This is a genomic window from Cupriavidus oxalaticus (assembly GCF_004768545.1).
Taxonomy (GTDB): domain Bacteria; phylum Pseudomonadota; class Gammaproteobacteria; order Burkholderiales; family Burkholderiaceae; genus Cupriavidus; species Cupriavidus oxalaticus_A.
The window spans coordinates 170,326-227,996 of record NZ_CP038639.1 but is presented as its reverse complement, the minus strand read 5'-3'; the positions used below and the strand labels follow the sequence as shown (position 1 = coordinate 227,996).

The following is a 57,671-nucleotide window of genomic DNA, read 5'->3' as shown; positions in this document are numbered from 1 at the left end:
CCGGGACATTCCATGCGACGGTCCAACCGGCCCGATTCGCCCAGTTCTGAAGCTGCTGTTGCAGCGCCTCCCCTTTCACAAGCCGGAACACAACACCAGCCGCCGGCGCGACGCTCGGCACTGCCGGCGTGCTCGCCTTGGTCGGTGCCGCGGCCATGGAGGGAGAATTCGCGGCCAGCATGGTCGGGTTGACGGCAGCCTTGGGGGCACGGAGCGGCTGCAGGTGCTGCCAGCCGTCGTTCGACAGCTGCGACGCGTGCGCCGCTGGCATGATCAGGCCGCTCAGCAACGACGCTGCGGCGACGGCAATGCGGGTGGTTCGGTTGAGTTGGCACATAGCTATGCGTTCGATTGAGGTGAAGGAACTACCGCAAGGCGGCGCGCTGCAGCGCCTGCCACCGCGCATGAATCTGATTGGCGTAGCGCAACTGCTTGTCGGGTGAGGAGGCGTTGTAAGCCCCGACTGCTTTCCACGTCGGCCCAAAACGCTGGATGTTCTCGCGCAGAATCCACGCGCCGACGTAGGCATTGATGCATCCATCAAACAGGTGGGCGCGTGTGATGCCGTACCGGCCCAGCCTCGGCAGGTGGAGGGAGTTGATCTGCATGAGGCCGATATCTTCGGAGCCATTGGTATTGCGGTTCGTGACCCAAGAACGCATGCCGGACTCCTGCATGGCGATGCTCCGTAGCAGAGGCGGGCTGACGCCGTGAAACATCGCGGCATCATCCAGGCAGTCGGCATGGGCGGCGCCGGTCAGCAAGACCGTGCAGACGACCGCAATCGCACCGATCCTCACAGCGCCACCTTTCCAGGCTGCTCTTTGAACCGGACCTGCGGCACGCGATCCACGTAGACCACACTCCCATCCGCGATCACGGTCAGGCGGGCGGCGATACCGTTGAACTTGTAATACCGGTCCTTGAGTTCACCGTTGCGCTGGTGCTCATCGCCGAACACCGACACGCTCACCAGCGACTTGGCAAAACTGAGGTACGTGGCGCCGTCCTTTTCGAAGACCATTTCCAGACCTGCGCCGTTCTGGTTCGGGAACTCATAGTCGATCTCCGGGGTGCGCATCACGTCGACAGACTTGCCATCCGCCGTCGCCGTGAATCGATCGACCGTGGCGAAGGACAGTACGCGCTGGGCCTCATCCCACTTCGTCCAGATCTTGCTGTCGGATGCGTCGCGCAAGACCAGGTCCTTGGGCTCCTGCTCGAACCGAATCTCAATGCGGCCCTGCTTGGTGTCGCGGATCGCCATGGCACCGAATGCCGAGCCCAGCGTCGGGCCCTCAGGCACCGGTGTTCCGGCTACCGGCGTTACCGCATCGGCAGGGGCAGCAGGCAACGTGGCCGGCGAAGCTCGCGCCGTGTCAGCTGTCGGCGCAGCGGCCTGAAGCTTCCCGTCAGCGGTTGCAGCTGCGACGCCACCCTCGACCACGGCGAAGCTCTTCGGTGGGCCAGCGCGCAGCGCGATGTTGCGGCGGCTGAAATCCACTTCGCCGTAGAGGTTGCGCTGCTCAAGCACGCGGCCGAGCGCCTGCAGCCAGTTTTCTCCGCCGCGCGTTTCGAGGGTCACCTCTTCGGACAAAGGGATGTCCTTCTGCGCGGTGCCGCTCCATCCTGCGGGCGCGATCGACTTGACCAGCTGCGCGAGCGGCAGGTTGGAGCGGCCGGCGCGCACCAAAGGCTGGCTGGCATAGCTGCCGATCAGTGCGAGGCGCCCAGAGATTGCGGCGGGGCTACGGGCCGTTTCGCCCACTGGATTAGCCGGCTCCGACGTGAAGCCGTTTGCACGCTTCCAGCGCGCGACCACACTCTGGCCGTTCACGATGTAGCGAACCACGTCGGGAACGCCCTCTATCACCCAGTAAGGGCCACTCTGGATCGCGCCCTCCGCCTGCACGGCCTGGCCATGTCGCGGCTGGATGTAGGTCGACAGCCCATCGTTGAACACCATGGCGGGGCGATCGGCAGCGCGCGCGACGACCTGATAGTCGAAGTCCAGCGGGTCGGTGTCGGCCGCCATGGCGTTCGTCGCCATCAGAGCAAGTGCGGAGAGGATAAGCGGCCTGATCATTGGAATTGGGCGACGTGTTTCATGAATCGGGAGAAGTACGGCCCACCGCGCTCTGGGTTCGCGCTGTGGTACCACGCTACCGCCGTCATGGCGGAGCCACTGCGTTGCAGGTTCTCGGTCAGAATGTCTTCTGCCACGCGGATGTTTGTCGCCGGCGCGAGGGCCTCCCACGGCGAAGCGAACCGCTTGCCGTGGTAGCACCAGTTCACCTGCATCAGCCCGACATCGAAATCGCAGCGTTGGTTGGCGAGCAACCGGTTGATGGCCGCGTACGCCTCCTCGCGCGTCGAGAAGAACATGCCGCGTCCCGCCACATTGAGCGTCCACGGCCAGGGGCGGCCGCGGTAGGACGACTCGTTCATGGCAATGCCCGCCGTGATCTTGGGGTCCACCCGGCTTCCCATCTGGGCGAACGGTTCCGTCTTGGGGGCGCACGCCCAGCCGCCGCGCCGCTCGGCCAGCGCTTCCTGTGCGACATCGCTCAGTGCGGGCGGGCGCAGCCAACCCTCGCGCACGAGCAATGCGGCGATCGGTACGGTTTTTCCGGCAAGCGTAACGACTGGGCCAGTCTCCGCACCGGGATCGATCTGCGCACCGAGCAGACGCGCCGACCACCCGAGGAAGGCTTCCAGTCCGCAATACAGGACCGGCTTGCCTTCGAGGGTGTGCACACGCGCCTGGCCGTCCACCTTCACCACGATGGCGTTCGGGCTAATGACCGCGTCGATCGTTGCAGCTTGCGCGGCAAGCGATGCGATCGCGCAGACAACGAATGCTGCGAGCCGCTTAGTCACGATAGGCCTCCAGCACGATGTCATGCTTGACCTGGACCATCATCTTCTGCCCCGGCTCGGTCGTGATGGTCGGACGGATATTCTGGTTGCGGTTCAGGATCGTCTGCGCCGTCTGCGTGGCAATTTGCCCCGCAGCGTTTCCATACGCGACCAGACCGGCCGGCCCGACGGTCGTCGTCGTCGGGTTATCGTTGAAACGAAGCGAGAGCGCACCGATCACCAGCGCACCGCTGAAGATCCTCAAGAAGTGGTTGTTGACGTCGCCGCTATTCCCAGCGGTCCCATCCGGATCGGCACCCTGCATCCCCAAGAGCGGCACGGTTTTGCCGTTGGGCAGTTGCATCCGCACGAACGCCGTGAGAATGCGCTCCTGCCCGATGGCGATGTCGGCGCTATACATGCCGACCAGCGTGCTGCCGGCAGGGATCACTTTGCAAGTACCCTGCACGGTGTCGTAGATGTCCTGGGACACGGTGGCGCGGAACTCGCCCGGCTTGTCCGAGTTGAGGCCGCCGGCAAACACTGCCGGGATGACAAAGCCTCGACTGACCGTGCATTTCGGCAACTTGCCATCGAAGCCGGTTCGCAACGTGCTCATGCTCCCGGCGTCACGCAGGAACTGCCGGTCACCCGAGACTTGCTGTGGCGTCGCGTTGTCCTGTGCGAGCGCGGCTGCATTCGCAGCGCCTTGGCGAGCCGCCACCGCTTGCTGGATCGCGCGCATTTGCGCAGGGTCCGAGACATCCGCCATCCCGGCAGGCACTCGCCCTTGATTCAGTTGAGACTTGCGCACGCCAGACTTGAACACCGGTGCCGTGTAGAGGTCATCCTCCTCGTTCTTCTTGGCATCCACCGCTGGCGTAGCCTTGCCACCGCCGTTCAGATCGGCAGCGGTCAGTACCGGCTTTTTGGTGTCCGGCACAATGGCTTCCTTGCGCTGCTTGTCGGCTTCCTCGCGGGCCTTGTCCGCCTGTGCGCGAATCGCCGCCTCAAGGCTTTGCCCATTGTCAGCATTGCCCGCGCGCTGCTTGATCTGATCCGCCCGTGCCTGATCGGCCTTCGCTTCAAGCTGTTCGTCCGTGACGGTCTGGAAGTAGTAGCCCAGAACGCCCACGATCAACGCCGAAATGCCGCCGAGTGCGAACATCACGTTGCGGGGAAGCTTCCCTTTCACCGTACGGACTTGCGCATCGCTCACGGAAGCTGCGTTTGGATCCATCTTCGAGGCGCGCATCAGAAAATCCCCAGGACGCGACGGCGCCCACGCTCGATCTTGATCTCATCGTCACCGGAGCGCAGGACGATGGTATCGGCGAGCCGCTGCACCACCAGATAGCCGCCGCGACGAAGCTGATTGACCACAACAAAGTCGCTGCCGTCCTTCACCAGCGCGACCGGCCAGCTCTGCAACGCAGCGGCAGGCAGTCGTAGCCAGAGCGCCTTGCCATCATCGAACGCGGTCTCGGGCTTGAAGCTGGCGGTGCCGGAAATGGAATACTCGAAGTTCAACTGGTCCGGCGACACTGCGACGGCGTCAGGGTTGCGCGCATCGGCCCCGGCTGACCTGGCATCCTCCCCTTGCTCGCCGCGCGCATCGTTGCGCGCCTTTAGCTTGGCCGAGATGGAGGTCGGAATGCGGAAGCGCACTTTCTGGTAAAAGATGCCGCCCAGCGGCGAGGACACCAGCGTGAACTCGTAGCTGCGCTTATTCGTGTTCACCGACAGGGTATTGACGAGACCCGCCGCCTGCGGCTTCACGTAGAGATGGTTGGCGCCATCCGTGTCGTAGTCCCAGCGCACGTTCTCGCCCCAGGCCGGGTCGCCAACGATCTGCTCATCGTCCGGGAACTCGATCGTTGTGACTTTCAGTGGCGCGCTCAGCACGCGGAAGATCTGGTCGCGGCTGTAAGTGAATACGACCAGGCGTGAATCACCCGGCAACGCGATAGGGTCGACACCGCTATTGAACGGGTTGCCCGGGTTCATGGCGTCGCTCAGGTCACCGATACCAAGACCGGCGACGCCTGCGCCGAGGCGGCGCCCATTCTTTTCCGCCGCGTTGCCATCGGGGATGGAGACCAACAGTGCCAGGCCGAGGGCGATGGCCAGCGGGAGAAGTCGGGAGGGGGTGCGCGCTTCCATGGGCATTTGCACGGCTCAGGCCGCAGATTTCTGGATGGAGAAGAAGATGGGGAAGACACCAAAGGGGTTCGTCCCGAGCATGGCTTCCTTGTCCGCTGGCTTGACCTGATAGCGGAACGTGATCGCGTACCGCTGCTTGCGCGGCTTGTACCCATCCTCGGTGGTCGTGGTCACGAATTCCACAACCACGGTGCTATCGGGCAGGCTGGCAATATTGGTGAACTTCGGTTCCCGGGTGAGCGTCGGCGCGGACATCACCTGCCGGAACGGCTCGTCTTCATCGACCCATGCCTTGAACTGCTCCTTGGCCGATCCCAGCATCTGCTCTCGCACCGAACGCAGATTCGCCGCCATGCGCGACGACTCGATCTGAGGCGTCAGAATGGGCTCGATCGTGAACCACCGCTGCACGAGGTCCTTGAGCGCGGCCTGCACCTGTCGTTCATCCGGATGGAATGCGTCCAGTTCACGCGTGATCGCCTTGCCGGTCGCATCCGCCGAAACGCCAACGACCTTCACCACCGACGGCGGCGGCTCGCGGGTCAGAATCGCCGCGAGGGCGACGCACGCGGCGCCGACCGTTGCGAGCTTCCAGTGATTGCGGTCCACGGTGATGCGCGTGGTCCGATCGAAAATGACTTGCTCTGGACGCTCTTCGCCATACATACCTGGCGCAACGGTCAGGGGCTTGGCTTTGTCGGTGGATCTGCGTATGAATCGCATGATGCGGCGGGCTCTTGGGATGCCGCTAATTGAATCAGCGAAATGGCATGCACCTGCCCTCGAAAGCTGTGCCAATTTGCAGAGCTTTCCAATTTTCCTCTCTCTTCACCTCAATTTTATGGCCCCATAGCCGTCGGGATGGCTCGCAGAATGGCAACGTCTATGCCGCTACCCCGCATCCTCCGGCAAAGAGCTTGAGCAGCTTGATCAGAAGTTTTGTGTTCTTGCGCAAAGGCATCATTCACGGGCTGCGCCGGCGTGCGCCAATACATAGATGAAGTGAATGAAAAATAGTTACGAAATCAGAAGTTTGCGTGGCTATTGGCGTCATCCGCTGACGGGAGGGAGCAATTTCGCACTCCCGATGTCGCGCGCCGCACCGTGGCTTATGCCGTGTATCGAGCTACGACCTGAAGGACGACTTGGAGAGGCAAAAGCAACTGCTTCAGCTTTACTGCGCCCGTCGGGGCTGTACGGGCGTCTACCCTTCGAAAGCTCAGGATTTGACCGCGTCATTCGCAGTCTTTAGGAGGAACATGTTCCTCGTCACGCGGGGGGACCGGGCTGGCGCCACACGACTTCGTCGAAAGCTCTTGAAAATCGCCTAGCTTTCAGTCGACTACAGGACCCTCTGCCCGCCAACAATAGCGGGCATGGAATCAGCGTCCACCAACCACCCTCTTCTGCAGCTCACGCAGCTGGCCGACAGCGCGGTTTCGATGTTCTTCGAATCCCTGGCGCCGTTGCACGATGTCATCCACGCGGATGACGTCGCAGAAGTCATGATCAATCGCCACAACAGCATTTGGGTCGAGCGACGTGGGATGATGACCCGACTCGAGGTCGAACTCGATCCGTTCAAGGTCGAGGGGGCCATCCGCTCATTGGCGTCCTCAGTCGAGAAGTCCGCGGTGCGTGGCACGGCCCAAGGGATCATCAACGCAGGTCACAAAGGCCTGCGGATCGCCGCCGTGATGCAGCCAACGTCGATCGACGGCCACGCTCTGAGCATCCGGCGGCACCGCGAGAAGAACATGCGCCTCTCGGACTATGTGAAGGCCGGCGCGTTCTCATCCCGGCATGCGCGCACGGAAACCGAGACGCCCATCTTCTGCGGCCCTGTCGAGGACGACGCACTCGCCCAGGCGCTCGGCGAGCTAGTCCGCCAGCGCAAGAACATCCTGGTGGCAGGCGGTACGTCTTCAGGCAAGACCACACTACTCAATGCCATGGTCGGAGAGATTCCGGCGGAGGAGCGGGTCATCACCATCGAGGACACGACGGAGCTCAAGCCCAGCGTGCCGAACGTCGTGCGGCTGCTTTCCAACGCCGACAAGGGCGTGACCACACAGCATCTCGTCGCGCTCTCTCTGCGCTTCCGGCCAGACCGGATTCTTGTTGGCGAAGTCCGGGGCGGCGAGGCATACGACATGCTCCAGGCCTTCAACACCGGCCACGACGGAGGCATGGGATCGCTACATGCACCGAGTCCCCGCATGGCCTTGTCTCGTCTTGAAAGCATGGCGCTGCTCGGCGTCCCGCCCGGCTCCGGCTGGAAGGTCGAAGATATGCGTCGCTTCATTGCCGACTGCATTCACTACGTCGTGCACATGAAGCGTTCAGGCGACATGCGCGTGCTCTCCGAGATCATCGAGATCAAGGGCATTCGCAACAACGACTATGAGTTTCAACGCGTTTTCTAAACCTCAGGAGTCCTTCCGCATGACCTCCCAGTTCTCCCAGCGCGCCCGCGCCACGGCTCGCAAGTATGCCCCATCCGCCTTGCTACTAATCGGCATGATGGCCGTTGCCACCTCCGCCGTCGCAGCGGACGATTCCTTCCTCGGCAATCTTGGCAACTTCATCTGCGGCATCGCCACCTTCATCAACACGAAGTATCTGTTCGTCATCGGCCTGATCGTCATTGTCCTGGGCGCCTATGCCTATGCCAATGCAGAGTCGAGCCTGTCCAAGTTCATCTCGGGGGCGTGCGTTGGCGTCGGCCTGGCCGCGGCGGCGCCGTCGATCCTGAAAACCCTGAACATCGTGGCCGCCTGCACCGGGTTCTGAAATGAGAAAGCACCATGTGAGCATCGGTCTGTCGATGCCGCGCCTGATCGCAGGCGCGGTGCGGGCTCTCGCCATCGCGAACGGCACCATCGTCGCGCTGCTGATCTATGTCACCTACCGCAGCGGCTGGGAGATCCCGTTGTCGATCCTCGTCATCGGTCTTTGCACCCATGCGTTGCTGGCGTGGCTGACGAGTCGAGATCCGTGGTGGAACCAGATCCTCAACGTCTACAACATGTACGGCGACCTGTACGAGTCGGTGCCTTGGCACGGCAAGTCCGACGCAGTGTTCCGCCGCCCGTACGGCTTTGACAGTAACTTGCCATGCTGAAACTCAAACGCCGGCCGCTGGCAGAGATCGTGCCGTGGCTCACGTCCCTCACCCCTGAGCTGATCCTGAACAAGGACGGCTCCCTTCTTGCGACCTACGAGTTCCGCGGCGTCGATGCGGACAGCGCCGACGCCAGTGACATTACCTCGGCCCGTGACCAGCTCGACCAGGCGTGCCGATCCTTCGACAACCGGATCACAGCCTGGTGGCGTCTCTCCCATCGCCGTACTACCGATTTCATCGACGGAGAGTTCAGCAACCCCACCGATACCCGGCTGAACGCGCTGAACCGCGCGCACATGACCACTGGGCGGTACTTCCGCAACACGCATGCGCTCAGCATTGCCTATACCCCCGAATCCGGCATTGCCAAGTTCTTCGAAAAGATTGGCTACCACATGACCGTCGGGGGGCGGTCCGTCTACGGTGCGATCGTAGAAGCCGCCAAGGATACCGTGCTGTCTCGCAGCGCGTTTGCGTTCGATGTGGAGAAGATGCAGGCCGATACCCGACGCTTCGAGGCCATGCTTGACGCGTTTGCCGGCGGCATCCCGCGCATCAAGCCGACCCGGCTCACGATGCAAGACAGCTATGCGGCGCTGCACCAGGTTGCCAACCCCAGCGTGCCGCCGCGTCGCATCCGGTATCCGGTCACGTTGCTCGACACGCACCTGACGGAATCCGAAGTGACGGTCGGTGCCGAGCGACTCTTGTTCGAATCCGCCCACGGCAAGCGCTATGCGGCGGTGGTCGCCGTGAAGGAATGGATGAGCTTTCAGGAAGCGGCACTAGACAGTCTCCTGCAGGTGGATGCCGAGCTGGACATCTGCATCATGTACCGGTTTCTGGACACCGCGCGCGCCACCGCCTACATCGAGAAGGTTCGCCGCTTCTACAAGATGGCCGCGGTGAACCTGCGCTCCATGATGAAGCAGTACGTCTCGAAGGAGGAAAACGAGAACGACGAAGGCCGTGAAGCGCTCGCCAAGGAAGCGGGTCACGCCCTCAAACGGCTCACCGCCGAGGGCGTGCAGCACGGCTTCGCCAACATTTCGGTGATTATCTACGCGGATTCGGAAAGTGAATGCGAGGACGCCGTCAGCGAGGTGGTCGGCGCATTGACCAACGCCGGCTTCGGGGCGATCCGCGAGAAGGCCAATCTGATGCCTGCCTGGAACAGCACCCTGCCCGGTCGCTGGGACAAGCAACGGCGACTGCAGTTCGTCGAAACGCCTGCCGTGTCCGACATCGCGCCCGTCCGTTCTGTCCTGGAAGGTCCTACATTCAACGCATGGCTGAGCGAGAAGACCGGCGCCGAGGTTCCCCCGCTCACCTGCCTGCCAACCCGCCACCGAACCATCCAGCGCGTCGACATGCACCAGCGGGGTGGCAATGGTCATTTGTTCGTGATCGGTCCAATTGGTGCTGGCAAATCCGTGTTCCTGAACTTCCTGGTGTCGCAGGGCGACAGGCACAAGGCGCGTCGGATTCGCTTCGACAAGGATAGGTCTACCCGCATTCCCACGCTGCTCAGTGGCGGCACGTTCATCGACGTGACGGGCAAGTTCCAGACCAGCACGCCGGTCAATCCCTTGTCGCTGCTGGCCGATCCCGCGAACTTCACCTACATCACCGAATGGCTGACGCTCGCCCTCGAAGACGATGACTTCACGCTTTCGCCGCAGCAGGTCCAGGACCTCTTCGAGGCCGTGAAGCTAGTCGCGGGATACCCCCGCGAACGCTGGACCCTCAGCTCGCTCTCCACGATGCTGCATGCCGACCTGCGCACGCGGCTTCAGATCTGGCTCAAGGGCGGTCAGTACGGTCACTTCTTCGATCACGCCGAGGACGCATTCGCCGTCAGTGACAACCTGTGCATCGAGATGGGCGAGCTGTTCCAGAAGTATGAACGCGCAGCGGTACTGTTCACCGACTACGCCTTCTACCGCATCAGCCAGTCGATGGACGGTATCCGCTACACCATCATCGAGGTGGAGGAATGCGGCTTCTTCTTCCAGAACGAACGCTTCTACAGGCGGTACGAGGATTGGATTACCACCATCCGCAAGCTCAACGGTTCCATCTGGTCCGCGACGCAGTCTCTTCGCCAGATTGCACGCGTCGCGAACTTCGAAATCCTCAAGGAAAACATCGCCAACTGGGTCTACCTGCCTAACGGCCAGGCCAAGACCAGCCCGGAGCTCTACAAGGACAAGTTTGGCCTGACCGATGATCAGGTTCAGCTGATCTCTGACGCGGTGCCAAACCGCGACTACCTCCTGATCACGAACACCCAGACCCGGATGCTGCAGACGGCATTTTCCGACGAGATGGTAGCCATGCTGCGCTCGGACGGTGTCGCACAGTCCATCTGCGACAAGCACCATGCATCGGGCGAACCCGACTGGCAAGACCGCTACGTGCGCGAAATGCTCGCGCGCGCAGCATAACTTTGGAGAATCAACGTGAAGAAGTGGATCGCCAACATCGCCATCGCAACCTCGGTCTTCGGGGCTTCTTCGGCCCATGCCGCGCTGCCCGTCACCGACTGGGTGGGACTCATTCAGACCACCATGACAGCAATGCAATCGCTGAAAACGGAGGTTTACGAGAATACCAACATCGCCTACCAGTACAAGATGATGGCCAACCAGCTTCTGCAGTCCACGGGCCTGGACGCCGCCGCCCTGACGGAGCAGCTGGACGCGATCAAGGATGACATCGGCAAGTACGAAGTCTACGGCACCTCGCTCAAGGATTTGTATGGCACGGTCTCGGACAATGCCGACTATCTGAAGAAGATCCAGAGCATGGTCGTCGCCTCGGGCAAGACCAAGGAGCAGTGGTTCCAGGACCAGCGCCAGCTGCTGAGCAACGGCGACAAGACGGCCAAGAACCTGTTCAGCCTGGGCGAGCAAATCTTCAAGAACACGCAGTCTGTCGCGCAGCGCCGCCAGAAGATTCAGGCACAGGTCAAGCTCTCGCCCACTGCTCAGGCGGCGGCGCAATCCACCAATCAGATGCTGGACGTGCTTGCCAGCCAGAACTCGGATTTGCTGCAGCTCATGAGCGTGCGGGCCCAAGCGGACGCGGATAAGGACCAACAGAGCGTCGCCAGGGAAACGCAAAGCGCTGAGGCGATGCGCGCGATCACGACTGCGCAGGATGAGGAACTCCGGCAACTGCGTGCCCGCGTGTTCTCTCGCAAGCTGCAAGCCGACTGAGCGGGTGCCGGGAAGCCATGCTATTGCGTCTATTGATTCTACTGGTCACTGCTGTGCTATTGCACACAAACGTGGCTTTCGCTCAGGCCGAGATTGCCCCCTTGATGAATGGGTCGCAGGCGGAAGAATCCACCAAGACCCCGCCGTCATTCTCAGGACAGAAAGGGACGATCGCCGAATCTCTCAAAAGTTGGGTCGGCCAGTTCGAATCGTTTCGCAGCGGCCTGATCGCAAGCGCTACACCGCTGAGTCAGACCATCCGATCGGAGACCGACAAGGTGGCCTATGGCTTGGCACTCATCACGCTGACTCTGGCCGGCATCCGATTTGCTGCAACGAACGATCCGACCACGGCGTGGACGGACATTTTTGAGGCGTTCATGCTCTTGGGGATCTTCGCAGGGATCTATTTGGGGTACGACAAGTTCGCACCGGGAATTTTCGACTGGTTCAAAATGCTCGGCGACAAGATCGCCGGTACTCGCTCCAGCAATCCGGCCTTGGCGCTCATCTCGGTAGGCGCCGGCTTCCTGGACACCTACAACAAGGCTATGGACGCGGCAAGCGGCCTCTCCATACTTAGCGTAGCCCTTTCCGGGATCGTCCTCATCATTACATTTGTGGTCTGTGCGGTTGCAGCGCTGCTCTACAGCTTCTTCATCGCTTTAGGGGAGGTGCAGGCCGCCGTCGGCATCGTCGTGGGCCCGCTCGCTGTAGCGCTCGCATTCTCGGATTACTCGCGCCGATTCTTCGTCTCCTGGCTCGATTTCATGATTAGCGCCTCGATGTACACGGTCGTTGCCTCCGTCATGGCGCGACTCGTCTCCGGCGCTTTCACTTCCACCATGGTCGATCAGACTGACATCGGCACCCAGTCCCTTGCGGGCGCTGCCTATGCGCTTGGCGTCGCGATGTTCATGCTGCTTGTCGCGCTGGAGATCCCCAAAATGGCGGGCGCAATCTTCGGGACCGGTGGCGGGTTGAGCGGTGGTGCTGCCGGACGTCTGGGCATGAAAGCCGCTAGCGGCATCGGCGGGTTCCTGGCCAAGAAGGGCAAGTGATGACGGTCCATCACCACCTGACTCCACCGGCTTTGCTGGCATCCCACGACAGCCGCCTTGCGTTGGTTCGACAGTATGCCAACGAATCGAATGAGGGCGACTTCCGTACCAAGTGGCTCAGCGTTCTAGATCGCTGCGCCGCGTGGTTCTCCAGCATGCCGCTTCGGCCGACCGAGCACGCCGAACCAGGGGGAGCGTTCCGCGCGACGGTCGAAGCCGCGTACTTCGCCATGCGGCTGTCCGGCGCCCAGAAATTCGCCGCAGACCAACCCTCCGAGCGACGCCGCCAGCTTGAGCCTCAGTACCTTTATGCGCTGTTCCTCGCAGCGTGCTGTTCGCGGCTCGACGAGCCTTGCCGCCACTTCCAGTTTCACCGGCAGCGCGACGGAGCGGAGTGGGTTCCTGCCGCCCACGGCGCCTTTGGCATCTGGCTTGGCGATGACACATACCGGGTCACCCGTCGTGAGGCACCTCTGCCGAGCGAGCGGATGCGCACGGCACTGCTAGCACGGGAAATCTTGGGGGCTGAGCGCCTGGGCACATTTGACAGCCAGGTGCTGACCGATCTGTTCGGCGCCATCAACCCAGATCCACGGCCAGCCGGCCTGGAGACGCTGCTGCAGAAGGTCGTACGTCAGGCCATCGAGACAGTCACCCAGTTCGAGTTGAAGGCCCGTCGGGCGGCCTTTTCCCCGGACACAACGCCGGCCCCGCCAGCGAAAGCGCTGGCTGCTGATGCCATCACCGGCGCGTCGACGCCGCCCGCGCAGGCGAGTGCGGACGCGGTGCCGGTTCCGGCATCGGCGACGGCGACGGCGACGGCCGAAGTGGAGCAGCCGATGGCAACGGCCGAAGCCCATTCAACCTCCCCAACCGGAAACCATCTGGCAGGCAGCGATGCAAGCGGGCAGCACCGTGCATCGCCTAACGCCGTACAACTCGACGGCGCCCAATCCTTGCGCAAAGAACCACCGGCCGAGGATCCGTTCAAGGCGATTGCAGGCACCTCAAACCTCATGCGTGAATTCTTCAAGGCGCTCTCCCAGGACGCGGCCGCCGGCAAGACGAAAGTAACCCGCGTTGAGGGAAAGGTTGCCATCAGCAAGCGCTCGCTGGGCAACTATGGCATTGCCTCCGAGACGCTCATCGAAAATCTGCGCAAGTTCAAGCATCTCTACAAGATCGTGGGGCAAGACCTCCTGCTGGTCAACGAAGTTGGCGACCTGATTCTGCCTGCGTCCCAAGACCCTGAAGCATGAACCAGTACATCAACCACTTCCGTCCCATCTACGAGTTCCGCGCCGTCGTCGGTTGGGCGTTGGCTGTCTTGTTACTGCTGGTGAGTGGGATGCCCAACAGTGGCTACTTTGCGCTGGGTGGCATGGCATTCCTGCTCTTTCGCTCCAGCCAGGTGTGGCGTGCGCTCAGGTTCCGTCTTTCCATCTCCACGAAATGGCTAACTCTCGTCCGGATCGATGATCTCCTGACACAGAGCCGCAAGTTGCGCTCGGGTGACAAGGACGACGATGCCATGTATTTGGGTACCGGCTACGAATGGACCCAGAAGCATTGTCAGATCGCCCACGACATCCTGCGTATGCCGTCGAGCGACATCCCTGGCCTGCCAAAGTGGCTGCCAAAGGATACCGTCAAGGCTATCGAGAAGGCGTTCGCCCCGGAGAACAGCATTGCAGACCGATCGCCACAGGGCAAATCCTGGATCGGTGGCATGGAATCCCTGCGCATTCCCGTCCCCTTTCACTACAAGGCGATGGGCGGCCACACCTCGATCAGCGGCACGACCGGTTCGGGTAAGACACGGACGTTCGAACTCATCTCGACACAGGTCATTCACAACCCGAATGACGTTTTGATCGCGATTGATCCCAAGAATGATCCCGACTGGGTCGCTAGGTGCAAGCGCGAATGCGAGCGGACCGGCCGCAAGTTCCTGTACTGGAAACAGGCCGCACCATCGCAGTCTATCCGGTTGAATCCGCTGGAAAACTGGTCTCAGCCCTCGGAGATCCCAACGCGTATCGCCCAACTGATGGAGGAAGGCCCTTTCCGGCAGTTCGCCTTTCTGTTCATCGACCGCGCCGTGAAGGGCGAGCTCTATGTCGGCGACAAGCCAAACCTTCGATCGATCCTGCAGTACGCACAGAACGGCATCAACAATCTTCTCGAGCGCGGGCTGGAGCGCTTCTTCCCTGAAGCCGGGAAGCTCGGTTGGGAAGAGGAAGCCACGGGATACATGCAGAAGGTTGCGCAGAAGGCGGGCGGCACCCGCCTGGACGCCATGGTCAGCCTGTACATCGAGCGATTCTCCAAGCTCGGCAACGGGCATGAAGCGATCGACGGCCTCATCTCGACCTATCAACACGACCGCGACCACTATGGCCGGATCATTGCATCCGCCCTGCCCCTGCTGCAGATGCTCGCCACGGGTGAGACAGGTCTAATGCTGGCACCAAAGGCCGACGACTTTGAGGACGACCGCGAGATCTGGGATATCGACAAGGTCATCAAGCAGAAGGCCGTGCTCTACGTTGGGGCGGACTCCCTTTCCAATTCGATGGTGGCACAGGCTGTGATGTCGATGCTGCTGGCCGACATCGCTTCTGTCGCAGGCGCCATATACAACTTCTACGCCAAGCCGCCCGAGATCGTCCTGGTGGTCGACGAAGCCGCCGAGGCCATCAACGAGCAATTGCTCCAGCTGCTGAACAAAGGCCGCGGTGCCGGCTTCAAGGCTTTCGTTGCCTACCAGACTCGCTCGGACTTCACGGCCAAGCTTGGAAACGTGGCCAAAATGCAGCAGGTTTTGGGCAATTTGAACAACCAGATCGTCTTACGATTGGAAGACATCGACACGGCGCAATGGTTCTCCGAAAAGGCCGGTACCACCGCCATTCGCAACCTGGTCGTGTCGAGTAGCACCAGCACCGGAACAGAGGCCCACATCGGCGAGTTCAGCGGGTCGGTGTCCCGTTCTGCCCAGCTTGAGAAGGTACCACTGATTCCGCACGACCTAGTCATGCAACTGCCGAACCTGCAGTACTTCCTGCGGATCTCTGGGGGCGCTGTCTACCAGGGCCGAATTCCGATCATCAAAGACTAAACACCAATGCGCAGCAGCCTGTTCCGACAAATCGTCAAGGATTACAAGCTCTCGGCGAAGCTTTCGCCGGTGTTTTCCCTATCGCCGGACCTCGATGACATTTGCACTCGCGTGGTCGACTACATCGGTGTGAACTTCCGAATCCGCGAAGAGCCGCTGGTCAAGGAAATGCTGGCCGATGGCATCACGGCATGGCGTGCCGCACGCAAGCACGGCGACCCCAACGTCGCCTTCATGAAAGGCCTGTTCTCCCGCGCACATGAACTCTATGGCAAGCGGTACGCAGCTTTCAAAGGCGAAAAGTACAACGTCTGGTATCCGTTTCACGAGTCCATTCCGGCGTTCGAGCAGCGCCAGCCGGAAGGCTATGTCTGCCGGGTCGTCGACGAGCCGGCGCCAGGCGCAATCACCCAACGCTGCGCTGCGTTTCAGCTCGCCGCCCGCGTGCTGACGGGCTACACCTTTACCCGCTACTTCGAGAACTACGATGTCGCTGGCAACTTTGCACAATGACGCGCGCCGCCTTGCGATCCGGCTCAAGCAAGCTCCGGTGCGCATGGCTGCCAAGATTTTCGGTATCGACCCAGCGCTTGCCCTGCACATGCATGAGTGGCTGACGGCCCCCCTCCGGGCGCGCCTGCAATGCCGCTAGCCTTCACCACTGGAGCGGCGGCAGCGTGCTTTGCGCTCATTAAGATCTCCGTGGCCAAACCGGCTGTCTTCTGGGGCGCATTGGTCGCTTTCCTGAGCCTGCCGGTACTGCTCGCCCTGCGATGGAGCTGACATGGCAAATAGCCGATTCGCGTCGCACGTCCGCCTGTGGCTGATCTTTTCGCCGCTGATGATCTGCACGCTCGCTCCGTTCATCCAGGACGAAAGCGCCTTCGAGATCAGTGAGGCAGAACAGGCCTCGGTTGAGCGCGTGCTCGGCCCCGAAAGGGCCGACGTCGCCGTGACCCTGGCCAACGCCCGCTTTCACCAATGGTTCATCGAGAGCGGCGTTGTCAAGTCGTCGTTCTCTGGCTCTGACGCCCAGACCGGATTTGCCGATGGTGGTGCGTCTGCCTTCGGTAGAAGCTGGATGCAGCACTTCTGGCTGACGATCTACCGCGCACTGTATCGCGCCGCGGTCGGCCATTATTGGCTCGTTGGCGCAATCGTGCTGTTCCTTGCGCTGTTCAACGATGGAACCGTATCGCGCAAGATTCGCGCCGCCGGCGCGGGCTTTGCCAATCCGGTGTCCTTCCATGTGGCGGCACACGGCTTGATGCTCTGTTTTGGCTTCGGCGCGTCCGCCATGCTCTTACCTCTTCCGATGCTGGCGAGCTGGTGGACCTTCGGTGTCTGCCTGGTCGGGTTGCTCTGCTGGCGCCTTGCAGCTTCATTCCACGTCGGCAAGTAGCCGACTCCGCAGCGACTAACAAGGCCGGGTGTCCGGCCTCACAAAGGAGAAATTATGACCACGACCGATCTGACCCCAGCAGATGAGCCGCTCCAGGAAATTGGTACGACCGACGCCGTTGCACTGCTCGCTGAACCGCCTACCACGCTTGGCTCGATCGATAGCTCCGGCGACGTCGAGACAGAGCTCGCGGAGATGGAGCAGTCCGCCGATGTACTGCGCAAGGAGGGGCTGATCTCGACAGCGGACCATGAAGAGCGTAAGGCCCAAGTGGAACGTACTCGCAAGCTGTTCCGCGACCTGGCGCCCGAGGACCGCCAGGCGATCGTTCGCCGTCGTCGTGAGCTCGGCTTGCTGATCCTTAATCGCGAGCTCGCTGGCGCAGCAGTTGTTCCTGTGGCGCTGAAGCTCAATCACACGCGCCTGCGCCCACTTTTCGAGCAATGGTGGCCGTACATGAATCGCATGTCGCTGAATTTGCAGCGTTTCGGCGCTGCCACGTTCTCGCGCACCGAACTGTCGACGCTCGAGAACTACCTCGAACGCGAACTCTCGAAAATCGAGGACTATGTGGACGAACAGCTGCGTGTGGCGAAAGCATATCGCGAACAGCGGGAACAGGAGATGCGCGTACAAGGTGAGATCGTGTTTGTGCCGACGATCCAGCGCCCGTCCCTTGCTCTCGAAGTCCAGTCCTACTCGCGCTTCGCGGTGCGTGCCCTGCAGCTTCTGATCAAATTCGATCAAACCATGGACCAGTTCGACTTTATGGTCTGGAACGGCATTCGGGACCAGAGCGACGTCAACGACGAAGTCACCCGCTTCCTGCGCAAGTTCCAGCCGCTGGGCCTGCGTAGCTACACCACTCACCTGAAGCTGATGACAACTGTTCGAGGCATCTGACCGATAGGTGTCACTTGCTGTGAGTATGTCGCACTTAGTGTCAGCATCTCTCGTTTAGCCGTGTGCCGCGTCCTGTCATCTCCTGACTCTTCATGGCACCCTCTGATATTAGATGCATGCAAGTGACATTTGCTATCACGGCGTACTACTTCGCGTCAGGTTGGAAGTAGTCCAAGTCCATTTTTCCGGTGAAACATCATGTCTCTTGCAGAGACCCTTGTTAAGCTCAACCCTTCGCAACGCGAAGTCGTTGACTGCCGTGCCCATTGCGTTGCAATCGCTGTCCCGGGCGCCGGAAAGACGGCGACCATCGCTGCAAAGGCCGCGATACTGCTCTCGGCGCCCAACGCAACGGTCGGTGCCGTCACCTTCAGCAAGGATGCCGCCGTTGAGTTGCGCGACCGCATTGGGTCACTTGCGGGCAGTGTTGCGAAGAAGCGGCTGATGGCCGGCACGTTCCACTCGCTCGCCTACAAGCAGCTCAGCAGCAGCGTCGCAGGAAGGCGTGATATCGCCACCGATGGCGATCGCATTGGGTTGCTCACTCAGGCGCTTGCTGACACAGGATTGGACTGGAAGGTTGAGGACGCTATCACCACCATCGAGGCCATCAAGACAAACTTTGGCCAAGTCCAGGCAGGGACAACCGAGGAGGTTCTGTACCGCGCCTATCAGGATTCGTTGGAGCGCAATGGGAAGATCGATTTTCAGGACATGCTGCGCCTGGCGGTCGAAGGCATGCAACTCGGCACGATCGCGCCCTACCCTCTCACCTATCTGCTCGTTGACGAATTTCAGGACACCGATCCGCTGCAGTACCAGTGGATCGCGCTCCATGCCCAGGCGGGTTCGACTATTACGGTCGTAGGCGACGACGATCAAAGCATCTACGGCTTCCGGTCGGCTCTCGGTTTCCGCGGCATGGAGTCCTTCATCCGGCAGTTTGACGCGCAAGCTGTGGTTCTGGGCAAAAACTATCGCTGTCATGCTGAGATTCTTGGCGCCGCCGACAAGATCATTCGCCACAACCGCGATAGGATTCCGAAAGTCCTCGTCGCTCACAAGGGCCCAGGCGGCGACGTGGCCTTCCAACGGTTCCCGGACGAGTACGCTGAGGCAGTCGCCGCAATGGAACACCTCGCGCCTGCACTCTACAAGAACCAGTCTGCGGCGATCCTGGCCCGTACGAATCGCATCCTCGATCCGGTCGAGGCGGTTTGTCGCGCCCACGGCATCAAATACTATCGGGCGTCGGGAAAATCTATTCTCAGCCGCCCTGAGGGTGCCCTGATGTGCAACCTTCTGGAACTCGTCCAGAAGACTAGGAAGACCGGGATCGACGCCTTACTATCATTTGTCGGTGTCGGAACGCATGAACTGCAACTACTCCATAACAGTGGCAAGACCACCGGCGAGAAACTTCAGAGGAAGGACTTGGTCGAGTTGGGTCTCTCAGAGAATTCGGCCGACAAGTATCGGGAGCTAATGAAGCGATTAGCAGAATGGCGCGCGCTCTGCGACCGGCAGTTCTACTCGTTAGTTTTGGAGGGCGTGCACGAGTTGATGTTGCAGCACGCAGGTGCTGATCAGGCCCGCCGCGCCATCACGACGACGTATGACGTGCTGTCGCGGTTGAACGGTCCTTTCTCCGATCGCTTGGAGTTCCTGCGGCGAGACAACAACAAGCCGGCGCCTGATGCGCTGGTGCTGACGACGATGCATAGCTCGAAAGGCCTCGAATGGGACCGCGTCTGGATTATCAGGGCGGAGGAGACGGTCGTTCCCGACGAGAAAAGCACCGAGTCGGAAGAGCGCCGTCTCTTCTATGTAGCAGTGACGCGTGCCCGGCAGGATCTACGGGTATCCATGACCAAGAAGAATCCGACTTCCAGGTTCATCCTTGAAGCCGAGCTTGGATGACTTGGTACATGTCCGGCGGTTGAGTGGCGGCTGCTCGACGAGATGGGAAATTGCAGCAGCGATGTCGAAAACACGAAGGAACTCCACGCTGCCCCGCCTTACTCCGCCGGCGAATGTTGGCGCATGGCGAATGAACCATCCGCATCAGGTTCGCCGACCCTGCAGGCGCCACATATTGTTCGAGCGGACGCTTCTGGAGCTAGCGTGATCAATCGCATTTTTAAGGAGTTGTCGTTGAGTCCGTAGGCACAACCCAACAAAAAAAGCCTGGAGTTGGCGCTCCAGGCTTTTTATCGGCATAGACAGGAGGGATGCAGGCTTCGAACCCCTCTTGACTCGACCTCTAAGACAGTTCGAGTCTACGAAGACTCGCCCTTCGCTGTCAATGCTCCCTCCACAAATTTGCGCATTGGTCGAAGATGAATTTTGGCTTCGAAGGGCTTCCTATTGCCCAAGAAACAACAGCATGCGGCAGCGCGTTGCATGCTCCAACCCCGATTGTCAGCGATGGCAGGCAACCCAAGGCAGCCAGGTGCGATGCAGGGCGGCTGCCTGAGCAGATCCTCAAAGCGATCGCATTGGTCTACGAGTCCGATGGCCTTCGGAGCTTGCACATCACGAGTCGCCAAGTTCTGGCTACGCTCATCCGCTTCGCTTTGAACCAGAAGGATCCCAGCGCGCTCGCCTTCATGAAGAAGTCAACGATTGCGCAGCACCTCGCGATCAGCGAGGCCACTGTCTATCGAGCGCTTGGCGCACTTGAGGATGCCGGGCTTATTGAGCGTGAACGGCAGCAACGCACCAGGGCGCAGCTCGAAGTCGTTGGACGGATCGGGTTCACCGCAAAGTTGCTGAAGTGCATAGGGATCGGTGGCCGGCAACTTGGGTCCGCTGCCCCGCCCTCGACAGGCACCGATGCGTCTCAGGCTGGCGCTACATGTCTCGCACCGGTGAGTGGCGTAAACAAACCCAAGCAGTCTTCTTCGAAGAAACATCCGGGCCAGGGTGCCTTTGTGCAAATCGATGATCGGGCTGTCCCCATTGATCTGGCGCCTCTCGTGCGAGATCAAGAGCTTAAGACGTCCGCCCTTTTTCTTCTGATGCGGCTCGCGAGGACGGCTGGCCACCGACTATCAGACGTGGTGTCGGCATCAGGCCATGCTCTCGAGCCGCTCCGGGGTCGAGAACTGTTCGCCTACCTCAAGTCGCTGCTTGGAAGGCCCATCGATTATGGCCATGTGGCCCGAACTCGAAAGATCCAAGAAGACGAGAGACAGGCAGCCGACGATCGGGCCGCGCAGAACCAGGAGGAAGTTGCGCGATTCATTGAGCGGTACCGCGGTAGACGAGTGTCAGCACCCGACGGGCGGATCTATGAGGTGGACTCCGCTTCGATCGTGATCACCGAGGCCAATGGTCGGCGAAGTTCATTGGGGCATGGCCAGGCACGAGCCTGGCTCATCGAGATGGACAGAGCAGCGACTGGGCTCGGACATGCCCGGGACCAGCGGTCGTCGGTGACAAGGTCATCCTCGGCCATGGCGCAGGCAGCTATTAGGCACCTTCGCAGTCTTGTCGGCGGCAGCCAAGGCCTCAAAACATCTCTTGCGGCTAGCTCGGGGGCTTAGGTACGCGCTAAAGCGCCCTTGGAGGCGCTTGAATGTGCTATCTGAAGCGCGAGAGGTGTGAGTTGCGCGCTTCAAGGAGCTGGCGCTCCAGCGCGCCCGTAACGCGCGTGGACGCGCTTGAAGCCGACTCGGATGGTGTATCGGTTTGGTCCGCAGGTCGTCGTACCCGCGGATATGCCGCTTATTGCACTGGAGGATGGTGTATCGGTTTGGTCCGCAAACCGGTCGGTTCGGTGCAAAGGTGCATCGGTTTGGTAGAGTCCGCGAAATTTTGCGGAAGTAGTGAGCGCTCCCTTCGTTTGCAGGCACCAAATGTGGGTTATTAAAGGCGCCTCGACTAGTTCTGCGGACCAATCCAATGCACCAATGTCATTCAAGACTGGCCTCGTCCCGCCTCTGCGGACCAATCCATCACACCTTGCGGCATTTGCGGCCCAAACCCATACACCTTCCGCGGATGCGAGCAGCTCGCTGGTCATAAAGATACTAATACCGCACCTCCGGAGTGCTTTGCGGGCCCATCCATTTCGGTGGTTGCGGACCTGGGGCTCGGATTTGCTTTCGCAATTGTGCGGACCAACGCGTTGCACCATAAACTATCTTGCGGACCAACTGATGACACCTTTAGCGGCGATTGAGGGCTTGGGGGCTCATATTGGACTTTGGAAGTAGCTTTGCGGACCAACGCGTTACACCATAGCCATCTTGCGGACCAACTGATGACACCTTTAGCGGCAATTGAGGGCCCTGGGGACTCGAATTGGGCTTTGGAAGTAACTATGCGGACCAACGCGTTACACCATAGCCATCTTGCGGACCAACTGATGACACCTTTAGGGAGCCTGAAGGCTAGGATGGCCTTTTGGATGCAACTATGCGGACCAACGCGTTGCACCATAACTATCTTTGCGGACCAACTGATGTCGCCCACCTGGCCCTTCGTACTTGCGGACCAATGAGCTACACCGTGGCTCTGCGGCACAATTAACTACACCTTGACGTTAGCTGGTTACCCACGACTCAAACCCTTTCCCGTTGTTCCATATCACCTACTGTGGGAACACACGAACGAAGCCGGCGGCGGATGTCATCACATTGGCTGGCGAGTAACACAGGTGGCAGTGTCGATCGGAGTGCGGGTCTGGCAGAACTCCAGCCGTCGTGTCGTGGGGCTCGTCGCTTTGGATCGGTGCTTTATCCCGGCCTCAGCGAAGGTATCAACTGTGGATAAGTACCCTTGGTTTTGACTGCCCGCAAGTTCTTGCGGATAGCTAGCAGCTTGGTTTACGTAAACCAACTAACGTATACGACCCGAGAATTTGCTTGGAAAATCAGGAGGTTACAGCGAGCAAAGTGTTAACGATTGGTGGCAAGGTGATATCAGTTGGTTCAAAGGTGGTTCGCAATGGGCCGCAAAGGTGCAATCGGTTGGCCTCAGAAGGTGGTACCCGTTGGTGTAAAGGTGCAAGTGGTTGGTGCAAGGTGTTAACGGTTGGTGGCCACAGTCTAATCTGCCGGGAAGCCGCACGTGGATTGGGTTTCCAAGGCGACCGCATCGCGTTGATGGTGGTATCCATTGGCCCGACGGTGTCATCGATTGGTGTGAGTCGGCGATGGTGCTGCGCAAAGGTGCAATCGTATACTTGACTCATTACACCTTTACAGCGATATTACCGAGCGTCACTTGTGTGCACGGCGCCCTCTCCATGTCAAACGTCTCGAAGAACATCCAGGAGCAACTCGGCTTCGACATCTTCAACGCTGTGCGCGATGAGCTGGGACCCACTACCGCAATCACCGAATCGACCCGGGAGATCGGTTACCGCAAGACCAATGTTCTGATTGACGTATCACCGATGTCGCTTGTGGCCAGGCGGGCTATCAACGCCTTGTGGCTCACCGTATCAGAGAATCCGGATCTCGAGCATTACGACATCGAACTGAATTACTTCAAATGGCTTTCGAAGTTTGAAACGTCGAATAACGTTGCGCATTTGAAGAAGGCTTTGCGTGAGTGCCAGGCCTCATCCGTTCAAGTATCTGTCGAGGATTCAGGCGGCGATCCGCAATGGGTCTCCGTGCCGCTGCTGGGCTCCGTAGGTATTGCCGGTGGGCGTGTCGTGTTCAAGGTCGATGAGATGATCCGTCGGCAGTTGAAAGATCCCCAGCGCTACACCTATCTCTCGTTGCGCATGTCCGCAGCCTTGAGCCAGTATGCCTACATCCTTTATGAGCGGCTTGGCTCGCTTCGTTTTATGGGCACGACCGGCTGGATTCCAATCGAGGATGTCCGAAAGTGGGTTAATGCCGATGCCGTGAAGTCGCTGACAGAATACAAGCAGTTCAAGCGGCTGGTCCTCGATAAGAACATCGCTCAAATCAATGAGCTGACGGATCTCTTCATCGAATACGAGACGAAAACCGCGCCGGGCTCGCGTCGAGTAGCGGCGATCCGTTTCAAGCTTCGGGATAACGCCGAGGGCAAGCTGGTTCTGGATTTCGCGCAGCCGCACGAGCTGAAGGATCTGTACGAGACCCTTGTGAAGGGCTTCGGGCTAAGCAAAAAGCAGATCAACGAGATCATTAGCAATCGCGAGGTGAACACGGATGAGAGAATCCGCGCCGCGATCGAGCTCGTGAAGTATCGTGTAAAGGTCGGCGGGGTCAAGTCACCAGGTGCCTATCTCATGCGGGCGATTAACGAAGGTTGGGCCTTGAGCGAAATGGAACGGGAGGCAGCAGCGGGGAATGCGCCTGCCCTGTCCGCTGCCGAGCCGAAAGTTCCAACAGCAGAGATTGAGTTCGCGCGAAGTCTTGAGAGGGATATCGAGGAGGGATTGGCCATCTTCGACTCCCTGGGGTCTGATGATCGGTTGAAAGTTCTTGAGGGCCTGTATAAGGAGACGACCTTTCAGATGGCTGCTCGCCGGCAAAAGGTTAAGGCGAAGCCGGATGAGGTTGCCATCTTGGCTCGCAAGGCGTTGAAACTGGAACTTGGTCAATACGCTAAGCGCTGGTCGGACGCACGCCAAGCAGCATAAGGCCATCAAGAAAATATTTTCTCAAAATATTTATCGCGGTACCTTTCACGCTTGAAAGTCATTGGCACGAACCACAATCGGGTCACGACTTTCACGTATGAAAGTGGCGCCGCTGGGGCGCTACCAGCCACTACCTCGCGGGCAGCAGTTCCAGTGGGTGTTCCCGCCTTCGCCGTCTCCATGCCGCGTCACGGCCCTGGATGCTTTCAAGCATGAAACCATCGCGAGGCTACTCCGGCATGCTCCCAATACTTTCACGCTTGAAAGTCCGCCTTGGGTAGGATCTCACGCAGATTTCAATCGTGAAAGCTCGGTGCCTGCATCCTCGTCCTGAACCTGGTTCGGAACGCGAGCCTCAACAGGTTTTGCCTTTGAAGCTTTCACGTTTGAAAGTCGACGCGAAGCGGTTCGTGTCGAGCGGTATTCTGGGACGTGGATTCGGCCGCAGTGTCGAGCTTACCTTCAGGCATAAAACGTCAATGCCGGGCGCAGAGGTGGCTACTTTCAAGTTTGAAAGTAGCCATGCTCTCGGATTGATGGCTCGCTAAGTTTTCAAGCATGAAACCTTCTGATCAGCGGTGGGTCCCGTGCGGGGCCACTTTCAAGCGTGAAAGTCAGTCTCCTCTAGAATTCCAGCGGCAACTCCTTCGGCTTTCAAGCATGAAACCTCGAGGTCACCGGCGGCGGACTTCATTCGGTTGCCTACTTTCAAGCCTGAAAGTTCAGGCCGGTAGCAACCCGGCAACCCTTGTGGTAAACGGTGGACTTCGTGCGGGCACTTTCAGGCGTGAAAGTTCACTCTCCGGTAGAAATCCATCGGCAGCTCCTTCGGCTTTCAAGCATGAAACCTCGCGGTCAGCGGCGGGCTCCATCCGGTTGGGTACTTTCAAGCGTGAAAGTTCAGGCCGGTGGAAATCATTGACGTCGTCGTAGTTGGCTTTGCTGAGGTCCTGGAGGCGGGGGCGTTCACGGAAAAAATGGATCTCGGCCACGGTGATTGCCGCGCTTTCAAACATGAAAGTTGTTCCGTTGAAAGCCGGCATAGCCGGGCAGCTCTCTGCGGGCGGGACAACTTGCGAGCTTTCACGCGTGAAAGTCTGGACTGGCAACGCCTTCAAACAACAACCATAAAAGATTTCCCCACGCTATCGCCAAGCACCAAAAGCGAGACGACTCATCGTTCACATACAATTTTTAGTTGTGGCCCATGTGCAACGCCTAAGGGGAATTTGTTTGCTTTCATGCTTGAAAGCGCCTAATACGATCTGATGTAGCCTACAGTGACGGCTGGGATCGAATTTGCAGATTTGTGAAATATTTTCGGAGAAATATATGACCGCAAAGGTTGTCACCGTCTTCAATCAAAAAGGCGGCTGCGGGAAGACGATGGTCTCGATGCAGCTTGCGGCCAGCTTCGCCTTGCGCGGCCTTCGGGCACTACTTGTCGATATGGACAAGCAAGGCACCAGCACGATCTGGGCAGGGCAGGGCGGCGTCGAGAAGCCGTTCCCGGCAACTGTAATCAGCCTGGCGCCACTTCGGGAAAAGCTGATTGGCGAAATCGCCAAGCACGCGGAGAACTACGACGTTGTCCTGATCGATTGCCCGCCGGCGATCGAATCATCGATTCCGTGGGCAGCACTAAATATCTCGGACTTGGCGTTGATCCCGGTTATCCCGTTGATGGACAACGTCTGGGCTAGCCGTGAGGCGAAGGAACTGGCGCGCCGGGCAAAGGAAGAGAATCCGGAACTTCAGACCTACTGCATTCCGTCGATGTCGCGCCGCGGAAACGTCTTCAAAGCTTGTACCGAAATCCTGCAAGGCGACGAGGAAATCCCGCTACTGGACACGGGTCTGCAACAAAGAAATGCCTACGGGGAGTCGCAGATGTTTGGGCTCAGTGTCCACGGCCTATCGGGATCTTCCGCAGCGACTAAGGAGGTAGAGGAACTGGCAAAGGCTGTACTCACCAAGCTGGGTATCACCACGGCGAAGAAGCCGGTCAAGGCTAAGACCGCAGCGGCCAAGCAGAAGGAGGCAGCATAATGGCTAAGAATCGCCTTGAGCAACTGCGGGAGCAAGCCACCAAAGCCGTCAATGCTGCGCCGCCTGCTGACCGTTTCGCACGGGCGCAAGCATTGGTGGAGCGCCAACCTACGGGCTTCTCAGAAAAGCAGATTGAGCCTGCGCACGACACGCAACCCACTGCCGAGATTCTGCGCGCGGATTTCTCACACGAGAGTGCCGTTGCGCCGCGGGAAGAGGGCCGGAAGAAGGACATATCGAGGGCAATTCCCCGCGCTTCCAATGAGCCGTATTACGAAGAAGCGGACATTGGAACCATTGACGAGAATCCGTTCAACGCTCGACGACTCTATCGCCCGGAGCGCGTCCATGAGCTCGCAGAGAGTATGCGTGCAGACGGTCAGCTCGTTCCTGGGATCGCGACGATCCGCAACGGCCGTCGAGTACTGGCTGGCGGTCACTATCGCTTCAAAGCGCTAAAAGTTGCGGGGATCCAGCGCATGAAGCTGCTGGTGCATCCGGAACTCACCGATCAGCAGCTGTATCAGCTTTCCTACAAGGAAAATGCCGAGCGCGAAGCGCAGTCTCCGTTGGACAATGCTCTCGCATGGCGCGCCCTGATTGACCAAGGTATCTACCCGAACGAATCCGCCATCGCGGAGGTCACCGGCATGTCCTTGCCCAATATCAACAAGACGCTGGCCATCCTGAAGCTCTCCGACAGCGTGCTTGACACCGTCAAGGAGGCACCGGAGCCTTTTGCGCTTTCCACGCTGTACCAATTGACTTTGCTTGAGCGCGTTGCCGGCCCGGCGGTGGCGGGAGTCATGGCGATCAAGGTGCGCGACGAGGTCGCAGTATGCCGCGACGTGGAAGAGGCGAGGGCCCGATACGAAAGCAAAACGGCTCGTAAGCAGAAGGAGACCTCTCGACAGCACCGTCTCCTGGGCGCAGACGGCTCGCCGCTTGGCGTTCTGAAGGACTGGGACTCCGGAAAGGTCTCGTTTGAGATTACCCTAAAGGATCCCGCTCAACGCCAGGCGCTTGTAGAGGAGCTCAAGGCCAAATTTGCACCGCAGTCGGCAACGGACGTAACCTGATGATCGTTGAGCGCCGCCCCGTTTGATGCAACTAACCGCCTGGATCCCGCACCGACTGGCCCTTGCGACTTTCATTTGGGGTTCTGTCCTCGGAGGAGTCGTGGGCGGAAAAGCAGCAAGGAATACGAGCGCGGGCCCAGATGGAGGGGAGCGGTACAGCCCATGCGCGAACCTCCACCGTCGAGGTCGCTCGATGTCTTGCGGGCCAACGCCTTACACCATAGCCCCTGTGGAGAACCCGTTGACTGTATTTGCGGACCAAAGAATTACACTATTCCGAAGGTTCCGTGCTGTTGCTGTGGCAGGCGGATCTTAGCGCGGCAGGAGCGGGAAAGTCACCCATCCACTGTATGACTCTAAGCCGTTGATTTGTAACGCATTAGGCTATCTCCTGTCATTTACCGGCGCAAAATGCGTAGTAAAACGCAATGCCGATAATTTTGGAGCGCTTCATCCCTCATATCTCCAGGGCTTCGCCGGCGTTTCTAGGAGGGGAAGGTGCTGGCAGCGAACACGTACGAGGGCCGCGCGCGGCGCGCGGCCCTCGGTGTGAAGCCGGCAAAACCCGGCAAAACCCGGCAAAACCCGGCAAAACCCACAAAAATTCAAGCCTGAGAATACGCGTTGAACTAAACCGCTGACGCGGTAGTAGGTGGTCGGCCGGCGACACGGGCTTTGGCTTGGCTCGTCGGGCAACTCTTCTCCAATGCGACGATGGCAGTGCAGTTCTGCCTCGTCCATCTCGAGAGGAGTTCACCATGACAGCATTACGTCGACGCATGATCGAGGATATGCGCGTGCGCAACCTCGCAGCCAATACTCAGCGGGCTTATCTCCAATATGTTCGTGCCTACGCCGAGCACTTCGGGCGCTCGCCCGCGCTGCTGGGGCCCGAGGAGATCCGTGCCTGGCAGTTGCATCTGATTGAAGCCCACCGCTCGCGCAGCACGCTTGTTGTGGCCACCGCCGCACTGCGCTTTCTTTACAACGTCACGCTCAAACGCCACTTGGCAATCGAAGAGATTGTGATGTCAAAGCAACCGCACAAGCTCCCGGTCATTCTCAGTCCGGATGAAGTGACGCGCTTCCTTGATGCCATTCGTAGCGTCAAGTACCGCGCGATCCTGATGACGGCCTATGCCGCCGGCTTGCGGATCTCGGAAGCGACCCGCCTGAAGGTCAGCGACATCGACAGTCAGCGCATGGTGCTGCGCGTCGAGCAGGGCAAGGGGCATTCCGACCGCTACGTTATGCTTTCGCCGCGACTGCTAGATATCCTGCGCAGCTACTGGCGCCTTGGCCGACCGCAGCACTGGCTGTTCCCCGGCCGCTTCCCGGATCGGCCCATCGACCCCAGTACCCTCAGACGCGCTTGCCATGACGCCCGCTGTCGCGCCGGCATCAGCAAGCCCATCACCCCGCACGCAATGCGGCATGCATTTGCGACGCACCTGCTGGAATCCGGCACCGATGTGCGCACCATTCAATTACTACTCGGTCACCGGAGTCTTACCACCACTTCGCGCTACCTCAAGATCGCGACTAGCACCGTCTGCGCGACGACCAGTCCATTCGACCGCCTCCCCCAGCACCCCATCACGCCCCTCGACTCCGAGCAGCAGCCCGCGCACCGTTGACCGGCGATCATGGCTGCACAGTTGGAACTGGCGGACGTCTTGCGCCGCCACGGCTTGACCTACAGAGCACTGCACGCTGACGCACTCAGTCGCGAGCAGCGGCGCGTCATGCGCGCCATTGAGCAATGCCGTACGGCTGCACTGGGCGGACACGTCGAGCAGTGCGACGCCTGTGGATACCAACGCATTGCCTACAATTCGTGCCGCAACCGGCATTGTCCCAAGTGCCAGTCACTCGCCCGCGCGCAATGGCTCGATGACCGCCAAGCCGACCTATTGCCCGTGCCGTACTTTCACGTCGTTTTTACTGTGCCCGAGGAGGTGGCAGCAATCGCCTTCCAGAACAAGCGGGTAGTCTATGACATCCTGTTCCAAGCCACCGCCGGCACGTTGCAAACAATCGCTGCCGACCCAAGACATCTCGGCGCGACCATCGGCTTCATCGCGATCCTGCACACCTGGGGGCAGAATCTGGTGCATCACCCGCACCTGCACTGCGTGGTCCCCGGCGGCGGTCTTTCCCTTGACCGCAAGCGCTGGATTGCTTGCCGGCCCGGGTTTTTCCTGCCCGTGCGAGTGCTCTCGCGCCTGTTCCGGCGGCTGTTCCTCGAGCGACTGCAACGCGCTTTCGAAGCCGGCGAACTGCAGTTCTTCTCGTCGCTGGGGCATCTGGCTGAGCCGCGTGAATTTGCCCGCTATCTCTCTGGCCCGCGCCACGCCGAATGGGTCGTCTATGCCAAGGAGCCATTCGGCGGCCCACAGCAAGTCCTCGACTATCTCGGCCGGTACACACATCGCGTCGCGATCTCCAACAGCCGCCTGCTTGACCTGAGCGACGAGCACGTGAGGTTTCGCTGGAAGGTCGATTGCTGAGCAGCCCGTAATGGCGAATCCGCTGTAAGCCGCGAGGCAGCACATGCAACAGGAAGCGCCGGATGAACTCGTGCACAGGCAATTGCATCATGCGCGGCTTGCCCGGACGGCGATAGTCCTAATCCTCTGCGTTATCAGGCTTGATGGAAAAGCGTTCTCCGGCGCACTACTGGCGTCGTACAAACGTACCCCGAAATTTTGCTTTTGCTGGGAGGTTATGTTGGATGGGGAGGTGCCGGCGTCTGTCAGCGCCGCCGGCACCTCAGTCGGCCGTCAACACGCTGGCGCTGGAGACGGCAGCAAAGTCGAAACGCACAGCGGCATTGAAGGCTTTACACGCCCAGATTTCAGCGCCTGGTGCTCGAGCAGCTGGGACAGCCGGCCAAAAGAAGCCCGCTTCAAGCGCGGGCACCATTCCCTTGGGAAGGGAGGAGACGGGGATAGGTATAAACCCCTATGCAAACTCTGCAGACTGTCCGCAAGTAACAGGACCTTTTGGCATGCAGCCACTCGGCAGGTGGGTTGGTAATTTCACGATCACGAAATTATTGATTATGGCGGCGATTGGAAACTACCAACAACCGTTTTGATACAAATGGCTGCCGCCTGTGATGGTGCGTCCATTTTCTAATACGACAGTTTGCGGAAAGTTGGGGCGAGGGCTATGCCGTACTTGCGCTGGGATCGACGCCAGGCCTGTTCGCCCGACGTCGATCCCTTCGCGCATCACTTCGCAGTGGGCATCGCGAACTCAGCTCCTCGAGCCGTATCGTTGGGCCAGCGTTGCATAATGCTCTTCTGGCGCGTGTAGAAGCGCACGCCTTCTTCGCCGTAGGCGTGCATGTCACCGAATAGCGAACGCTTCCAGCCTCCGAAGCCGTGCCATGCCATGGGAACAGGGATGGGTACATTGATGCCGACCATACCGACTTCGATGCGCCGCGAGAATTCGCGCGCGATCTGGCCATCGCGGGTGTAGCATGCCACGCCATTGCCGAATTCGTGCGCGTTGACCAGCTCCACGGCTTGCGCAAAATCATCCACGCGCACGCATGAGAGCACCGGACCGAAGATCTCCTCCTTATAGATCCGCATGTCCGGGGTCACGTTGTCGAACAGCGTTCCGCCGGTAAAAAATCCTCGCTCGTGACCAGGAACCTTGTAGTTGCGGCCGTCGACCAGAAGCGTGGCGCCTTCTTCGACACCGAGGGCGATGTAGTTTTCGATGCGTTCGAGCGCCTGACCTGTCACGACGGGGCCCATCTCGGCGTCCGCCTCCATGCCGTTCTTGATGACCAGTTCGCGCGCGCGGGCTTCCAGCTTCGGCATGATCTTGTCTGCCACGTCGCCGACGAGCACTGCCACGGAGATGGCCATGCAACGCTCGCCGGCCGAGCCGTATGCCGCGCCGATCAGTCCATCTACGGCCTGGTCGATGTCTGCATCGGGCATCACAACCATGTGGTTCTTTGCGCCGCCCAGCGCCTGGACCCGCTTGCCAAGCCTGGCGCCTGTCTCGTAGATGTAGTTCGCGATGGGCGTGGACCCGACGAAGCTCACGGCCTTGACGTCGTTGTGATGGAGCAGGGCGTCCACGACGGTCTTGTCGCCCTGGACGACATTGAAAACGCCATCGGGAAGCCCCGCATCCTTGAGCAGGCGTGCCATGAAGAGCGAGGCCGAAGGATCGCGCTCACTGGGCTTCAGGATGAAGCAGTTGCCTGCCGCGATGGCGATGGGGAACATCCAGCACGGCACCATGCACGGGAAGTTGAACGGCGTGATGCCAGCCACAACGCCCAGCGGCTGGCGCATGGTCCAGTTGTCCATGCCGGTCGAGACCTGGTCCGTGAAGTCGCCCTTGAGCAGTTGAGGGATGCCGCAGGCGAACTCGATGATGTCGATGCCGCGGCTGACTTCCCCGGCCGCATCGCTTAGCACCTTGCCGTGCTCTGCCGTAATGATCGCGGCCAGTTCGTCCTTGTGCCGGTTCATCAGTTCCAGGAACTTGAGCATCACGCGGGCCCGGCGAATTGGCGGGGTGTCGGCCCACTTCGGAAAAGCGGCCAGCGCGGAAGCCACGGCGGCATTCACGTCCTCGCCCGTGCCCAGGCGGACTTGGCGCGCTACGGCCCCGGTGGCGGGGTTGAACACCGCCTGCGATCGCTTGCCGTTGCCTTCGTACGGCTCGCCGGCAACGAAATGAATGACGTCTACGGGGTTGGTGTAGGGCGCAGTCACGGGCATCTCCTGTCAGGACTGGGCGGGATTTGGCATACCCGCCGCGTTTTCGATGTCTGGAGTGTATGGAGGGCCCCTGTCAACGGCTAGTCATCGAACGCCGAACTGACTGTTCAGGAATTTTTGCTACCAGCATGCTATAGATATGAAATATGCCTATCTGAATGTGTTGATCTAGGAGCATTGCATGCGCAAGGACAACGTCGAGGAACTCTGGGAGCACCTGCACTGGCTTGTGGTGCTGCATCAGCAGGGCAGCTTCAGCAAGGCCGCCGCGCGCCTCGGCGTCAGCAAGGCGTCCATGAGCCAGCACATCACTGATCTCGAGAAGGCGGCGGGCATTACGCTGGTCCAGCGGACCACTCGCAGCGCAACGCTGACCGATGCCGGGCGGCAGCTGGTGGATGCCATGCGCGGCGCGTTCGAGCAGATCGCCACAGGTTATGCCAATGTCCGAGACTTGGCCGGGGCGCCAAGAGGGTTCCTGCGCGTAACGGCGCCGGTGGCTTTTTCCAGGCAGCAGTTGGTACCGCGCCTGCCTGATTTCCTGCGCCGGTATCCGCAGATCCAACTCGAACTCGACATGTCGGATCGTTTGCGGCCCTTGGCCCAGGAGGGCTTCGACATTGCGGTCAGGCATACGTCTACGCCGCCGGAAACCCACGTGGCCTGGACGCTCGCGACAACACGCACGGTCCTTGTCGCAAGCCGCGCTTACCTGCGCAGCAGCGGGACACCCGAGACGCCGCAAGCCCTGACAGAGCACGCGTGCCTGCACTATCCCCGGCTGCAGGGAACGCCAACCTGGACATTTGTCCCTGCGGTGGCGGAGTCCAATGCCAGGCATGCTGACCCGGTGACAGTGCCAGTCACAGGTTCCCTGACCGTCAACAACAGCGAAGCCTTGCGCGATGCCGCGATCGAAGGCCTGGGTATCGCGCTGCTGCCGGACTTCAGTGCGCAGTCTGCTCTGGAAACAGGTCGACTCGTGGAGGTTCTGCCACAGTGGCGCTCCACCGGCGCATTCGGAGACTGGCTCTACGCCATTCGACCCTATTCGGCCCACGCCTCGCGGGTCTCGCAGGTCTTTGTGGACTACTTGCGAGAGACCTTTGCGCAAGGATTCTCGTCGACGCCTCCGAACCTTATCTGACAGCCCGCACAACGAGTGCGCCAAGCGCCATTTTTCCGCATTTAGTTCAAAAAATATCAAGTTATATATTATTGATTCAGAAATATCGATTACTTAAACTTGTTTCAACTCAACCGCAGAAGACCACGGCCGAACATCAGATGGAAGGTCATCAGGCGCCGGTCTTCGCGCGCAAACAGGTTGGCGCGTCAGCGCATTGAATGAAACGGGAGAGAGTGATGGAGGCGACAAAGGCCGCGCAACGCATGCTTACGGTACGCATTGCCCGGGGCACCGGCGAAGGCGATTTCAAAACCTATGAAGTGCCGTGGCGCGAGAACCAGACCGTGCTTGACGTGGTGACCGAAGTGCAGCGCCGCATCGATCCGACGTTGTCCTACCGCTACGCATGCCGGGTGGGCGTCTGCGGGTCCTGCGCGATGACCGTGAACGGCAAGCCACGCTGGACATGCCGCACGCACGTCAGCCGCGTGGAAGAGGATGGCGTGATCGTCATCGAGCCGTTGCGCAATATGCCCCGCATCAAGGACCTGGTGGTCGACATGTCGGAGTTCTTCGACAAATGGAAGAAGGCCGGCAACACGTTCGTCGGCACGGCGACGCGCCACGATCCGCCGGCAGCGGTGTCCCCGACAAGCAAGAAACGCAAGATGGCCGACGCCGCCATCGAATGCATCAACTGCGGCGTTTGCTATGCCTCGTGCGACGTCGTGTCATGGGACAAGGAGTATCTCGGACCCGCCGCGCTGAACCGCGCGTGGACCCTGTTCAACGACGAACGTCATGCCGATCCGAAGGACGTGCTGAAGAAGGCGACGTCGGGTAGCAGCTGCAATTCCTGCCATACGCAGGGAAATTGCATGACGCACTGCCCTGTGAGCCTGAGCCCGACGGGCAGCATTGCAGGGCTCAAGAAAAATGCGCTGTTGCAATTCCTGAAGGGAGGTGACTGACCATGGAGCAGCGTCTGTTCGCACTCCAGCGTCTCAGCGCAATGGTCATGGCGCCATTCGTGCTCGTGCATCTGGGCGTGATTCTCTACGCAGTCCGTGGCGGCTTGACTGCTGCCGAGATCCTTTCCCGCACGCAGGGCAGCCTGCTCTGGATTCCGTTCTATTCGCTGTTCGTAATCAGCGTGGCGGTCCATCGTAGAACGGAGCAAGTCTGTCACTCCGGAATCCAGCTGGAACCCGCATCGAATATAGAAATCCGGCCGGTGAATTGACACTATTGCTTGCACTCCCAGCGAAGGAAAATCGTCAATTCGCATTAGTCCGGATTAATTTCGTCAATTGGCGTCCTAGACTTCGAATCCCGCTCGTAAGGCATTGATCTCATGGAAGATTCTCTGCATATAGCGGAGCCGGTTGCGCTCGTCCGCCCGCGCGGTGCGCACCGCTTCGAAGCATTCAGTCCAAAGCTGAAGCGTCGGCTGACTTTCTACCGACGCTGTGCGTTCGATCAATGGGTCTTGATCGAATCCGATCCGGCAATCGGCCACTTTTGTGAGCGCCCCGGGTTCATTCAGTTTCGAGAGAGGCGGCACTTAGCAGACTTCCTGGTCTCGTACTCCGATCGTCAAGAGTTGATCCTCCTGCCGGATCCAGTGATCGATGAAGAAGCGAAGGAGGGCCTCGAGTTGAACGCTGATGCGGTCAATGTTCGGTTGGTCGACGCGGCCGAACACGCCGCTTCACGCGTCTGGATCGAAAACTGGCTGCGTATGCTGCCCAGTATCGTAGCCACGCAAGGGCTCGTGTCGGTGTCATTACTTGACGCCGTCGAGCGCTTTGTCGCCAGTCCAAAGCCGCTTTCAGCCATCGAGCGAGAGTTCTCGAAAGGCGACCCAGTGCTTGTGCGCGCCGCCATCTTCAATCTGCTGCATACCGGTCGCGTGCATGCTGAGGAACTGCGAACCGACGCATTGTCGTGGATGACGAAGTTTGCAGTCAGGGAGTCCGATGATGCCTCGCCGAAAGCCTGAGCTCCAATCCCTCGATTTGAACGCTTGGCCTAGCATAGCCTGGACGGAGCTTGACGCCGAAGTGCGCGAGGTCACAAAGGTCAGAGTACAGGCCATCGAGCGTTACGCGAGCGGCGAAAGTGTCAAGGAAATTGAGAAGGCAACCGGCGTGGACCGTCGACAGCTCTATCGGTGGCTCGAGCGAGGCTTGGCGCTGCATCCTGACGGACGCATCTTTGGATTCCGCGCCTTGCTGAGGTACGTTGAGGTAGCCTGATCGAGGCGGACACGCTTGGTCCTTAGATTAAGATCGTGGATCAGGAGTGTGCACAGATGAGCAAGGCAAGACAGACGTACGGGGAAGAGTTTCAGGCAGAGGCCGTGAGACTGGTGCTGGAACAGGGACTGACGCTGCAGTCGGCCGCGCAGCGTCTGGGGATTCCGAAGGGCACGTTGACGAATTGGGTGTCGAAAGCCAAGGCGCCTGGAACAGCAGCGGCACCAGGGGGCGTGACAGTGGCAGAGTTGGCGGCGGAGAATGCGAGGCTGCGCAAGGAGCTGGCCGAGGCGAGGCTGGAGCGCGATATTGTAAAAAAAGCCGCGGCGTACTTCGCCAGGGAATCACTGCCCGGTACGCGTTCGTGAGTCAATGGCGAGAAGTGTATCCGGTGAAGTTGATGTGCCGGGTATTGGGGGTCTCGCGCAGTGGCTACTACGACTGGACACACAGACCTTACGGGCTCAGTCCGGAACAGGAGCGGCTGCGTCTGGCGATCCGGGCAGCCCACAAGCGCACGCGTCAGACGTACGGTACGCGGCGCCTGCAGCGCGAGCTGGCTGGCGATGGATTCGTGGTCGGCCGTGATCGGCTGGCCAGATTGCGCAACGAGATGGGGATTCGGTGTCGGCAAAAGCGTCGATTCGTAGCGACAACTCGCTCGGCTCATAATCTGCCAGTGGCGCCCAACCTACTGGAGCAGAAATTTGAAGCCGACAGGCCAAATGCCGCGTGGGTGACAGACATCACGTATATCGCGACCGATGAGGGTTGGTTGTACCTGGCAGGAATCAAGGACCTGTACACGTGCGAGATCGTGGGCTACGCGATGGGGCCCAGAATGACACAGGAATTGGTGGGCGAGGCGCTGTTCCGGGCGGTGCGCAGCAAGCGGCCACGGCCCGGCCTGATTCATCATTCAGACCGGGGCAGCCAATACTGTGCTCACGGCTATCGCAGGTTGCTAGCGCAGTTCGGCATGCTGGCTTCGATGTCACGCAAGGGAAACTGCTACGACAATGCGCCCATGGAAAGCTTCTGGGGCAGCCTGAAAGCAGAGTTGGTGTACCACCATCGGTATGCCACCCGGCTGGAAGCCATGGCCTCTGTCCGTGAGTACATTGAGATTTTTTACAATCGCCAACGGCGCCATTCGAAGTTGGGGTACCGAACGCCAGGCGAAGTCGCTGCAAGCTACCTCAGTCGACTAGCTGCAGCATGAACCAGACGTGTCCGCGCTGGACAGAACACCTCACGTGCGGGTCAATGAGTACGTCCGCATAAGTCCCGTCAATGGTCGGCCCAGCGAAGATGGACGGGGTAAAGCCGGCGCGTTCGCGCTCTTCTTAGAAAGCTATCCGGCGCTGGCAGGATGGCTGCTCCTAAAAATAAAGCAGTGCCGCGTGTTGCTCAAACAGGTGCATACCAATGGACGACTTCATACGCGCTTGGTCGGCCTGCATGCTCTGCACGGGGAGTTTCTGTGGCAATGCCGGTCCCTGGGCCTGACGGCAGTGGATTACCCCTTCAATACGGAAGGTGGTGCCATTCGGTCGCTATCCGCGCGCCTCAAAGACGAGTTGTCCCGCAGTTTCCGCACCGCGGCACGGGCGGCTGGCGCCACTCACCTGAAAGGGCTGCCGCACTACGATAAGGCGGAAAGTCGGCCGGCCATGCGCCCCTACCAGGTCGTGGAGTTCGACGGCCACCGACTCGATATCCGGCTGAAGGTGGTCGTACGCGATGCATTGGGCTTTGAACACGAATTCGAGATCGAACGCGTTTGGCTCCTTGCGATCATCGATGTCTGCACGCGTGCGGTGCTGGGCTTTCATCTTGCGATTTGCCGCGAGTATAGTCGCTACGACGTCATCAAGACCATCGAGTCGGCCCTGGAGCCGCATCGACTGCGCGACTTCACGATTCCTGGTTTGGCCTACGGTCCGCACGACGGCTTTCCCTCACAGCGCCTCCCAGAGCTGGCGTATACAACCTGGGAATGGATGAAGCTGGACAACGCGAAGGCTAATGTGTGAGTTCGTTGGCTGTTGCGCAGACGCAGGACCGAAGTACAGTCCCGATGATCGCCCCTACATCGAACGCTTCTTCGGGACTATTGCGAGCAGGCTGTCTTCCAGATTGCCTGGCTACACGGGTTCGCATCCCCGTGATTTGCGGCGCGCGCTGGCCGATCCGAAGGGAAAGCTACGCTTGTATGTGTCGTTTGACGAGTTAGAGGAGCTGGTCGAATACGCTATTGCGAGCTACAACGGCACGCCGCATGCCGGCCTGAACAATGTCACGCCGCTTGAAGCGATGGAGTATTTCATTCGCGGCAAGGAACAGTTGGTGACATGGCTGCCAGAGCATCGTCGCCGTACCCTTTGTCTAATGCAATCGGCCAAGCGTTGCACCGTACGAGCATATCTCCAGCAGGGCGTTCGACCGCACATCAACTTGTATGGTGTGCGCTACACAAGCATCGTCCTTGCGTGCAGCACGGATTTGATCGGCAAGAGCTTGCTTATCTACCTGAATGCCGATGATCTTCGCTGTGTCCGCGCGTTCCAACCAGACGGCGCGGAGTTTGGGGTCTTGGAGGCGCAAGGGGCTTGGGGCGTGATACGGCATAACCTGAAACTACGCCAGCAAATCAATCAGGAGAAGAAAGACAAGAAGCGGTCGCGTGGGCCAGTGGATGCGGATCCCATCGGAGACTACGTCGACGGAAAGATGGCGCAAGCAAAGAAGTCACGGAAGGCGGCATCCGAACTGGCGGAAGCAAAGCGGATTCTGTCATCCGCGCCGACGGCGCGAACTGCGATGGGGCGGGGAGCATCCGCCGCCCAGACCGCAACGAACGCCGAGTCAGAGCAGAAAGCAGACAAGGCTTCCGAGCAGAAAAAAACACCGACGCGACCGAAGAAGCTGTCTATCGGTACCGGCCAAGTCTTTTAACCCTGTCCTTCGCGAGGGAGTCATCATGTCGCTTCAGATACCGCGTCCGATCGATCCATCGCTGCACCCGTTGGTCACCGGCAACTATCGTATCGCCACGCCGGCTATCGAAGAGCTCTACGAACTGGTCACTCGATGTCTGCGCTACAGGATCATGGGCGCCCTGATCTACGGCCCGTCGCGCATCGGTAAGACGCGGGCGATCGAGTACGTGCGATTGCTATTGGCACGCAATCACCCACGGATGACCAGCTACCACGCAAGATGCGAACACAAGCCGAGGCATGCGGAAGGGCCGTTCTTCGCAAACCTGCTTGAGGCGGTTGGCGACCAGGATCCTAACGCTGGCTCCAATCCGGCCAAACGTCTGCGCCTCGCGCTGAGGATACGTGAGGCCGCGGCTCGGGCAGGCAGTGGCACGGTTCTGCTCTTCGGTGATGAGGCGCAGCGCTACAACGACAATGAATACGAATGGCTGCGTGATGTTCACGATGCGTTGGATCGACAGCAGATCAAGCTGTTCACCTTCCTCGTCGGGCAGCAGGAATTGCTTGCGCAGAAGACGGCCATGCAGTTGGCAGGGAAGACGCAGATCGTCGCGCGGCTGATGGTCGAGGAATTGGCCTTCTACGGCATTCGAAATGCGAAGGACGTGGCGACGTGTCTGAGCGGCTATGACGAGACGGCTTATCCTGAGCGTAGCGAATGGAGCTTTACCCGATTTTACGTTCCGCAAGCCTTTGACGCTGGCTATCGACTGGTCAACGATGCCGACGCGCTGTGGGACGCGTTCGAGACGGCGCACCACAAGGCCAGCTTGCCTGGCACCCTGGAGATTCCAATGGAATCCTTCGCCCGTGCCGTAGAGATCCTGTTAAAGGATAGCGAGCTCAGGGATTGCCCGGGCTATTGTCCCGAGCCTGCGTTATGGGCTCACGCTGTACGGCATTCCGGTTATGTCCAGTCACGCCATGCAATCGGACGCGTGCTCGTCGCCGCCGCCTTGTGAGGGCCTTCTAAGGCGGCCGCGCTTTCCTATCCTCACGCTCGACGAGGCGAAGCTCACCCCGGCGCTAGGCTACGTGTTCGACAAGAAGTGGATCGACCCACGGGAATCGCTCGTCTCGATCTTGTGGAAGCTCAAAGTAGCGAATGCCTTGTCAGGTGTCGCTGTGATGCGGTTGATGAGGTTGGACATCGATCCCTACGAGAGCCTTCCGCCGAAGAGGGGATTCATCGATGTCGTTCGGCTGAACGAAGCGCTGGGCTTGCCAACAAAATCGCTGCACATGGCACTCATCGAGGAAACCAATCGGCGACGCTATAGCGAGGTGTTTCGCTACTGCCATTTCTGTATGGTGCGTGGGTACCACTCCCTCTTGCACCAACTAGAAACCGCGAGTCGATGTCCTGCGCATCGTTGCCCCGTGGAGTCGGCATGTAGGCAGTGCGGACATGAAGCGCCGTATTGCCTGAATGTGCAGCTTCTCGAGGCACCACACCGTTGCGCGCATTGTCATGCATTCTATGGCAACCGGGCTTGGCGACCCGACCGACCACGGCCCATGAGGCCGGACCAACGCATAGCGTTCGCGCGCTCGTACTTTGAGCAAGGCCTGGGATGCCGGAGCCATGGGTAGAAGGACGTTTACCGCTTCGGCTCTCCGATCTCGGCTCGCCAGATGGAGTCCGCGTAGCATTCCGGGTCCGCGCAGACATTTGCACGCCTTCGATTGACACTTCGCACCTCTCAGCCGGTGACAATATTAGTTCGCTCGGCCTAAGTCCTTGATTTTTTTGATGATGCGTCCCATGGCGGCGCCGTGCCGCGCGAATTGACGACATTCCTTCGGTAACGGTGACACTCTTCCTTTGTTCTACGATTTCTCCGAGAGCAACCTGACCTGGCAGCGTAGCCGAGAACTCCAACGGGCACACAACGAAGCCAACGCGCTGGAGCTTGCGCCCACGAATAGTCATTCACTTTCGCAGGCTCGTGAACAGATCATTGAGTCAGCCGAACTTCGGTTCGACATCGGCTTTTCGCAGACCGTGCGCTACGCCGGCCTCATATCGTTCATGACTTCCGTTGAGTGGTGCATGCGCTTGTTCGCCAATCGCCTTTCCTCACCACCGCCCATCGAGCCAAAAGAGGAAAACGAGGCGGTGCATGTCCTCAACTATCTCAACAGCAAGATCGCACATCGGCTGACCAGGGAAATCCAGACACTTCGCCAAATAGTTACCGTCCGAAATTGCGTCGTTCACGCTGCGGGCGTCATCAGCAGCTACCGATATCAGGCGGAAGTGCGAACGGCGCTCGCATCGTTAGAGGGATTTCGCGTATCCGACGATCCCATCCTCGGCGAGAAGGTTCACGTAGATGCATTCGCCGTGGATACCCTAGCGCATCAGATGCTCCAATGGCTACCAGCGCTCGACGGAGAATGCTCAACCAATGGAACATTCACGAAGTAGACTGAAGCGGTAACAGTCTCGGCGCTGCCTTCAACCAACCTGCTAGCGAAAGGTACGCCCCAACACATTGTCATCAAGACCTTTTGACAGACTGATACAACCCAAAAGTCTGAGAGAGAACATCGCCCAGTGCGCTCATAGCACGCTTAAGATTGCCGACTTCGATCGCGTGAATAAGCCAGACGTCCAGGCTGAGCGAAAAGTCAGGCACTTGCACGATCGCAAGGTCCTTCATATGGGCACTTTGTTTGAGCAGACTCCTGGGAGCCAAACCTAGGCCAAAGCCCGCAGCCACCAAGCGCAGTTGCGTCTCGGTGCCCTGCGTATCTACCCCCAATCGCACCTGCTTTCCTGCGCCTTCCACCGCGCGTTGCAGAGCGGCTCGATAGCCGCAGCCCAAGGGATTCAGGATCCACTCTTTCTCAGCAAGTTCATCGACGCTGGCTATTTTCGCCACGAGGGGCCTGCGTTTGCTCTGGACAACCAAGACCTCGATTGTGGCAATGAACCTCCGCTGCACACTCGGCGGAGGTTCACTTCCTGAAACAAGCATCAGCGTTGCAGCGTCCAGGCGACCCGCATCGAGCTCCCGCTGCAGCCCCGAACTCCATTCGGTAAGACACCGTAGATCGAGGCGCGGAAAGTCTGCCTTCATTTGCTTAACGGCTTCAAACAACGCTACATCCGCGACAACCTGCGTCAACCCCAGTCGGAATGTACCGCTCGGCTCTTCTTCCTCAGCGGTGATACTTATAAGCCGGTCTGCGTCCCGCAGCAACTGAATTGCGAATTGATAAATACGGCGGCCAACCGCTGTGGGGGTAACAGGCTTGCTCGAACGGTCGAAGAGCGCCACACCAAGGTTCGACTCGAGTTGCTGTATGCGCCTGGAGACCGCTGACTGCGTCAACGACAACGCGTCGGCGGCGGCGGTAACAGAGGTCTTGTCGACCACCGCCACGAATGCTTTGAGTTCATCTATCAATGGAGGACCTCTCGAAGCAAAACATGCGTATCACGCATGACGTTGATGATTATTATACGCTTGCAGCAACATCCCGCAGCAACTACCTTTGCAGTTGCCCGCTCGGGAGGCGGTTCAGAGCAACCCACTAACGTTGAAAGGTCAGTTATGCCACTCGTCAGAATCAACATTTCCCAGACTGCATCCGCTGAGACTGTTCGCGCCGTGAGTGACGTCGTCTACGCGTCCATGATCGACGTCGCGAATGTTCCGCAGCACGACAAATTTCAGATCATCACCCGCCACGCCGACGACGAGCTGATTTATCCAGCTGAGGGGTATTTGGGGATCGACTACACACCCAGTATCGTTTTCATTCAGGTCACGTGGAACGCCGGGCGATCTACGGAAGTTAAGAAGGCGTTCTATAAGGCTGTAGCCGAGGGGATTTCGCGCGAGACCGGCATCCGGATTCAGGACGTGTGGATCAGCCTCGTGGACGTCAACCGCGAAGACTGGTCATTCGGTAACGGCGAAATGCAGTACGCGCCCAAGGCATAGTTACCAGAGACGGTACACGTGAACGAGAGTGAATCAAACTGTGGGAGGTCAATTCATGCCGCTCGGTGCGCATTCGGCGAGTTCACAGCTATAGAAGTTTTGGTCAACCCGGCAAGTTTCTTAACCGAGAATTCTTTGTTGAGAACAGCAACTCTGACCTGCGCCAGACAGTGCGCTCCCTCGTCCGTCCATCGCATTTGTTGCTTCTTCGCCATGCGATGGCTGACCACCAGGTTCACCGCGGACTCGGCAATGCTGCTGCTGATTGGTAGTCCCTTGTGATAGCGCATGCCATAGTTCACGAGCGTACCGGCGTTGTTCTCGATATAGAAGTACAGGCGGCGCAAGTTCCAGTACAACGTCGAGTTCTCATAGCCTTTGTCCGCCAACAGCGTGGCATCCAATGCCTTGATGCGGAACACCGATTGTCGGCCCTTTCCATGCCAAACCAGCCACTTGGCGTGGTCGATCTCTGTCTCTACGGCGATTCGCTCGTCGGGCTCCATCGTCTGGCTTCCTAACACCGAGTTCCTGGCAGCCTTGAACTTCATCGCGATGTGAAACCAGTCCAGAATCCGTCCCCTGGCAAGCTGGCTGCCATCTACCGCCTTGCCAAATTCGCCAGCGTCATCGCTGATCACGGTGACTCGCTCGTCTCGAGCCACGCCGCTTGCAAAGAGAAATTGGTCCAGCCGCGCGGGCGCCGATGGCACCAGCTTATGCACGTACGCGTAGAGACGCGGGGTGCGATCAGCAAGAGTTGCGCGGCCCGCAACGATGTTGACATATCGATCCCGAGTCAACTTCTGCGCCCAAGGCGATTTTAGCTCGGCAAGGTCGCGCGCCGCTTTGCGGCTCTTGGGGCTGCTGCTGAAGCTCAGCCAAGCCGAGTCGACGCTCACGCAGCCGACGGTGGTCGATTCGCGAATCTGCTCTCCGCTGACCGCTTTGGGTCCAGACACGATATCGCGCTCGATCTGCGCGTCCAGCGCCCTCCCGATGGCGAGGATCCGACGGCGAGTACTACCGAAGGAAATCCCTTTGTCCAGCGGAGGGACCTCTCGAAGCAGCTCAGTGGCCTGACGGTAGGGTAGATGGGCAGCCCATTTGGCCTGCAGGTAGCGCAAATGTGCTGCAGCACATTTGCGCTACTTGCGCATCGCGACCAGCACCGTGTGCGCGACCACCAGCCCCTTCGACCGCCTCCCTCAACCACCGGCCTCGCCCATTTCGCCCGAGCCACCGCCCGCACGCGACTGACCGCGCTCATGCCGGCCCCGCTGGAGCTGGCGGACATCCTGCGCCGCCACGGTCCGTCGTATCGTCAACTGCACGCCGACTCGCTTGGTCGCGAGCCGCAGCGTGTCATGCGCGCCATCGAGCAATGCCGTACCGCGGCCTTGGGCGGTCATGTCGAGCAGTGTGATAGCTGCGGCCATCAGCGTATTGCCTATAACTCATGTCGTAATCGGCACTGTCCGAAGTGCCAGTCGCTCGCCCGCGCGCAGTGGCTTGACGACCGCCAGGCGGACCTCCTGCCTGTGCCGTACTTCCATGTCGTCTTTACCGTGCCCGAGCCAATCGCGGCAATCGCCTTCCAGAACAAGCGCGTGGTCTATGACATCCTGTTTCAGGCCACCGCCGACACCCTGCGGACCGTCGCCGCGGATTCCCGCCACCTGGGTGCCACGCTCGGCTTCATCGCGATCCTGCACACCTGGGGACAGACGCTGGTACATCATCCACACCTACACTGCGTCGTCCCCGGCGGGGGTCTCTCGCTGGACGGTAAGCGCTGGGTCGCCTGCCGACCCGGGTTCTTCCTGCCCGTGCGGGTGCTCTCACGGCTCTTTCGCCGACTGTTCCTCGAACAGTTGCGCCGCGCATTCGACGCCCGCGTGCTGCGTTTCCACGGCCAGCTCGAGCCGCTGCATGATGCCCGCGCGTTCGCTGCCTGGCTTGCCCCCACTGCCAGGTCCGAGTGGGTCGTCTATGCCAAGCCACCCTTTGGCGGTGCCGAACACGTGCTCGACTACCTGGGCCACTATACCCACCGAGTCGCCATCTCCAACAACCGGCTGCTCGCCTTCGACGGGCACACCGTGCAGTTCCGCTGGAAGGACTACCGGCACGAGCCCAGACAAAGGACTATGACGCTCACGGCCGACGAGTTCATCAGTCGCTTCCTGCTGCATGTGCTGCCCGACGGCTTCAAGCGCATTCGCAGCTACGGGTGGCTCGCCAACTGCCACCGTGCCGACAAGCTCGCCACCTGCAGGCAACTGCTCGGTGTCGAGGCTCCCGCAGCCAAAGCCGAGCCCGGGGAAGACTACCGTGACCGCTACCAGCGACTCACCGGCAGGTCACTGCGCGACTGCCCCGTATGTGGCAAGGGACATATGCTCCGCATCGAAGACATACCCGGCAGCCTTCCACGAGCCCCACCAGGTCCTGACAATGCGCCTTAGTTGCGACTGCACCCGTTTGCGGATTCGTTCGCCTTTCCCGACGAGGCAAACGCGGCCGGACTCGTCTCTGCGATACGCGAGCGCGCCAGAATATCTCAAAACAGCGGGTTACGAGCCCGTTGACACGCCCATTTCTGCATCTCTCGCCAGCGAAGCTTCCCCCGAACGCTGGAAATCCGGTTGCGGTCGCCCGCTTTGGACATCAGAAATTACCTCGGCGGTCATTCAACGCCCATAGCGGCCACCGCCTGCGGAGCGGCTTAGCACAAATGGCTTTTTAGTTACCGCTCGCGGGCGGATCCTGATCGGCTCCGTTATGCCTCTGCGGCCGCGATCGCTAACCAAAAAATCCTCTGCCTTGTCGAAAGAATTTTTTATTCGCCGGCGCCGACAGTGGCGGCGAGCGTGCGGCCGCCATGTACTCGCTCATCGGGTCCTGCAAACTCAACGGCATCGATCCTGAGGCCTATCTGCGTCACGTCTTGGCCCGCATCGCCGATCATCCCGTCAATCGGATCGACGAACTTCTGCCGTGGAACGTCGCCGCTCAACTGGCGTTGCAAGCCTAAAGCAGCACCATTTCTGTCTCGTCGTCAACCACGGTGCTGGCGATCCGCTTACTTATTGAGTTTCTTCGTAGCGCGTTCTCAGAATGATTCACACCCACACCTCCTAAGGTGGCGTAAGTAGAAGCCGTCTACGCACGCCACATGGCTGCGCCAATTGTTGAGGTTCACTTCGGTGGCTTAACCGTTGCGAACCCCAGAGAGGCACGACGATACTGTGCGGCGCCAAGCGAGCATGGCGGCGACGGCAAGGGGCCACACCCTATGGCGCTTCCTCGTCTGCCTGGTTGCAGACATTCTCAGCCCATGCACATTGCATCGGCTGTAAGCCACCGGGGGCTTTCTTTGTTTGGCCCAGACGCGACCGAAACTGTCGGATGCACGGAGCGGCTGCCAGTGGCGATTGTCGATCAATCGCGCCCAGCGTGATGGCTGGTAGCGCCTTCAGCACGCGCCAGGACGGCTTATCGCGAAGGACCATCGGGATCGCGAGTCCGGAGCTGCGCGCTAGTAACTCTTTGCCAAGGACCAGTGGCAGTTCTGTTAGGGAACTGTCGGCTCGCATGGCATCAGATATTAAAAAGTGCTTCGTGGGGCGCTTTCTGTGCGCCGTCACCTGTCTGCCTTCCGATGGCATTTGACGAGTGAGTCCTGTCACAGCAAGTCGCGCAATTTTCTACAAGCCGGATGGGCGCTTCTCTATTAACTTCGACTCACTGCAGACAGTGACTGTGCCCCTTGGACCTTGGCGGGGATCAGATCCAGCTGCCTCCAGGTTCCGTTGGCTATTCATTTGAGCTGGGACCAGGCATTCGTGGGGGTGGTGTGGTGGGGTTACCGCCCGGGCGCGGTGAGAGAAGGGACAGCAGGAGTATCGAATGGCGCTACGCGCGTACTACAAGAGAGACAAACTGACTATGCACACACAGCCGCTGCGCTGCTCCCCCGCAGACGGCGACAGCAAGTTCCGCGTGGTGTTTACCGCGACTTTTCTCCATCCACAGGGAGCAGGGCAACTGTCGGATCAAGGCGCCATTGCCGGATTGAAGTTCGAGCGAATAGTCCAGGACAGTGACGATCTCCTTCACTTCCCCCGAATACCTTCGAAGCGGCCTTGATCGTGGCGTCATCTTCCGAAAGTCGCAGACTGCTATCTACCCCTCACTAGGCCAGAGTCGGCCCTTTGCTGAGCTTCGGTCCGCTTAACTTCGGCGCGCTGCCAAGTCGCGTCGGCGTGCCGGTGATAGGGCACTGTACCGAGAAAATTCCCGAGGCCGGCAGTCCCGTTAGCCGCCTTCGCCTTGACGCCCGCGTTGATGCCCAGCGTGGGCCCGCAGCAGCATGAAGTCGAGCTGGACCCATTGTCTGCATAACGGCCTTCTGGTTGCCATCCGATCCCTGAGCGATTCGCTGTGCTACGAGAAGTCACGGAACTTGCGATGAAGCAGGAGTTGGCAGAAGCATGTGTCGAGGACATAAGAGAGGAAGCCGTGACACCGACTCTAGTTTCTCGCGCCACCGTATTGATCGGCGGAGGAGGGGCAGCCTTTGAGTCGAACGTCACCGCCACAACGCCCAGCTCGACAGTTGCGATGTCGAATGAATAAAAGGCGATATCAAGCAACGTCGATTTAAATGTGAGATAGATTTTACTCGTGTGTGATAAGGGCTTTAATCGGTATTATTGCCAAAACGCAAGCTTATTGATGCGAGGTGAAAATGTTCTATACATATCGATTTATATTGGGGAAGTGATATAGAAAGGTCAATGTTAAAGAGAAAAAGCAATGGCATTGTGAAAATCTGCTATAGAGATGCGTAAGTAAGATTTTGGTGTGTTTGAGGAGACATTAATGAGTTTATTTCGTACAAAAAGTCTTGAGCAATTGATAGAGGCGGGGCGTCGTCCACATGGACTGAAGAAGGTGTTGGGCCCTGTCGATCTGATCTTGATGGGTGTGGGAGCCATTGTCGGGACGGGGATCTTTGTTCTAACTGGCACAGGCGCCACCACTGCAGGGCCTGCATTGGTTTTTTCGTTCATTATTGCCGCATGTGCTTGTGGATTCGCTGCGCTTTGCTACGCGGAGCTGGCGTCGACCGTTCCAGTATCAGGATCCATTTATACATATAGCTACGCAACTCTAGGCGAGATCGTGGCGTGGGTCATTGGCTGGGATCTGATTCTCGAGTACGGGCTCAACGTATCCACGGTGGCGGTTGGTTGGTCCGGGTACTTTCAGTCGCTACTCTCCGGATTCGGAATCGCAATTCCGGCGGCGCTGAGTGCTGCACCAGGGTCAGTCCAGGGCGTGGATACCATAATGAATTTCCCGGCACTTTGTGTTGTTTTGTTAATAACTTCCGTGGTTTCAATGGGGGTTAGAAAATCATCGAAAATAAACAATATTATGGTGGCAATTAAGGTTGCCGTCGTGCTTCTGTTTATTTTTGTAGGGACGAAGCATGTCCAGCCTCAAAATTGGCAACCATTTGCCCCGTTTGGGAGCACGGGTGTGCTGAGTGCGGCAGCCTTAGTTTTTTTTGCCTTCATCGGTTTCGATGCGGTAACGTCGGCTGCTGAGGAAGTAAGAAAGCCAGAAAGAGACCTTCCTGTAGGAATCATCGGGTCATTGGCAATTTGCACAGTTTTTTATGTCGCAGTGGCAGCGATAATGACTGGGATCGTTCCGTATCAGAAATTTCTTGGTGTTGACCACCCAATTTCTCTTGCACTGCAGTCGGCTGGTGAGACCTGGGTTGCGGGATTTGTCGATTTGGGTGCGATACTCGGTATGACGACCGTATTGTTGGTAATGACATATGGCCAAACTCGCATCACGTTTGCAATGTCTCGTGACGGTCTATTGCCGAAATTTCTTTCGAATGTTCATCCGAAGCACGGGACACCTTTTATTACCACCTGGATTGTTGGGATTATTTTTGGTGGGGTGGCTGCTTTCATGCCACTTCGCGTCCTTGCTGAGCTTGTCAATATCGGGACTCTGGCAGCCTTTTGTCTAGTGGCTACCGCAGTTATGGTGTTGCGTAGAAAGCGCCCAGACCTGAAGCGGTCTTTCCGTTGCCCAGGCGTGCCGGCTGTACCTATCCTCGCGATTCTGATGTGTCTGACTCTGATGTCGTATCTTCATTGGGTGACTTGGGTGGCATTTGGTGTATGGATGTCGATTGGCATTGCAGTGTATTTCCTTTATGCACGCTCGAGATCGACTCTTGGGCTTGATGCGATGAACCGTAGCGGTCGTAGACAGGCTGTAGTGCACTTGACGGAGTGATCGAGGCCGCCGTCACGATGCGTTTTGAGCTGGCCCCGCTTCCGCTGAGCACGTCGTTGCTGATGCGTCGGTGGGGCCACGGGAAGGCGGCGTGCACGTACAGAGAAGCTCAGCAGCTGGCGTGCGGCGGAACGATAGTGGCGAGTGCCCGTGGACGTACCTTCTCGCAACTGCAAGGCAGAGTAGACAGCGTCAAGCAGGACGGCCGGTCCAGCGACAACCATCTTGGCCGGTTAGCCGGGATGATTGTCGGTAGGTCTTAGCTCATGGTTGTCGCTCCGATATCGTTGTGATTGTCGTTGTCGCTGGATGATCGTCGTCGGCTGGACTGGTTGTCGCTGGCGGTGCGCCGGCGGTAGCTTTCGACGTTCATTTCGAAGATCGTCGAATGGTGGACGAGCCGGTCGATAGCGGCGATGGTCATGCCCGGATCGGGGAACACGTTGTCCCACCCAGAGAACGGCTGATTGGCCGTAATAAGCAGACTGCGCCGCTCATACCGTTCTGCGATCAGTTCGAACAGCACGCTCGTTTCCGCCTGGTCCTTACGGGCGTACGAGAGATCGTCAAGGATGATCAGGTCGAAGCGGTCGAGCTTGGCCAGCGTGGCGGGCAACTGCAGGCTTTGCCTTGCCGCCTGGAGTTTCTGGACGAGCTCGCTGGTACGCGTAAGCAGCACCCGGTAGCCAGCGTCGATCAGCGCGTGTCCGATGGCCGAACCAAGGTGGCTCTTGCCGCCGCCAGGCGGGCCGAAGATCAGAACATTGGCGCCTTTCTCCAGCCAGGAATCCCCGGTAGCCAACGCCATGACGTGAGCCTTGGAGACCATCGGCACCATGCTGAAGTCGAACGTGGCCAGCGTCTTCGTCAGGTCCAGGCGAGACTCGGTGCGGTGGCGTTCGATGCGGCGCTTGGCTCGTTCGGCTAACTCATGCTCGAGCAAGGCACCAAGCAGGCGGGTGGCCTGCCAGCCTTCCTTGTCGGCACGCTGCGCAAACTCTGGCCACAGGCGGCCGATAGTAGGCAGGCGCAGCTCGTTGAGCATCAGGGTCAGGCGCGCGGAGTCGTGGGGGATGGGTGCGTTCATGCTGCCGCCCCCTGGCCCAGCAGGGCGTCATAACAACTGGCCGGTGGCATCTGGACATGAATGACCGGGCAGTCGGCTTGCCGCGGCGCAAACTCCTCGCGCAGTGCCTCCAGGTTCGGTAGCGCCCCGTCGGACAGCATCGCCTCCAGGCGCGTGGCCAATACAGCCTCGATGCCGTCCATGGCAGCCAGCTCAAGTAGGCCAACCATCGTCTTGCATGCATCGCGTTGCGACACGCGGACGTCAAGCTGCTCCCAGGTTCGCCGATAGGCCTCCCGCGGGAACAGTTCGTTGCGGAAGGCTAGTCCCTTGAAGGCCTGCGGCTTACGCTTGAGGCCGTCTATGAAGTGCCGATAGTCGATGGACCGCCGGGTACTGTTGGCGGCGTGGGAACCACGAGGGGTGCTGAACACCATCGCTCCAGACAGATAGCAGTCCAGTCGATAGCCATAGACACGGACCTTCAGACGGTGGCCAATCAGGCGCGACGGCGCGCTGTAGAGGATGCCGCGCACGGTAAAGGTGCTGCACCGGGTAACTCGCGCTTCCTCCTCGGCGAAGTCGGTTGTGCGCCGAGGCGGCAAGTCCATAAGCTGCTCGCGCTCGATGCGGAACGCCGCAGCATTACGTCGGTTGCGACGCATTACAACGTCGCGCAGGAATTCCTCATAGGCGGCTCGATCCTCGAAGTCCCGGTGACCGCGCAACATCAGCGCCTGGTCAACGGCCTCCTTCAGATAGCGGTGGGACGATTCTACGCTGCCGTTCTCGTGGCCTTTGCCGCGGTTGTTACGCGTGCCATTCATCCCATAGTGTTCCAGCAACGCCTCGTAACGCGTTGTGAAGTCCTCCCGCTCCCGCAGGTTCTTGAACGCCGCAGACAGGCTGTCGGTGCGATGCTCGCGCGCGCAGCCGCCGGCCTGCCAGAGCGCGTTCTGCAAGCCTGAGGACAGTGCCTCGAAGCTCTCTCCACCTTCGACCACCTGCGCATACTCCCATCGAGAGAACGCGAACACAAAGTGATACAGGCGGTGATCGAACCGGAGGCCGGCGATGGTGACGTCTAACGCCCGCATATCGGTGAAGTCCGACAGCGCCCGGATGCCCGGCGCATGCTCCTGCGGGAAGAATATCTCCTTGGCCGGGCCGGACACGGCCCGCCATTGGCTGATGCGTCGCTCGAGCGTGCGGCGTACGCTGTCGGGATATTGGCCGGGGTGGTCGTCCTGGAGCTTGCGTAGGATGGTGATGGCCTGCAGACGTGGCTCGCTCTTGAGCATCGGAACGACTTCCGTGTCCCAGACATCGGTGAACGGATCGGGCCGTGATCGCCAGTAGCGACGCGGCTTCTGAGACGGCAGACGGGCATCACATTCGATACGCCGAGCGCTGCGTACGCTGATGCCGGCCTTGGCGGCGGCAATCTCCTGGCTGTGTTCTTTGCGTTTAGACATGTAGAGGCGAACCTGTTGGTCGGTAATACGGGGTCCAGACATTGACTGACCGCTTCGAGATGCGATCAGCCATCGTAGAACCCGGCCAACTCGGCGCCGCCGGTGGCGGGAACTCTCCGGCGGCTACGCCGCCTCCGAGTCCCCGCCACCGGCCAAGATGTTTGTCGCTACGCCGGACAAAATGATTGTCGCCGCCCACAGAGCGGTCATCTCCACGGTGATAGCGCGGAACAAGGAGCGCCAGTATAGGCTCTTGGCTCTTTGGGAAAGCGAAGTTGCACCGTGGAAAAGTTCAGCAATATTTTACAAGTACCGAGACTCTCCTGAGGATAGGATTTGTCTCCGAGGCGATCGGCAAAAGGTGTGTTTTCTGTTTCGCTCTCATGTTGTTGTGTCATCAAAGTAGCAACGCCCTGGATAACTAAAAGTGCCAAGGCATCGGAGTATCGACAAAGGCGATCCGCTTTACTCGATACTCCCGCGCGAAGCCAACTTTGCAAGACGGAGATGGCTTCGCGCTCCCTCCTAAAAAAGTGAGACAGATTCAAAGGTAGGCCACTATTTCCTCACTTCAGGTGGAGAACTATCGACCGAGGGCTGCGCGATTGGCCTTCTTCGCTCATCAGGCGCATCGCGAATCGAAGCAGGTTGTGGTTGAGCGGATCTCCGAGTCGAATCGAGAGAGTTTGGTGGTGGTGCCTATCAAGGATATTTCGCAGAGGTAATATGCTGGGTCTACCGCAACTTCTTCCGACCGCGACTCTTGGAAGTGTTCTTGTGTCCGGGGTGGGTGCGTCTAACGGACTTGGTGCTGCCATAGCGCGACGCTTCGCCGCCGGAGGGTATCCCGTGGTAATTGCTGGGCGAAACGAGCAAAAACTGAACGCGACAGCTTCTGAGCTCGCCGCTGCTGGTGCAATGGTGAAGCAGATTGTCGGGGATGCATCGATTTCTACTGATGCAGCCCGCTTCGTCCAAGCTGCCGAGAGCCTCGCACCTCTCGCTGTGGCCGTGCACAATGCGGGCTCCAATCGTCCGACTCCTTTCCTAGAACTTAGCCAAACAGAATTTGAAACCCATTGGCGGGAGCATGTTTTGGGCGGCTTTCAGCTCGGTCAGGCGGCTCTCCCGACGTTGCTGAAGAGATGTAGTGGAACTGTTATCTTTACTGGCGCAAGTGGTTCTTTGCGCGGAAAGGCGCGTTACGCTCCGTTTGCCGTTGCCAAAGCTGGTCTGCGCGCTCTCGCACAGAGTTTGGCCAGGGAGTTTGGGCCGCAGGGAATCCACATTGGGCATGTCATTGTGGACGGAGGCATCGACGGGGAACGACTGTTGGCGTTGCGCCCAGAGCTAAAGATGAGCCGCGGCGAAGATGGTCTTCTTAACATTGCTGCAATTGCCGACGCTTACTGGATGCTGCACCATCAGCACCGCAGTGCTTGGACGCTTGAACTCGACCTACGCCCATGGATGGAGCCTTTCTGAGGCGATAGGGTGGGCGTAGTCGGCTTTTGTCGGTAGTTCCAATTTTGGAATAGATTTTAGGGGGAGACATCCTTGGGCCGATCTACCCGCTCCCAAGCAGCGCAGAACCGAGCGAGGATCGTCGATGCCGCGAGTGAGATGTTTCGTCGGCATGGTGTAGGCGCGACCAGTATTTCGGACATCATGAAGGCTGTCGGTATGACACAGGGTGGGTTCTATAACCACTTTGCGTCCAAGGACCAGTTGGCCTCTGAGGCGGTGGCGAAAGCTTTCGAGCAATCGACAGCTGCCTGGGCATCTGCGGTGTCGTTGCATGGAAGTACGAGGGAAGGGTCACCAACGAGGAGCCTCGTCAGCTACTACTTAGCTTCGGGAGGCAGCGAGGATACTTGTCCAATGCTGGCCTTCGGTTGTGCGAGGCGACGGCGCGCGGATGCTAGCAAAGGCATACGAAGCGGGAACTCGAGATCTTTTCGATACATTCATGAGGCTTATGGACACCCCGCCTTCCTGTGCCGCAGCATCTAAGCGCGAGCACATGCTCATCTTCGCAGCCATGATAGGCGCCAATTTTCTCGGTCGGACATTAGGGCGCAGTGAGCTAGGGCGTGTTCACACTAACTGGATTTAGTTGTATCCTTCGGTGATGGAGATCACCGAAGCCCAATATCGACAGATTGAACACTGCTTGCCGCGTCAGCGTGGCAACGTAAGCATGTCGAACCTGCAAATTTTGAATGCGATTCTTTATGTTGCTGAGCACGGTTGCAAGTGGCGCGGCTTGCCAAAACGCTTCGGCCGTTGGCACACGGTCTACACGCGGATGAACCGATGGTCCAAGAGCGGCGTACTGGATCGGGTGTTCACGGAATTGCAGCGTGCGCAGATCGTTCGCATCAGGATCGAGGCGGTCTCGCTGGATAGCACGGCGGTAAAAGTTCATCCTGACGGTACTGGTGCATTAAAAAAAACGGACCCCAAGCCATTGGAAAATCCCGAGGAGGATGGACCACAAAGATTCATATGGTTGCCGCGGATGCTCGAACGGCCATAACGTTCGCGCTGTCACCCGGCCAGGCCGGTGATGCACCGCAGGGGCGTGCCCTGCTACAAAGCCTTGGGCCACCCGATCGGCCACTGCACCTGCTAATGGACAAGGCATATGAGGGCGATGAGACGCGACAACTCGCACTCGACCTGGGTTTCATTCCCGTCGTTCCGCCCAAAAGCAACCGCCTTGAACCATGGGAATATGATCGCGAGATGTACAAGCGCAGAAACGAAGTGGAGCGCCTGTTCCGCCGCCTCAAAGGCTTTCGTCGCATCTTTTCCCGATTCGACAAGCTGGACGTGATGTTCATCGCCTTCATCAATTTTGCGCTCATCGTCGACGGGCTCAGATAGTGTGAACACGCCCTAGTCTGTGCACTGCAGTTCGCGATCTTCGACACTGCCGACAGTCAAGGGAGAAAGTAGGCTGGGGGCTACAGTGCGAAAGAATGACGAGTGGCGCCACCAACGGTTTCCGAGCCCAACCAGGTGCGTTCTCTTCTACGGTGTTCACGTGCCAAGCAAGAGTTTAGATGGGCACGCAATGATGTGTGATTTCATTATCGCTTCTGAGGATGCTCAGTTCGGCCAACCAGAAATCAAGCTAGGAATTCTGCCAGGAATGGGTGGCTCGCAACGGCTCACTCGTGCAGTCGGGAAGTCGCTCGCCATGGATCTTATCCTGACAGGGCGAAATCTTGGGGCCAGGGAGGCGCTGGCGGCAGAGAGCAGCCGAGTTTTAGGAATGCTTCGTGAATGTCGGCCCGACGCTCAAAGCGAATGCGAAGACGACGGAAATTATGGAGCCAGGCGTGGGTACGCTCGACCACCCAGCGAAATTTTCCAAGACCACTACCGTGCTCGGTGCGGCGCTTCGCAATCACCGGCTTGATGCCCCGATTACGAAGTCTCTGGCGATGCGGTTCGGCGTCGTAGCCGCGATCGGCGTAGATGACTTTGGGCTTCTGAAGCGGTCGGCCGCGCGCACCGCGAATCGGCGGAATGGCATCGACGAGCGGCAGCAATTGAGTGACGTCGTTGCGGTTCGCGCCTGTCAGGATTGCACTGATGGGGACGCCATTTGCATCGACGAGGATGTGATGCTTCGAACCGGGTCGCGAGCGATCCGTGGGGTTCGGGCCAGTTTTTCGCCCGCCCCAACGGCTCGCACCGACGATGAATCGACGGCTGCTCGTGAGAAATCGAGTTGGCCGGCGTCGCGTAGCTTCGCCAGCAGCAACTCGTGCAGTTGGCCCCACACGCCGGCCTTCTGCCACGCGTGCAGGCGCCGCCAGCGGGTCGGGCCCGAACCAAATCCCAACTTGGTCGACAGGTCGCACCAGCGTATGCCGGTCTTGAACACGAAGAGGATGCCGTTCAGTGCAGCCCGATTCGACACCGGGCGGCGGCCTGGATATTTCTTGCGTCGCGGCTTCGGTGGCGGCAGCAATGGTTCGATCAAAGCCCACAGCTCGTCATCAACATCGTCGCAGCCATCCCCTTGGTTCCAGTTGTTCAGGTGACCAAGGTTAACAGCTTGCCGAAAAGGTTAACATGCCTTTCTCGCCAAACGAGCCCCTGTCTTCCGTAACCGGTAGAGCATGAGAGAGTAGGTGCACCGTACCGCCTGCATAACGGTGCACCAAAAGAACGCATTCGGACGTCCTTACTCCAGACGCGAAAACGATAGAGCATTGCCAGGCGACTCCTGTGCGCTGCATTCGGCGATCTTCCAGGTCGCCGACAGTCGAGGGAGAACTCAGGCTGCGAGGAGCTACTGGAATCGCACTCACCGCCGAGCATCTCAAGCGATGCGGGCCGCCACAGTGGCTGTCGGGCCGCGTACCTGCGCCACGGCGAGGATCAATGCCATAACGGGCGCTCGCGGACTGCGCAAGTCTTCAACTTGGGAAGCGACTCTGCTACGGCCATGAGCGGGGCCAGAAGTATACGAGCCGCACGGGCCACTGACAAAATACCTTAGTCAGGCCGAACCCCTCGCCGGCGCTGTCGAAGCGCGGGTAACGGCCTCGAGTGCATTCTGCTTTGCAGAAGGTAAACGCCACCTAGAATGGCGGCCATGGCCAGCGCATCAACGGGGCGCAGCGACTCGTCCGCGATTGCTGCTCCCATGAGCAACGCAACGACTGGAGGGATATAGGTGACGCTCGAAGCTGCCAGCGCTCCAAGTCGGCCGACAACGAAGTAATAGAGAATGAACGCGAGCCCCGTGCCGGACAGGCCGAGACCTAGCACGAGGCCAAGGAGAGCTCGGGTGTCGTCAGCAATACGTGCGATGCCGTGGAAGTCCGTCATGGACGTGATAACGACGAGCGCGAAGCCGATTTGCCAGGTCGAAAGAGGAAGCGGCGACAGATTCAGGCCGGAAAGAAAGCGCCGTGCGTACACGAACGAGCCCCCCACACTTAGCGAACCAAGCAGCATGTACGCGACCCCAAGGGGATCGCCGCCGGCATCATGCACATTCAAGGCTGGGCGATCAAAATCACCCCGACGAATCCGCAGAAGAGGCCTCCCAGCATCCGAGGTAGGAACCCGAGGACCTTCAGGCAGCGACTTTGCTGCACAATACATTGCATCCGCACTGGCCGGCCTGGCTGGCGTCCTTCAGCAAACTTCCCCCCAGGCGCATCGAAGCCATCGCCGGTATTAACTTCGATCAGTCATTGATGGCAATTGAGGCTGCAGTACGTGCACAAGGCGTGGTACTTACAAGCGCAATCCTTGTAGAGGCAGAGATCGCGGAAGGTTTGCTTGTCGAGCCCTTTGGCAAAAGGCATTGGCGCTATCGGTCGGGTACTACCTGGTGCATCCGAAGTCAGGCCAGTTTCAAGAGGGTGCAGCGGCTCTGACTTGTTGGCTCACAGAGAGGATGGCTACGGATACCTCCTCGTCTAAAGGGACGTAACACCAATCGGTGTCTACCACGCTCGAGTCATCGCGTCCAGAAAAGCTGCGTGTCGGGCGCGGAACGAAGGCACTACGAACGTCGCGACGCAAGCATCGCTGCGCTTTTTGGGGCGGCCTCAGCGAGCAGGCCGAACTATTGGACGGAGCAGGTTAGCGAACACTGACCCCGGAACTATGCCGGCCGCGCCTGCGTCAGCAGGCGTGGGGTCATCCTCGACGTTCGCTACCAACTTGTTGCAGTGTCTCGAGCGCCTCCAGCAGGGCAGCTTTGGCAGGTCCCTTTAGAAATTTCTTCATCTCCCTCTCGACCTGGGTCTGAGCGTTGCGCCAATGCGGTTCGGCGTCCCGAAGCATGCGAATGCCGGAAGGGCTCAGCTTAGCCACCTTGTAGCGCGCATCCTCTTCCCCGGAAATCGTGACCCAGCCGCTGTCAATGAGGAGCTTGATGTTGCGCGAGATCGTAGTTTTATCGAGCGCGACCTCCGCGGCAATCTCCTTATAGGTCGCCGCACCAAGGCGATCCAAGGCCCGGAGCAACGACAGTTGTGTGATCTTTAGGCCGACAGGGCGCAGTGCGTCGTCGTAGATGCCCGTCAACGCGTTTGCCGAACGTCTGAACTGCGTGCAGTAGCATTCTGTGAACATGCGGTAGATT

The 57,671-nt window shown here is 59.3% G+C and carries 47 protein-coding genes and 5 pseudogenes (1 of these 52 running past the window's edge); 34 read left to right on the top strand and 18 right to left on the bottom strand.

Features of this window, described 5'->3' with window-relative positions:
* The 7 genes from E0W60_RS35605 to E0W60_RS35575 all read right to left on the bottom strand — a co-directional run.
* Positions 1-337 carry the 5' portion of a toxin co-regulated pilus biosynthesis Q family protein gene (locus tag E0W60_RS35605; protein ID WP_135707499.1) on the bottom strand. It extends 161 nt beyond the left edge of the window, so the window shows 337 of its 498 coding nt (coding positions 1-337); it begins with the start codon at positions 335-337; its stop codon lies off the left edge, out of view.
* Between the two features lie 28 nt (positions 338-365).
* Entirely contained in the window at positions 366-719 is a 354-nt protein-coding gene (locus E0W60_RS35600) for a lytic transglycosylase domain-containing protein (protein ID WP_167884707.1), read from the bottom strand.
* A gap of 77 nt (positions 720-796) precedes the next feature.
* Positions 797-2,086, bottom strand: a complete 1,290-nt coding sequence (locus E0W60_RS35595; RefSeq protein WP_135707497.1) for a TrbG/VirB9 family P-type conjugative transfer protein — start codon at positions 2,084-2,086, stop codon at positions 797-799.
* Entirely contained in the window at positions 2,083-2,880 is a 798-nt protein-coding gene (locus E0W60_RS35590; protein WP_135707496.1) for a transglycosylase SLT domain-containing protein, read from the bottom strand. Before E0W60_RS35590 ends, E0W60_RS35595 begins: the two co-directional genes overlap by 4 nt.
* On the bottom strand, positions 2,873-4,114 hold the full coding sequence (locus tag E0W60_RS35585; protein WP_135707495.1) for a TrbI/VirB10 family protein: 1,242 nt from the start codon (positions 4,112-4,114) through the stop codon (positions 2,873-2,875). The genes E0W60_RS35590 and E0W60_RS35585 overlap by 8 nt, the downstream gene beginning before the upstream one ends.
* Positions 4,114-5,022 (bottom strand): TrbG/VirB9 family P-type conjugative transfer protein, encoded by a 909-nt coding sequence (locus E0W60_RS35580; RefSeq protein ID WP_135707494.1) that lies wholly within the window; start codon positions 5,020-5,022, stop codon positions 4,114-4,116. Before E0W60_RS35580 ends, E0W60_RS35585 begins: the two co-directional genes overlap by 1 nt.
* A gap of 15 nt (positions 5,023-5,037) precedes the next feature.
* A complete protein-coding gene (locus E0W60_RS35575) occupies positions 5,038-5,745 on the bottom strand; it encodes a type IV secretion system protein (protein ID WP_135707493.1) in 708 nt (235 codons plus the stop codon).
* Between the two features lie 653 nt (positions 5,746-6,398).
* Between E0W60_RS35575 and E0W60_RS35565 the strand changes: the two genes are divergently transcribed.
* The 12 genes from E0W60_RS35565 (at position 6,399) to E0W60_RS35505 (ending at position 19,777) form a co-directional block, all read left to right on the top strand.
* Positions 6,399-7,448, top strand: a complete 1,050-nt coding sequence (locus E0W60_RS35565; RefSeq protein WP_135707492.1) for a CpaF family protein — start codon at positions 6,399-6,401, stop codon at positions 7,446-7,448.
* Positions 7,426-7,815, top strand: a complete 390-nt coding sequence (locus E0W60_RS35560; RefSeq protein WP_240746132.1) for a TrbC/VirB2 family protein — start codon at positions 7,426-7,428, stop codon at positions 7,813-7,815. The genes E0W60_RS35565 and E0W60_RS35560 overlap by 23 nt, the downstream gene beginning before the upstream one ends.
* 1 nt (position 7,816) lies before the next feature.
* Entirely contained in the window at positions 7,817-8,146 is a 330-nt protein-coding gene (locus E0W60_RS35555; protein ID WP_135707491.1) for a conjugal transfer protein, read from the top strand.
* Positions 8,140-10,596 carry a VirB4 family type IV secretion system protein gene (locus E0W60_RS35550; RefSeq protein WP_135707490.1) on the top strand — a complete coding sequence of 819 codons (2,457 nt, stop codon included), beginning with the start codon at positions 8,140-8,142 and terminating at the stop codon, positions 10,594-10,596. Before E0W60_RS35555 ends, E0W60_RS35550 begins: the two co-directional genes overlap by 7 nt.
* Positions 10,597-10,611: 15 nt before the next feature.
* Positions 10,612-11,370: a conjugal transfer protein TrbJ gene (locus E0W60_RS35545; protein WP_135707489.1), complete on the top strand. Its 759-nt coding sequence runs from the start codon at positions 10,612-10,614 to the stop codon at positions 11,368-11,370.
* A gap of 17 nt (positions 11,371-11,387) precedes the next feature.
* A complete protein-coding gene (locus tag E0W60_RS35540) occupies positions 11,388-12,431 on the top strand; it encodes a type IV secretion system protein (RefSeq protein ID WP_135707488.1) in 1,044 nt (347 codons plus the stop codon).
* On the top strand, positions 12,431-13,690 hold the full coding sequence (locus E0W60_RS35535; protein WP_135707487.1) for a TraI domain-containing protein: 1,260 nt from the start codon (positions 12,431-12,433) through the stop codon (positions 13,688-13,690). Before E0W60_RS35540 ends, E0W60_RS35535 begins: the two co-directional genes overlap by 1 nt.
* The gene (gene traD, locus E0W60_RS35530) at positions 13,687-15,552 is read left to right on the top strand and encodes a conjugative transfer system coupling protein TraD (RefSeq protein ID WP_135707486.1); all 1,866 of its coding nucleotides are present in this window, start codon (positions 13,687-13,689) and stop codon (positions 15,550-15,552) included. Before E0W60_RS35535 ends, traD begins: the two co-directional genes overlap by 4 nt.
* Before the next feature lie 6 nt (positions 15,553-15,558).
* The gene (locus E0W60_RS35525; protein WP_135707485.1) at positions 15,559-16,065 is read left to right on the top strand and encodes a hypothetical protein; all 507 of its coding nucleotides are present in this window, start codon (positions 15,559-15,561) and stop codon (positions 16,063-16,065) included.
* Between the two features lie 271 nt (positions 16,066-16,336).
* Positions 16,337-16,954 (top strand): DUF4400 domain-containing protein, encoded by a 618-nt coding sequence (locus E0W60_RS35515; protein ID WP_135707484.1) that lies wholly within the window; start codon positions 16,337-16,339, stop codon positions 16,952-16,954.
* 54 nt (positions 16,955-17,008) lie between these two features.
* Positions 17,009-17,857, top strand: coding sequence for an ATPase (locus E0W60_RS35510; protein WP_135707483.1), 849 nt, complete (start codon positions 17,009-17,011; stop codon positions 17,855-17,857).
* A 198-nt stretch (positions 17,858-18,055) separates the two neighbouring features.
* On the top strand, positions 18,056-19,777 hold the full coding sequence (locus tag E0W60_RS35505; protein WP_135707482.1) for an ATP-dependent helicase: 1,722 nt from the start codon (positions 18,056-18,058) through the stop codon (positions 19,775-19,777).
* Between the two features lie 698 nt (positions 19,778-20,475).
* Here E0W60_RS35505 and E0W60_RS37400 read toward each other — a convergent pair.
* Positions 20,476-20,904, bottom strand: a complete 429-nt coding sequence (locus E0W60_RS37400; protein ID WP_205751692.1) for a hypothetical protein — start codon at positions 20,902-20,904, stop codon at positions 20,476-20,478.
* Between the two features lie 2,207 nt (positions 20,905-23,111).
* Between E0W60_RS37400 and E0W60_RS35495 the strand changes: the two genes are divergently transcribed.
* Positions 23,112-24,446, top strand: a complete 1,335-nt coding sequence (locus E0W60_RS35495) for a replication initiation protein (RefSeq protein WP_135707480.1) — start codon at positions 23,112-23,114, stop codon at positions 24,444-24,446.
* A gap of 722 nt (positions 24,447-25,168) precedes the next feature.
* On the opposite strand, the gene E0W60_RS35490 is transcribed toward E0W60_RS35495, so the two are convergent.
* On the bottom strand, positions 25,169-25,462 hold the full coding sequence (locus E0W60_RS35490; protein WP_135707479.1) for a hypothetical protein: 294 nt from the start codon (positions 25,460-25,462) through the stop codon (positions 25,169-25,171).
* Positions 25,463-25,778: 316 nt separating this feature from the next.
* Between E0W60_RS35490 and E0W60_RS35485 the strand changes: the two genes are divergently transcribed.
* The 4 genes and pseudogenes from E0W60_RS35485 to E0W60_RS35470 all read left to right on the top strand — a co-directional run.
* Entirely contained in the window at positions 25,779-26,495 is a 717-nt protein-coding gene (locus E0W60_RS35485; RefSeq protein WP_135707478.1) for an AAA family ATPase, read from the top strand.
* The gene (locus E0W60_RS35480; RefSeq protein WP_135707477.1) at positions 26,495-27,574 is read left to right on the top strand and encodes a ParB/RepB/Spo0J family partition protein; all 1,080 of its coding nucleotides are present in this window, start codon (positions 26,495-26,497) and stop codon (positions 27,572-27,574) included. Before E0W60_RS35485 ends, E0W60_RS35480 begins: the two co-directional genes overlap by 1 nt.
* 758 nt (positions 27,575-28,332) lie before the next feature.
* Positions 28,333-29,211, top strand: a complete 879-nt coding sequence (locus tag E0W60_RS35475; protein WP_135707476.1) for a tyrosine-type recombinase/integrase — start codon at positions 28,333-28,335, stop codon at positions 29,209-29,211.
* A gap of 6 nt (positions 29,212-29,217) precedes the next feature.
* Positions 29,218-30,072, top strand: a pseudogene (locus E0W60_RS35470) (IS91 family transposase); the annotation flags it as partial.
* Positions 30,073-30,076: 4 nt separating this feature from the next.
* Here E0W60_RS35470 and E0W60_RS35465 read toward each other — a convergent pair.
* A pseudogene (locus E0W60_RS35465) lies at positions 30,077-30,166 on the bottom strand (transposase); the annotation flags it as partial.
* 644 nt (positions 30,167-30,810) lie between these two features.
* Positions 30,811-32,325, bottom strand: coding sequence for a CoA-acylating methylmalonate-semialdehyde dehydrogenase (locus E0W60_RS35460; protein WP_375790520.1), 1,515 nt, complete (start codon positions 32,323-32,325; stop codon positions 30,811-30,813).
* A 187-nt stretch (positions 32,326-32,512) separates the two neighbouring features.
* Between E0W60_RS35460 and E0W60_RS35455 the strand changes: the two genes are divergently transcribed.
* The 9 genes and pseudogenes from E0W60_RS35455 to E0W60_RS35410 all read left to right on the top strand — a co-directional run bounded on the left by E0W60_RS35455 (position 32,513) and on the right by E0W60_RS35410 (position 41,154).
* Positions 32,513-33,478 carry a LysR family transcriptional regulator gene (locus E0W60_RS35455; protein WP_135707474.1) on the top strand — a complete coding sequence of 322 codons (966 nt, stop codon included), beginning with the start codon at positions 32,513-32,515 and terminating at the stop codon, positions 33,476-33,478.
* Between the two features lie 218 nt (positions 33,479-33,696).
* Positions 33,697-34,431 carry a succinate dehydrogenase/fumarate reductase iron-sulfur subunit gene (locus E0W60_RS35450; protein WP_135707473.1) on the top strand — a complete coding sequence of 245 codons (735 nt, stop codon included), beginning with the start codon at positions 33,697-33,699 and terminating at the stop codon, positions 34,429-34,431.
* Between the two features lie 2 nt (positions 34,432-34,433).
* Entirely contained in the window at positions 34,434-34,703 is a 270-nt protein-coding gene (locus E0W60_RS35445) for a hypothetical protein (protein ID WP_240746166.1), read from the top strand.
* 111 nt (positions 34,704-34,814) lie between these two features.
* Positions 34,815-35,462, top strand: a complete 648-nt coding sequence (locus E0W60_RS35440) for a hypothetical protein (RefSeq protein WP_135707472.1) — start codon at positions 34,815-34,817, stop codon at positions 35,460-35,462.
* Positions 35,440-35,718: a helix-turn-helix domain-containing protein gene (locus E0W60_RS35435; protein ID WP_346769586.1), complete on the top strand. Its 279-nt coding sequence runs from the start codon at positions 35,440-35,442 to the stop codon at positions 35,716-35,718. The genes E0W60_RS35440 and E0W60_RS35435 overlap by 23 nt, the downstream gene beginning before the upstream one ends.
* A 56-nt stretch (positions 35,719-35,774) precedes the next feature.
* Positions 35,775-36,940 (top strand): IS3 family transposase gene (locus E0W60_RS35430; protein WP_135706549.1). Its coding sequence is split into 2 segments (ribosomal slippage): positions 35,775-36,039 and positions 36,039-36,940, totalling 1,167 coding nucleotides; the frame shifts between segments, so codons are not numbered across the junction.
* 31 nt (positions 36,941-36,971) lie between these two features.
* A pseudogene (locus tag E0W60_RS35425) lies at positions 36,972-38,676 on the top strand (integrase); the annotation flags it as partial.
* 25 nt (positions 38,677-38,701) lie between these two features.
* The gene (locus E0W60_RS35420) at positions 38,702-39,685 is read left to right on the top strand and encodes an ATP-binding protein (RefSeq protein WP_135707471.1); all 984 of its coding nucleotides are present in this window, start codon (positions 38,702-38,704) and stop codon (positions 39,683-39,685) included.
* 863 nt (positions 39,686-40,548) lie between these two features.
* Positions 40,549-41,154 carry a hypothetical protein gene (locus tag E0W60_RS35410; RefSeq protein ID WP_135707469.1) on the top strand — a complete coding sequence of 202 codons (606 nt, stop codon included), beginning with the start codon at positions 40,549-40,551 and terminating at the stop codon, positions 41,152-41,154.
* A 73-nt stretch (positions 41,155-41,227) separates the two neighbouring features.
* On the opposite strand, the gene E0W60_RS35405 is transcribed toward E0W60_RS35410, so the two are convergent.
* Positions 41,228-42,139: a LysR family transcriptional regulator gene (locus tag E0W60_RS35405; protein WP_135707468.1), complete on the bottom strand. Its 912-nt coding sequence runs from the start codon at positions 42,137-42,139 to the stop codon at positions 41,228-41,230.
* Positions 42,140-42,286: 147 nt separating this feature from the next.
* Here E0W60_RS35405 and E0W60_RS35400 point away from each other — a divergent pair, with 147 nt between their 5' ends.
* A complete protein-coding gene (locus E0W60_RS35400) occupies positions 42,287-42,679 on the top strand; it encodes a tautomerase family protein (RefSeq protein WP_135707750.1) in 393 nt (130 codons plus the stop codon).
* 53 nt (positions 42,680-42,732) lie between these two features.
* Here the strand turns inward: E0W60_RS35400 and E0W60_RS35395 are convergent, their stop codons facing one another.
* On the bottom strand, positions 42,733-43,806 hold the full coding sequence (locus E0W60_RS35395; RefSeq protein WP_135707467.1) for a hypothetical protein: 1,074 nt from the start codon (positions 43,804-43,806) through the stop codon (positions 42,733-42,735).
* 141 nt (positions 43,807-43,947) lie between these two features.
* On the opposite strand from E0W60_RS35395, the gene E0W60_RS35385 reads away from it, so the two are divergent.
* From E0W60_RS35385 to E0W60_RS35375, 3 genes and pseudogenes are all read left to right on the top strand, one after another.
* The gene (locus E0W60_RS35385) at positions 43,948-45,147 is read left to right on the top strand and encodes an IS91 family transposase (RefSeq protein WP_135707466.1); all 1,200 of its coding nucleotides are present in this window, start codon (positions 43,948-43,950) and stop codon (positions 45,145-45,147) included.
* 362 nt (positions 45,148-45,509) lie between these two features.
* Positions 45,510-45,716 (top strand): annotated as a pseudogene (locus E0W60_RS35380) (transposase domain-containing protein); the annotation flags it as partial.
* Positions 45,717-47,566: 1,850 nt separating this feature from the next.
* The gene (locus E0W60_RS35375) at positions 47,567-49,009 is read left to right on the top strand and encodes an amino acid permease (RefSeq protein ID WP_135707465.1); all 1,443 of its coding nucleotides are present in this window, start codon (positions 47,567-47,569) and stop codon (positions 49,007-49,009) included.
* 259 nt (positions 49,010-49,268) lie between these two features.
* Here E0W60_RS35375 and istB read toward each other — a convergent pair whose 3' ends face one another.
* Positions 49,269-50,096 carry an IS21-like element helper ATPase IstB gene (gene istB / locus E0W60_RS35370; RefSeq protein WP_135707464.1) on the bottom strand — a complete coding sequence of 276 codons (828 nt, stop codon included), beginning with the start codon at positions 50,094-50,096 and terminating at the stop codon, positions 49,269-49,271.
* Entirely contained in the window at positions 50,093-51,592 is a 1,500-nt protein-coding gene (gene istA, locus E0W60_RS35365) for an IS21 family transposase (protein WP_135707463.1), read from the bottom strand. The genes istB and istA overlap by 4 nt, the downstream gene beginning before the upstream one ends.
* A 684-nt stretch (positions 51,593-52,276) precedes the next feature.
* Between istA and E0W60_RS35355 the strand changes: the two genes are divergently transcribed.
* From E0W60_RS35355 to E0W60_RS35340, 4 genes and pseudogenes are all read left to right on the top strand, one after another.
* A complete protein-coding gene (locus E0W60_RS35355) occupies positions 52,277-53,035 on the top strand; it encodes an SDR family NAD(P)-dependent oxidoreductase (RefSeq protein ID WP_135707461.1) in 759 nt (252 codons plus the stop codon).
* Between the two features lie 72 nt (positions 53,036-53,107).
* Positions 53,108-53,563: a TetR/AcrR family transcriptional regulator gene (locus E0W60_RS38510; RefSeq protein ID WP_135707460.1), complete on the top strand. Its 456-nt coding sequence runs from the start codon at positions 53,108-53,110 to the stop codon at positions 53,561-53,563.
* A gap of 118 nt (positions 53,564-53,681) precedes the next feature.
* A protein-coding gene (locus tag E0W60_RS35345; protein ID WP_135707459.1) for an IS5 family transposase occupies positions 53,682-54,439 on the top strand; the annotation gives its coding sequence in 2 pieces (ribosomal slippage) (positions 53,682-53,997 and positions 53,997-54,439; 759 coding nt in all).
* A 187-nt stretch (positions 54,440-54,626) separates the two neighbouring features.
* Positions 54,627-54,809: pseudogene (locus tag E0W60_RS35340) on the top strand (enoyl-CoA hydratase-related protein); the annotation flags it as partial.
* Here E0W60_RS35340 and E0W60_RS35335 read toward each other — a convergent pair.
* From E0W60_RS35335 to E0W60_RS35320, 3 genes are all read right to left on the bottom strand, one after another.
* Positions 54,763-55,604, bottom strand: a protein-coding gene (locus E0W60_RS35335; protein WP_375790519.1) for an IS5 family transposase whose coding sequence is annotated in 2 segments (ribosomal slippage) — positions 54,763-55,235 and positions 55,235-55,604 — 843 coding nt in all. Because the reading frame shifts where the segments join, the coding sequence is not laid out codon by codon here. The pseudogene E0W60_RS35340 and the gene E0W60_RS35335 sit on opposite strands and share 47 nt — an antisense overlap.
* 461 nt (positions 55,605-56,065) lie before the next feature.
* Positions 56,066-56,569: a DMT family transporter gene (locus tag E0W60_RS35330; RefSeq protein ID WP_240746167.1), complete on the bottom strand. Its 504-nt coding sequence runs from the start codon at positions 56,567-56,569 to the stop codon at positions 56,066-56,068.
* 654 nt (positions 56,570-57,223) lie between these two features.
* On the bottom strand, positions 57,224-57,613 hold the full coding sequence (locus E0W60_RS35320; RefSeq protein WP_240746165.1) for a MarR family winged helix-turn-helix transcriptional regulator: 390 nt from the start codon (positions 57,611-57,613) through the stop codon (positions 57,224-57,226).
* Between the last annotated feature and the right edge of the window lie 58 nt (positions 57,614-57,671).

Bases quoted from the DNA above. Each gene is read 5' to 3' on its own strand.
- E0W60_RS35600 (WP_167884707.1), bottom strand. From the start codon at position 719: ATGTTTCACGGCGTCAGCCCGCCTCTGCTACGGAGCATCGCCATGCAG.
- E0W60_RS35595 (WP_135707497.1), bottom strand. From the start codon at position 2,086: ATGATCAGGCCGCTTATCCTCTCCGCACTTGCTCTGATGGCGACGAAC.
- E0W60_RS35585 (WP_135707495.1), bottom strand. From the start codon at position 4,114: ATGCGCGCCTCGAAGATGGATCCAAACGCAGCTTCCGTGAGCGATGCG.
- E0W60_RS35580 (WP_135707494.1), bottom strand. From the start codon at position 5,022: ATGGAAGCGCGCACCCCCTCCCGACTTCTCCCGCTGGCCATCGCCCTC.
- E0W60_RS35575 (WP_135707493.1), bottom strand. From the start codon at position 5,745: ATGCGATTCATACGCAGATCCACCGACAAAGCCAAGCCCCTGACCGTT.
- E0W60_RS35565 (WP_135707492.1), top strand. From the start codon at position 6,399: ATGGAATCAGCGTCCACCAACCACCCTCTTCTGCAGCTCACGCAGCTG.
- E0W60_RS35560 (WP_240746132.1), top strand. From the start codon at position 7,426: ATGAGTTTCAACGCGTTTTCTAAACCTCAGGAGTCCTTCCGCATGACC.
- E0W60_RS35555 (WP_135707491.1), top strand. From the start codon at position 7,817: ATGAGAAAGCACCATGTGAGCATCGGTCTGTCGATGCCGCGCCTGATC.
- E0W60_RS35550 (WP_135707490.1), top strand. From the start codon at position 8,140: ATGCTGAAACTCAAACGCCGGCCGCTGGCAGAGATCGTGCCGTGGCTC.
- E0W60_RS35540 (WP_135707488.1), top strand. From the start codon at position 11,388: ATGCTATTGCGTCTATTGATTCTACTGGTCACTGCTGTGCTATTGCAC.
- E0W60_RS35535 (WP_135707487.1), top strand. From the start codon at position 12,431: ATGACGGTCCATCACCACCTGACTCCACCGGCTTTGCTGGCATCCCAC.
- traD (WP_135707486.1), top strand. From the start codon at position 13,687: ATGAACCAGTACATCAACCACTTCCGTCCCATCTACGAGTTCCGCGCC.
- E0W60_RS35525 (WP_135707485.1), top strand. From the start codon at position 15,559: ATGCGCAGCAGCCTGTTCCGACAAATCGTCAAGGATTACAAGCTCTCG.
- E0W60_RS35515 (WP_135707484.1), top strand. From the start codon at position 16,337: ATGGCAAATAGCCGATTCGCGTCGCACGTCCGCCTGTGGCTGATCTTT.
- E0W60_RS35510 (WP_135707483.1), top strand. From the start codon at position 17,009: ATGACCACGACCGATCTGACCCCAGCAGATGAGCCGCTCCAGGAAATT.
- E0W60_RS35505 (WP_135707482.1), top strand. From the start codon at position 18,056: ATGTCTCTTGCAGAGACCCTTGTTAAGCTCAACCCTTCGCAACGCGAA.
- E0W60_RS35495 (WP_135707480.1), top strand. From the start codon at position 23,112: ATGTCAAACGTCTCGAAGAACATCCAGGAGCAACTCGGCTTCGACATC.
- E0W60_RS35490 (WP_135707479.1), bottom strand. From the start codon at position 25,462: ATGTTTGAAAGCGCGGCAATCACCGTGGCCGAGATCCATTTTTTCCGT.
- E0W60_RS35485 (WP_135707478.1), top strand. From the start codon at position 25,779: ATGACCGCAAAGGTTGTCACCGTCTTCAATCAAAAAGGCGGCTGCGGG.
- E0W60_RS35480 (WP_135707477.1), top strand. From the start codon at position 26,495: ATGGCTAAGAATCGCCTTGAGCAACTGCGGGAGCAAGCCACCAAAGCC.
- E0W60_RS35475 (WP_135707476.1), top strand. From the start codon at position 28,333: ATGACAGCATTACGTCGACGCATGATCGAGGATATGCGCGTGCGCAAC.
- E0W60_RS35455 (WP_135707474.1), top strand. From the start codon at position 32,513: ATGCGCAAGGACAACGTCGAGGAACTCTGGGAGCACCTGCACTGGCTT.
- E0W60_RS35450 (WP_135707473.1), top strand. From the start codon at position 33,697: ATGGAGGCGACAAAGGCCGCGCAACGCATGCTTACGGTACGCATTGCC.
- E0W60_RS35445 (WP_240746166.1), top strand. From the start codon at position 34,434: ATGGAGCAGCGTCTGTTCGCACTCCAGCGTCTCAGCGCAATGGTCATG.
- E0W60_RS35440 (WP_135707472.1), top strand. From the start codon at position 34,815: ATGGAAGATTCTCTGCATATAGCGGAGCCGGTTGCGCTCGTCCGCCCG.
- E0W60_RS35435 (WP_346769586.1), top strand. From the start codon at position 35,440: ATGATGCCTCGCCGAAAGCCTGAGCTCCAATCCCTCGATTTGAACGCT.
- E0W60_RS35420 (WP_135707471.1), top strand. From the start codon at position 38,702: ATGTCGCTTCAGATACCGCGTCCGATCGATCCATCGCTGCACCCGTTG.
- E0W60_RS35400 (WP_135707750.1), top strand. From the start codon at position 42,287: ATGCCACTCGTCAGAATCAACATTTCCCAGACTGCATCCGCTGAGACT.
- E0W60_RS35385 (WP_135707466.1), top strand. From the start codon at position 43,948: ATGCCGGCCCCGCTGGAGCTGGCGGACATCCTGCGCCGCCACGGTCCG.
- E0W60_RS35375 (WP_135707465.1), top strand. From the start codon at position 47,567: ATGAGTTTATTTCGTACAAAAAGTCTTGAGCAATTGATAGAGGCGGGG.
- istB (WP_135707464.1), bottom strand. From the start codon at position 50,096: ATGAACGCACCCATCCCCCACGACTCCGCGCGCCTGACCCTGATGCTC.
- istA (WP_135707463.1), bottom strand. From the start codon at position 51,592: ATGTCTGGACCCCGTATTACCGACCAACAGGTTCGCCTCTACATGTCT.
- E0W60_RS35355 (WP_135707461.1), top strand. From the start codon at position 52,277: ATGCTGGGTCTACCGCAACTTCTTCCGACCGCGACTCTTGGAAGTGTT.